This is a genomic window from Enterobacter sp. kpr-6, from assembly GCF_900116015.1.
GTDB lineage: Bacteria > Pseudomonadota > Gammaproteobacteria > Enterobacterales > Enterobacteriaceae > Enterobacter_D.
Window position 1 is genome coordinate 1 of the sequence record NZ_FOYH01000008.1, and the last position, 56449, is coordinate 56449.

General features: G+C 55.1%; 58 protein-coding genes (1 of these 58 cut by a window edge). 21 read left to right on the forward strand and 37 right to left on the reverse strand.

The features are described 5' to 3' along the window. The 9 genes from BM373_RS16820 to fkpA form a co-directional block, all read right to left on the reverse strand. Positions 1-419 (reverse strand): GTP-binding protein (locus BM373_RS16820; RefSeq protein WP_143102676.1); only part of this gene is annotated, 419 nt, incomplete at its 3' end. A 66-nt stretch (positions 420-485) separates the two neighbouring features. Then, entirely contained in the window at positions 486-2600 is a 2115-nt protein-coding gene (gene fusA / locus BM373_RS16825; RefSeq protein WP_090463898.1) for an elongation factor G, read from the reverse strand. 96 nt (positions 2601-2696) lie between these two features. Then, positions 2697-3167 (reverse strand): 30S ribosomal protein S7, encoded by a 471-nt coding sequence (gene rpsG, locus BM373_RS16830; protein ID WP_090463901.1) that lies wholly within the window; start codon positions 3165-3167, stop codon positions 2697-2699. 95 nt (positions 3168-3262) lie between these two features. Continuing rightward, positions 3263-3637 (reverse strand): 30S ribosomal protein S12, encoded by a 375-nt coding sequence (gene rpsL, locus BM373_RS16835; protein ID WP_000246815.1) that lies wholly within the window; start codon positions 3635-3637, stop codon positions 3263-3265. Positions 3638-3761: 124 nt separating this feature from the next. Next, positions 3762-4049, reverse strand: coding sequence for a sulfurtransferase complex subunit TusB (gene tusB, locus BM373_RS16840; protein ID WP_090463904.1), 288 nt, complete (start codon positions 4047-4049; stop codon positions 3762-3764). Positions 4050-4056: 7 nt separating this feature from the next. Then, positions 4057-4416: a sulfurtransferase complex subunit TusC gene (gene tusC, locus BM373_RS16845; RefSeq protein WP_090463907.1), complete on the reverse strand. Its 360-nt coding sequence runs from the start codon at positions 4414-4416 to the stop codon at positions 4057-4059. Continuing rightward, positions 4416-4802, reverse strand: coding sequence for a sulfurtransferase complex subunit TusD (gene tusD / locus BM373_RS16850; protein ID WP_090463910.1), 387 nt, complete (start codon positions 4800-4802; stop codon positions 4416-4418). Before tusD ends, tusC begins: the two co-directional genes overlap by 1 nt. After that, positions 4802-5524 (reverse strand): helix-turn-helix transcriptional regulator, encoded by a 723-nt coding sequence (locus BM373_RS16855; RefSeq protein ID WP_090463913.1) that lies wholly within the window; start codon positions 5522-5524, stop codon positions 4802-4804. Before BM373_RS16855 ends, tusD begins: the two co-directional genes overlap by 1 nt. Before the next feature lie 171 nt (positions 5525-5695). Further along, on the reverse strand, positions 5696-6517 hold the full coding sequence (fkpA, locus tag BM373_RS16860) for an FKBP-type peptidyl-prolyl cis-trans isomerase (RefSeq protein WP_090463916.1): 822 nt from the start codon (positions 6515-6517) through the stop codon (positions 5696-5698). Positions 6518-6747: 230 nt separating this feature from the next. Between fkpA and BM373_RS16865 the strand changes: the two genes are divergently transcribed. Further along, a complete protein-coding gene (locus tag BM373_RS16865; RefSeq protein ID WP_090463919.1) occupies positions 6748-6966 on the forward strand; it encodes a protein SlyX in 219 nt (72 codons plus the stop codon). 54 nt (positions 6967-7020) lie between these two features. Here the strand turns inward: BM373_RS16865 and slyD are convergent, their stop codons facing one another. From slyD to kefG, 4 genes are all read right to left on the reverse strand, one after another. After that, on the reverse strand, positions 7021-7611 hold the full coding sequence (gene slyD / locus BM373_RS16870) for a peptidylprolyl isomerase (protein ID WP_090463922.1): 591 nt from the start codon (positions 7609-7611) through the stop codon (positions 7021-7023). 94 nt (positions 7612-7705) lie between these two features. Continuing rightward, the gene (locus tag BM373_RS16875) at positions 7706-7906 is read right to left on the reverse strand and encodes a YheV family putative zinc ribbon protein (protein ID WP_090463925.1); all 201 of its coding nucleotides are present in this window, start codon (positions 7904-7906) and stop codon (positions 7706-7708) included. A gap of 9 nt (positions 7907-7915) precedes the next feature. Further along, positions 7916-9721, reverse strand: a complete 1806-nt coding sequence (gene kefB, locus BM373_RS16880) for a glutathione-regulated potassium-efflux system protein KefB (protein ID WP_090463929.1) — start codon at positions 9719-9721, stop codon at positions 7916-7918. Next, entirely contained in the window at positions 9721-10272 is a 552-nt protein-coding gene (gene kefG / locus BM373_RS16885; RefSeq protein WP_177220167.1) for a glutathione-regulated potassium-efflux system ancillary protein KefG, read from the reverse strand. Before kefG ends, kefB begins: the two co-directional genes overlap by 1 nt. A 152-nt stretch (positions 10273-10424) precedes the next feature. Here kefG and BM373_RS16890 point away from each other — a divergent pair, with 152 nt between their 5' ends. Next, the gene (locus tag BM373_RS16890; RefSeq protein ID WP_090463935.1) at positions 10425-12326 is read left to right on the forward strand and encodes an ABC transporter ATP-binding protein; all 1902 of its coding nucleotides are present in this window, start codon (positions 10425-10427) and stop codon (positions 12324-12326) included. Between the two features lie 48 nt (positions 12327-12374). Here BM373_RS16890 and BM373_RS16895 read toward each other — a convergent pair whose 3' ends face one another. Together BM373_RS16895 and prs are read right to left on the reverse strand one after the other, a co-directional pair. Next, positions 12375-13865: a nicotinate phosphoribosyltransferase gene (locus tag BM373_RS16895; RefSeq protein WP_090463938.1), complete on the reverse strand. Its 1491-nt coding sequence runs from the start codon at positions 13863-13865 to the stop codon at positions 12375-12377. A 13-nt stretch (positions 13866-13878) separates the two neighbouring features. Then, positions 13879-14739, reverse strand: a complete 861-nt coding sequence (prs, locus tag BM373_RS16900) for a ribose-phosphate diphosphokinase (protein WP_090463941.1) — start codon at positions 14737-14739, stop codon at positions 13879-13881. 197 nt (positions 14740-14936) lie between these two features. Between prs and BM373_RS16905 the strand changes: the two genes are divergently transcribed. The 4 genes from BM373_RS16905 (at position 14937) to BM373_RS16920 (ending at position 17886) form a co-directional block, all read left to right on the forward strand. After that, the gene (locus BM373_RS16905; RefSeq protein ID WP_090463944.1) at positions 14937-15656 is read left to right on the forward strand and encodes an NUDIX hydrolase; all 720 of its coding nucleotides are present in this window, start codon (positions 14937-14939) and stop codon (positions 15654-15656) included. Positions 15657-15736: 80 nt separating this feature from the next. Next, complete coding sequence (locus tag BM373_RS16910) at positions 15737-16753, forward strand: hydrolase (RefSeq protein ID WP_090463947.1); 1017 nt, start codon at positions 15737-15739, stop codon at positions 16751-16753. Next, positions 16754-16972, forward strand: a complete 219-nt coding sequence (locus BM373_RS16915) for a YheU family protein (RefSeq protein WP_090463951.1) — start codon at positions 16754-16756, stop codon at positions 16970-16972. A 44-nt stretch (positions 16973-17016) separates the two neighbouring features. Continuing rightward, entirely contained in the window at positions 17017-17886 is an 870-nt protein-coding gene (locus BM373_RS16920) for a phosphoribulokinase (RefSeq protein WP_090463954.1), read from the forward strand. Positions 17887-17981: 95 nt separating this feature from the next. Here the strand turns inward: BM373_RS16920 and BM373_RS16925 are convergent, their stop codons facing one another. Continuing rightward, positions 17982-18386, reverse strand: coding sequence for an OsmC family protein (locus BM373_RS16925; protein ID WP_090463956.1), 405 nt, complete (start codon positions 18384-18386; stop codon positions 17982-17984). A gap of 298 nt (positions 18387-18684) precedes the next feature. Here BM373_RS16925 and crp point away from each other — a divergent pair, with 298 nt between their 5' ends. After that, positions 18685-19317, forward strand: coding sequence for a cAMP-activated global transcriptional regulator CRP (crp, locus tag BM373_RS16935; RefSeq protein ID WP_000242758.1), 633 nt, complete (start codon positions 18685-18687; stop codon positions 19315-19317). Between the two features lie 52 nt (positions 19318-19369). Further along, positions 19370-21448: a YccS/YhfK family putative transporter gene (locus tag BM373_RS16940; RefSeq protein WP_090463959.1), complete on the forward strand. Its 2079-nt coding sequence runs from the start codon at positions 19370-19372 to the stop codon at positions 21446-21448. Here BM373_RS16940 and BM373_RS16945 read toward each other — a convergent pair. Both BM373_RS16945 and pabA read right to left on the reverse strand, forming a co-directional pair. Continuing rightward, on the reverse strand, positions 21445-22665 hold the full coding sequence (locus BM373_RS16945) for a bifunctional acetylornithine/succinyldiaminopimelate transaminase (RefSeq protein ID WP_090463962.1): 1221 nt from the start codon (positions 22663-22665) through the stop codon (positions 21445-21447). The genes BM373_RS16940 and BM373_RS16945 overlap by 4 nt on opposite strands. Positions 22666-22751: 86 nt before the next feature. Continuing rightward, positions 22752-23315 (reverse strand): aminodeoxychorismate synthase component 2, encoded by a 564-nt coding sequence (pabA, locus tag BM373_RS16950; RefSeq protein ID WP_090463965.1) that lies wholly within the window; start codon positions 23313-23315, stop codon positions 22752-22754. A gap of 137 nt (positions 23316-23452) precedes the next feature. Between pabA and BM373_RS16955 the strand changes: the two genes are divergently transcribed. Together BM373_RS16955 and BM373_RS16960 are read left to right on the forward strand one after the other, a co-directional pair. Continuing rightward, a complete protein-coding gene (locus tag BM373_RS16955) occupies positions 23453-23812 on the forward strand; it encodes a type II toxin-antitoxin system RelE/ParE family toxin (protein ID WP_090464344.1) in 360 nt (119 codons plus the stop codon). Further along, complete coding sequence (locus BM373_RS16960; protein ID WP_090463968.1) at positions 23796-24119, forward strand: helix-turn-helix domain-containing protein; 324 nt, start codon at positions 23796-23798, stop codon at positions 24117-24119. The genes BM373_RS16955 and BM373_RS16960 overlap by 17 nt, the downstream gene beginning before the upstream one ends. Before the next feature lie 39 nt (positions 24120-24158). Here BM373_RS16960 and BM373_RS16965 read toward each other — a convergent pair whose 3' ends face one another. From BM373_RS16965 to ppiA, 3 genes are all read right to left on the reverse strand, one after another. Continuing rightward, positions 24159-24761, reverse strand: coding sequence for a putative adenosine monophosphate-protein transferase Fic (locus BM373_RS16965; protein WP_090463970.1), 603 nt, complete (start codon positions 24759-24761; stop codon positions 24159-24161). Continuing rightward, positions 24751-24918, reverse strand: coding sequence for a YhfG family protein (locus tag BM373_RS16970; protein WP_090464347.1), 168 nt, complete (start codon positions 24916-24918; stop codon positions 24751-24753). Before BM373_RS16970 ends, BM373_RS16965 begins: the two co-directional genes overlap by 11 nt. A gap of 111 nt (positions 24919-25029) precedes the next feature. Next, positions 25030-25602: a peptidylprolyl isomerase A gene (gene ppiA / locus BM373_RS16975; RefSeq protein ID WP_090463973.1), complete on the reverse strand. Its 573-nt coding sequence runs from the start codon at positions 25600-25602 to the stop codon at positions 25030-25032. A gap of 279 nt (positions 25603-25881) precedes the next feature. On the opposite strand from ppiA, the gene tsgA reads away from it, so the two are divergent. Beyond that, on the forward strand, positions 25882-27066 hold the full coding sequence (gene tsgA, locus BM373_RS16980) for an MFS transporter TsgA (RefSeq protein ID WP_090463976.1): 1185 nt from the start codon (positions 25882-25884) through the stop codon (positions 27064-27066). Positions 27067-27084: 18 nt separating this feature from the next. Here tsgA and BM373_RS16985 read toward each other — a convergent pair whose 3' ends face one another. Then, entirely contained in the window at positions 27085-28383 is a 1299-nt protein-coding gene (locus tag BM373_RS16985; protein WP_090463979.1) for a cytosine deaminase, read from the reverse strand. A 240-nt stretch (positions 28384-28623) separates the two neighbouring features. Between BM373_RS16985 and nirB the strand changes: the two genes are divergently transcribed. The 4 genes from nirB to cysG all read left to right on the forward strand — a co-directional run bounded on the left by nirB (position 28624) and on the right by cysG (position 33881). Continuing rightward, entirely contained in the window at positions 28624-31167 is a 2544-nt protein-coding gene (gene nirB / locus BM373_RS16990; RefSeq protein ID WP_090463982.1) for a nitrite reductase large subunit NirB, read from the forward strand. After that, the gene (gene nirD, locus BM373_RS16995) at positions 31164-31490 is read left to right on the forward strand and encodes a nitrite reductase small subunit NirD (RefSeq protein ID WP_090463985.1); all 327 of its coding nucleotides are present in this window, start codon (positions 31164-31166) and stop codon (positions 31488-31490) included. Before nirB ends, nirD begins: the two co-directional genes overlap by 4 nt. Before the next feature lie 192 nt (positions 31491-31682). Further along, positions 31683-32489, forward strand: coding sequence for a nitrite transporter NirC (nirC, locus tag BM373_RS17000; protein WP_090463988.1), 807 nt, complete (start codon positions 31683-31685; stop codon positions 32487-32489). 18 nt (positions 32490-32507) lie between these two features. Further along, positions 32508-33881 (forward strand): siroheme synthase CysG, encoded by a 1374-nt coding sequence (gene cysG, locus BM373_RS17005; RefSeq protein ID WP_090463990.1) that lies wholly within the window; start codon positions 32508-32510, stop codon positions 33879-33881. Positions 33882-33928: 47 nt separating this feature from the next. Here the strand turns inward: cysG and trpS are convergent, their stop codons facing one another. The 12 genes from trpS to BM373_RS17070 form a co-directional block, all read right to left on the reverse strand. Continuing rightward, positions 33929-34933 (reverse strand): tryptophan--tRNA ligase, encoded by a 1005-nt coding sequence (trpS, locus tag BM373_RS17010; RefSeq protein ID WP_090463993.1) that lies wholly within the window; start codon positions 34931-34933, stop codon positions 33929-33931. Continuing rightward, positions 34926-35687: a phosphoglycolate phosphatase gene (gph, locus tag BM373_RS17015; protein WP_090463996.1), complete on the reverse strand. Its 762-nt coding sequence runs from the start codon at positions 35685-35687 to the stop codon at positions 34926-34928. Before gph ends, trpS begins: the two co-directional genes overlap by 8 nt. Then, positions 35680-36357 (reverse strand): ribulose-phosphate 3-epimerase, encoded by a 678-nt coding sequence (gene rpe, locus BM373_RS17020; RefSeq protein WP_090464000.1) that lies wholly within the window; start codon positions 36355-36357, stop codon positions 35680-35682. Before rpe ends, gph begins: the two co-directional genes overlap by 8 nt. A 39-nt stretch (positions 36358-36396) precedes the next feature. After that, positions 36397-37209 carry an adenine-specific DNA-methyltransferase gene (dam, locus tag BM373_RS17025; protein ID WP_090464004.1) on the reverse strand — a complete coding sequence of 271 codons (813 nt, stop codon included), beginning with the start codon at positions 37207-37209 and terminating at the stop codon, positions 36397-36399. 67 nt (positions 37210-37276) lie between these two features. Continuing rightward, positions 37277-38575 carry a cell division protein DamX gene (gene damX, locus BM373_RS17030; RefSeq protein WP_090464007.1) on the reverse strand — a complete coding sequence of 433 codons (1299 nt, stop codon included), beginning with the start codon at positions 38573-38575 and terminating at the stop codon, positions 37277-37279. A gap of 102 nt (positions 38576-38677) precedes the next feature. Beyond that, a complete protein-coding gene (aroB, locus tag BM373_RS17035) occupies positions 38678-39760 on the reverse strand; it encodes a 3-dehydroquinate synthase (protein WP_090464010.1) in 1083 nt (360 codons plus the stop codon). A 55-nt stretch (positions 39761-39815) separates the two neighbouring features. Then, positions 39816-40337 (reverse strand): shikimate kinase AroK, encoded by a 522-nt coding sequence (gene aroK / locus BM373_RS17040; protein WP_090464013.1) that lies wholly within the window; start codon positions 40335-40337, stop codon positions 39816-39818. 335 nt (positions 40338-40672) lie between these two features. Further along, entirely contained in the window at positions 40673-41920 is a 1248-nt protein-coding gene (hofQ, locus tag BM373_RS17050; RefSeq protein ID WP_090464016.1) for a DNA uptake porin HofQ, read from the reverse strand. Further along, positions 41829-42236, reverse strand: a complete 408-nt coding sequence (locus BM373_RS17055; protein WP_090464019.1) for a HofP DNA utilization family protein — start codon at positions 42234-42236, stop codon at positions 41829-41831. Before BM373_RS17055 ends, hofQ begins: the two co-directional genes overlap by 92 nt. After that, positions 42226-42690 carry a HofO family protein gene (locus tag BM373_RS17060; protein WP_090464022.1) on the reverse strand — a complete coding sequence of 155 codons (465 nt, stop codon included), beginning with the start codon at positions 42688-42690 and terminating at the stop codon, positions 42226-42228. The genes BM373_RS17055 and BM373_RS17060 overlap by 11 nt, the downstream gene beginning before the upstream one ends. Further along, positions 42674-43213: a PilN domain-containing protein gene (locus BM373_RS17065; RefSeq protein ID WP_090464026.1), complete on the reverse strand. Its 540-nt coding sequence runs from the start codon at positions 43211-43213 to the stop codon at positions 42674-42676. Before BM373_RS17065 ends, BM373_RS17060 begins: the two co-directional genes overlap by 17 nt. Next, positions 43213-44004: a type IV pilus biogenesis protein PilM gene (locus BM373_RS17070; protein WP_090464029.1), complete on the reverse strand. Its 792-nt coding sequence runs from the start codon at positions 44002-44004 to the stop codon at positions 43213-43215. Before BM373_RS17070 ends, BM373_RS17065 begins: the two co-directional genes overlap by 1 nt. Before the next feature lie 120 nt (positions 44005-44124). Between BM373_RS17070 and mrcA the strand changes: the two genes are divergently transcribed. Beyond that, positions 44125-46677 (forward strand): peptidoglycan glycosyltransferase/peptidoglycan DD-transpeptidase MrcA, encoded by a 2553-nt coding sequence (gene mrcA / locus BM373_RS17075; protein ID WP_177220166.1) that lies wholly within the window; start codon positions 44125-44127, stop codon positions 46675-46677. Between the two features lie 142 nt (positions 46678-46819). On the opposite strand, the gene nudE is transcribed toward mrcA, so the two are convergent. Then, entirely contained in the window at positions 46820-47380 is a 561-nt protein-coding gene (gene nudE, locus BM373_RS17080) for an ADP compounds hydrolase NudE (RefSeq protein ID WP_090464035.1), read from the reverse strand. Between the two features lie 322 nt (positions 47381-47702). Between nudE and BM373_RS17085 the strand changes: the two genes are divergently transcribed. Genes BM373_RS17085 through hslO form a run of 4 tightly spaced genes read left to right on the forward strand, consistent with a single transcriptional unit; the run spans position 47703 to position 51880 of the window. After that, positions 47703-49838 carry an intracellular growth attenuator family protein gene (locus tag BM373_RS17085; protein WP_090464038.1) on the forward strand — a complete coding sequence of 712 codons (2136 nt, stop codon included), beginning with the start codon at positions 47703-47705 and terminating at the stop codon, positions 49836-49838. 57 nt (positions 49839-49895) lie between these two features. Beyond that, a complete protein-coding gene (gene yrfG, locus BM373_RS17090; protein ID WP_090464350.1) occupies positions 49896-50579 on the forward strand; it encodes a GMP/IMP nucleotidase in 684 nt (227 codons plus the stop codon). Then, the gene (gene hslR, locus BM373_RS17095; protein ID WP_090464041.1) at positions 50576-50977 is read left to right on the forward strand and encodes a ribosome-associated heat shock protein Hsp15; all 402 of its coding nucleotides are present in this window, start codon (positions 50576-50578) and stop codon (positions 50975-50977) included. The genes yrfG and hslR overlap by 4 nt, the downstream gene beginning before the upstream one ends. A 24-nt stretch (positions 50978-51001) precedes the next feature. Then, the gene (gene hslO / locus BM373_RS17100) at positions 51002-51880 is read left to right on the forward strand and encodes an Hsp33 family molecular chaperone HslO (RefSeq protein WP_090464044.1); all 879 of its coding nucleotides are present in this window, start codon (positions 51002-51004) and stop codon (positions 51878-51880) included. Positions 51881-51921: 41 nt separating this feature from the next. On the opposite strand, the gene BM373_RS17105 is transcribed toward hslO, so the two are convergent. Next, positions 51922-53640: a DUF4153 domain-containing protein gene (locus BM373_RS17105; protein WP_090464353.1), complete on the reverse strand. Its 1719-nt coding sequence runs from the start codon at positions 53638-53640 to the stop codon at positions 51922-51924. 387 nt (positions 53641-54027) lie between these two features. Here BM373_RS17105 and pckA point away from each other — a divergent pair, with 387 nt between their 5' ends. Further along, the gene (gene pckA / locus BM373_RS17110) at positions 54028-55647 is read left to right on the forward strand and encodes a phosphoenolpyruvate carboxykinase (ATP) (protein WP_090464047.1); all 1620 of its coding nucleotides are present in this window, start codon (positions 54028-54030) and stop codon (positions 55645-55647) included. A 291-nt stretch (positions 55648-55938) separates the two neighbouring features. On the opposite strand, the gene envZ is transcribed toward pckA, so the two are convergent. Continuing rightward, on the reverse strand, positions 55939-56449 hold the final stretch of the coding sequence (gene envZ, locus BM373_RS17115) for a two-component system sensor histidine kinase EnvZ (RefSeq protein WP_090464050.1). The gene runs 842 nt beyond the window's last position; the window shows 511 of its 1353 coding nt (coding positions 843-1353); its start codon lies beyond the right edge, outside the window; the stop codon is at positions 55939-55941.

The following is a 56449-nucleotide window of genomic DNA, read 5'->3' on the forward strand; positions in this document are numbered from 1 at the left end:
ATGTCGCATTTGTTCAGGAACACGATGATGAACGGAACGCCTACCTGGCGACCCAGCAGGATGTGCTCACGGGTCTGCGGCATCGGGCCGTCAGTCGCAGCAACAACCAGGATCGCGCCATCCATCTGGGCAGCACCGGTGATCATGTTTTTAACATAGTCGGCGTGGCCCGGGCAGTCTACGTGTGCGTAGTGGCGGGTCGGGGTGTCATATTCAACGTGAGAGGTGTTGATGGTGATACCACGAGCTTTTTCTTCCGGCGCGTTATCGATCTGGTCGAATGCACGAGCAGAACCACCGTAGGTTTTAGCCAGAACGGTAGTGATGGCAGCGGTCAGAGTAGTTTTACCGTGGTCAACGTGGCCGATGGTGCCCACGTTAACGTGCGGTTTTGTACGTTCAAATTTTTCTTTAGACACGGCTATATTCCTTACTATAGTACCCCCTCACCGAGGGGGTACGGGACTTTGTTTTAACCCTGCGGCTTATTTACCACGGGCTTCAATTACGGCCTGAGCAACGTTGTTCGGCGCATCATCATACTTCAGGAATTCCATCGTGTATGATGCACGACCTTTGGTCAGAGAACGCAGTTGAGTTGCGTATCCGAACATTTCAGACAGCGGAACTTCAGCATGGATCTTAACGCCAGTTACTTCAGATTCCTGACCGCGCAGCATACCACGACGACGGCTCAAGTCACCGATGACGTCACCCGTGTTCTCTTCCGGAGTTTCAACTTCAACCTTCATGATAGGCTCAAGCAGCACTGGTTTTGCTTTCTTAAAGCCATCTTTAAAGGCGATAGAAGCAGCCAGTTTAAACGCCAGCTCAGAGGAGTCAACGTCATGGTAAGAACCGAAGTGCAGACGCACGCCCATGTCAACTACCGGGTAACCCGCCAGCGGACCAGACTTCAGCTGTTCCTGAATACCTTTATCAACGGCAGGGATGTATTCGCCAGGAATTACACCACCTTTAATGTCGTTGACGAACTCGTAACCTTTCGGATTTGAGCCCGGCTCCAGTGGGTACATGTCGATAACAACATGACCATACTGACCACGACCACCAGATTGCTTGGCGTGTTTACCTTCGATATCGGTAACTTTCGTACGAATCGCTTCACGATAAGCAACCTGAGGTTTACCCACGTTCGCTTCAACGTTGAATTCACGCTTCATACGGTCAACGATGATGTCGAGGTGCAGCTCACCCATACCAGCGATGATGGTCTGGTTAGACTCTTCATCAGTCCATACGCGGAATGACGGGTCTTCTTTAGCCAGACGGCCCAGAGCCAGACCCATTTTTTCCTGGTCAGCTTTGGTTTTCGGTTCTACAGCGATGGAGATTACCGGTTCCGGGAATTCCATACGTTCCAGAATGATCGGGTGATCCGGGTTACACAGGGTGTCACCAGTAGTCACGTCTTTCAGACCGATCGCCGCAGCGATGTCGCCCGCACGAACTTCTTTGATCTCTTCACGTTTGTTAGCGTGCATCTGAACGATACGGCCAAAACGCTCACGTGCAGATTTCACGGAGTTCAGCACGGTATCACCAGAGTTAACCACACCGGAGTACACACGGAAGAACGTCAGGTTACCAACGAACGGGTCGGTAGCGATTTTGAACGCCAGTGCAGAGAACGGCTCTTCATCACTTGCGTGACGCTCAGCCGGAGTATCTTTACCGTCATCCAGCATACCGTTGATTGCCGGTACGTCTGTCGGTGCCGGCAGGTAATCAATTACCGCATCCAGCATCGCCTGTACGCCTTTGTTCTTAAATGCAGAACCACAGGTTACCAGGATAATTTCGTTGTTCAGAACGCGCTGACGCAGAGCCGTCTTGATTTCTTCCTCAGTCAGCTCTTCGCCGCCCAGGTATTTTTCCATCAGCTCTTCTGATGCTTCAGCTGCGGATTCAATCAGGTTCTGGTGCCATTCTTCAGCCAGATCGACCATCTCAGCAGGAATGTCTTCGTATTCGAAGGTCACGCCCTGATCGGCATCGTTCCAGTTGATGGCTTTCATTTTCACCAGGTCGATAACGCCGGTGAAGCCTTCTTCGGCACCAATCGCCAACTGCAGCGGAACCGGGTTCGCGCCCAGACGGGATTTGATCTGACCAACAACTTTCAGGAAGTTCGCGCCCATGCGGTCCATTTTGTTAACGAACGCAATACGCGGAACTTTGTATTTGTTAGCCTGACGCCATACAGTTTCAGACTGTGGCTGAACACCACCAACTGCGCAGTAAACCATTACCGCACCGTCAAGAACACGCATGGAACGTTCTACTTCGATAGTGAAGTCAACGTGCCCCGGGGTGTCGATGATGTTTACGCGATGCGGTTCATACTGCTTCGCCATACCAGACCAGAATGCAGTAGTTGCTGCGGAGGTAATGGTAATACCACGCTCCTGCTCCTGCTCCATCCAGTCCATGGTTGCGGCGCCGTCATGAACTTCACCGATTTTATGGTTTACACCGGTGTAGAACAGAATACGTTCGGTAGTAGTGGTTTTACCGGCGTCGATGTGCGCACTGATACCAATGTTACGGTAGCGTGCGATGGGTGTTGTACGAGCCATTTGATTCCTCGTTTATCTTTTAGGCGTTCAATTTAAGTAGCCCAAAGCGGGCTGCTTACCAGAAGCGCCCGCCAGGTGACTAAAACTCCGAAGGGATTACCAACGGTAGTGAGCGAACGCCTTGTTGGCTTCTGCCATACGGTGAACGTCTTCACGTTTCTTAACTGCAGTACCTTTGTTGTCTGCAGCATCAGAAAGTTCGTTCGCCAGGCGCAGAGCCATGGATTTATCACCGCGTTTACGAGCAGCTTCAACGATCCAACGCATTGCCAGGGCATTACGACGAACCGGACGTACTTCAACTGGAACCTGATAAGTTGAACCACCAACGCGGCGGGACTTAACTTCGACAGTCGGACGAACGTTGTCCAGAGCGACTTCGAATGCTTCCAGGTGGCCTTTACCGCTACGTTGAGCCAGGGTCTCAAGAGCGGTATAGACGATTGCTTCTGCAGTAGATTTTTTACCATCTACCATCAGGATATTTACAAATTTAGCCAGCAGCTCTGATCCGAACTTAGGATCCGGCAGAATTTTACGCTGACCAATGACGCGACGACGTGGCATGGAAATACTCCGTTGTTAATTCAGGATTGTCCAAAACTCAAAGAGTTTAGTTTGACATTAATATAAAACGTTTGGCCTTACTTAACGGAGAACCATTAAGCCTTAGGACGCTTCACGCCATACTTGGAGCGAGCTTGCTTACGGTCTTTAACGCCGGAGCAGTCAAGCGCACCACGAACGGTGTGGTAACGAACACCCGGAAGGTCTTTAACACGACCGCCACGGATCAGGATCACGGAGTGCTCCTGCAGGTTGTGACCTTCACCACCGATGTAGGAAGTCACTTCAAAACCGTTAGTCAGACGAACACGGCAAACTTTACGCAGTGCGGAGTTCGGTTTTTTCGGGGTGGTGGTATATACACGAGTACATACACCACGTTTTTGCGGGCATGCTTCCAGCGCAGGCACGTTGCTCTTTGCAACTTTGCGTGCGCGTGGTTTGCGTACCAGCTGGTTAACTGTTGCCATTAAATAGCTCCTGGTTTTAGCTTTTGCTTCGTAAACACGTAATAAAACGCCCTCATACAATATGAGGACGCAGAATTTTAGGGCTGTGCTGAAAAGGTGTCAAGAAATATACAGCGATCCCATACTACCAGGTCATCTGCGAGGCGTGCTTAACCGCCAGGCTGACGAAGTCATTATAGCTAACCCTGATAATATCGTTCGAAATTTGACCACTCAGGCCACGCGCTGCAATGTCTTCTTCGAGTGCATGGAGTGATATGGGGACCGCCCGTAATAAATCAAGATAACGCCCGCCTTCCGTCCCGGCGATCACCCCATCTGAAAGCAGTAACAGATCGTCCCCCGCTTGCAGCGTACGCAGCATCGTATCCATATCGCAGTGCCAGGGTGAATGACGCAGAATGTGCAACATAGAAGCCTCAGAAAGTCATTACAACGTCGTAATCGTTGAGCCGCTCACGCAGTACATCAGGCTCAAGCGCATCGGCTGAAAGGACAAATGATGTCGATTCGATTAATCCCCTCTCGCGTAACGATGCCGCACAGAGCCAGCAGTTTTCGATATCGTACAGCGGCAAGAGTTTGAACGTTGAAATGTAGTCTCGCGCCAGAATGCCGGCAGGCTGCTGTGATGCAAGAAGCTGAAACACGCCATCACCGATAAAAAAGACGCCGATGTCGTCCGTCAGCGCCGACGTCGCCAGTAGCGCATCAAGACCTTCGCGCCCGGCGGAGGAGCCATGCGGTGCGCTGTTAAAGACAAAAGCCACACGTTTCATCAGAATTGCACCATCCGGTCACAGGTCAGCGCGGCTTGCGCCAGCGCTCCCAGACCGCTCAGGGTAAAGCCAGGCTGTAAATTTGCACCAGCCAGACCTAACTGTTGCGCTTCGGTTTCGTCAGTCACCCCGCGTCGTAACGCCGCCGCGACGCAAATTTCCAGCGCCACGCCGTGATCGGTATGTAACTGTTGCCAGGCGCGTACCAGATCGAATTCATCGCTGGCCGGTGCGGTAAGCTGATTAGCGTTATACACCCCTTCGCGGTAGAAAAAGACGCTGATCAGTTCATGCCCTGCATTGAGCAGAGCACGAGCAAACTGCAAAGCGCTGCTGGCCTGCTGTGTACCATAAGCAGGCCCCGTCACCAGAATGGTGAAACGCATTACTTTTCCTGCCCCAGGAAGTCGCCGCTTTTGAACTGGCGAATATAGAGATACACGGTGTGCTTGGAGATATTTAAGCGGTCGGCCACCTGATTGATGGCATCCTTGATATCGAAAATTCCTTTTTCGTAAAGATTCAGAACGATCTGGCGATTTTTTGCATTGTTAGAAACGTTGCGATCGGCGTTAACTTCTTCGATGGTGAACTCCAGCGTTTGTGTCACCAGATCCTCAACCGACGAGGCAAAGTTAACCGAGGAACCCACATCCGGAGTTTCCGGCGGGATAAAAGTGCTCATAATTTGCGAGAACGGCACATCAAGATTCATGTTGATGCACAGCAAGCCAATCACGCGATGTTCGCGGTTACGAATAGCGATAGTCACCGACTTCATTAATACGCCGCTTTTAGCACGCGTAAAATAGCATTTGGAGACGCTGCTATCCGCGCCGGTCATGTCGTGCAGCATACGCAGGGCAAGGTCGGTGATCGGCGAACCGATTTTACGTCCGGTGTGTTCACCGTTAGCAATACGGATGGCCGAGCATTTTAGATCCTGCAAAGAGTGCAATACGATTTCGCAGTGGGAGCCAATGAGCATCGCTAACCCGTCCACTACCGCTTCGTAGGATTTGAGGATATCGAAGTCGGTCTGATCGAAAGGACGTTGATCCAGCAAATCGAGTTCACTGGTTTCGTTGGTTAATAGCGACCTGGACATGAAAAAAAACACTCCTTTTCAGGAGCCTGTCGTTAACTTTTCAGGGCAGGCTCATCATTTACACGGACGACTAAATTAATACAGCGTAGGTGATGCTTTCCAGCGATAAGTTAATTATATCGGCCCTGCAATAAAAAACCGCCGCCCATTCAGGCGGCGGCTCGCAGATTTTTACTTCTTGTCCGCGTCAGCTGCTTTATCAGCCGGAGCGGCTTCTGGCTGCGCATCGGCTTTCGGTGCTGGTTTAATGTCCAGCAGTTCGACATCAAATACCAGCGTGGAGTTAGCCGGAATACCCGGAACGCCATTCTTGCCATACGCCAGTGCCGGTGGGATTACCAGCTTGATTTTGCCGCCTTTCTTGATGTTTTTCAGGCCTTCGGTCCAGCCTGGGATCACGCCATCAAGACGGAAGGAGAGCGGTTCGCCACGGGTGTAAGAGTTATCGAACTCTTTACCGTCAGTCAGCGTACCTTTGTAGTTCACTACCACGGTATCGCTGTCTTTCGGTGCATCGCCAGTACCGGCTTTCTCAACTTTATAAAGCAGGCCGGTAGAGGAGGTTTTCACGTCTTTTTCTTTGGCGAAGTTATCGCGGAAGGCTTTACCTTTCGCTTCGTTATCAGCGGCGTCTTTTTCCATCTTCGCCTGAGCGGAAGTCTTCACGCGCGCTTCAAATGCCTGCAGAGTCTGTTCGATTTCCTGATCGGAGAGCTTGCTCTTATCAGCGAATGCATCCTGAACACCGGCGATCAGCTGATCTTTATCCAGTTTGATGCCCAGTTTTTCTTGTTCTTTCAGGGAGTTTTCCATGTAACGACCCAGTGAAGCGCCCAACGCATAGGCAGATTTCTGGTCGTCATTTTTGAATGCGGATTTGCTGTCGGCGGTGGCAGCAGGTTTTGCCGCGGTATCAGCAGCAAACGTGAGTGGTGCATTCAGAGCAACGGCCATTGTGGTCGCCAGCAGCGTGACTTTAAACAGTGATTTCATCCATATCTCCAGGGCCGGGGACGCTTATCCCTCGTTAACGTAATTGAGAAGCGTACTATAAATCGTTGCGGGAGAAATCAACATAAGGACTTCCCCGATAATCGCCACATTTGAGACTATTTTTGTTTAAATTAGTTTCTTCCCAATGGGATGAATACTGCACACAGGGGTAAACTCGGGTAAAATTCGCCGCCGCCCACTCTGGCAAAAGATGTTTCATGAGGTGAATCATGCAGGACACACAATTCGAAAACCGACTCGCTGAACTGGAAAGCCGTCTGGCCTTTCAGGAAATCACCATCGAAGAACTGAACCAGACCGTCACCGCGCACGAACTGGAAATGGCCAGGCTCCGGGATGTCATGCGTCTGCTCACCGACAAGCTCAAGGCCAGCCAGCCGTCGCACATTGCGTCGCAGTCTGAAGAGACGCCGCCGCCCCACTATTGAGACGTAAAAAAAGCGGGCATGCCCGCTTTTTTATTTACCGCGTCAGGACGGGTATTAATGGCAACCGCAGCCGCCGTGACCGCCGCAACCACCTTTACCGTGGTCATGACCATGATCGTGATCGTGGCCGTGACCGCCGCAGCAGCCGTCACCGTGTTCGTGGTCATGATCGTGGCCGTGTGCACCGTGAACGTGGCCATGAGCCAGTTCTTCTTCGGTCGCTTCACGGATCGCCACAACTTCAACGTTGAACTTCAGGTTCTGACCAGCCAGCATGTGGTTACCGTCAACCACAACGTGATCGTCTTCCACTTCGGTAATTTCAACCGGCACCGGACCCTGATCGGTTTCAGCAAGGAAACGCATCCCAACCTGTAACTCGTCAACGCCCATGAACACGTCTTTAGGAACGCGCTGCACCAGGTTCTCGTCGTACTGACCGTACGCATCGCCCGCAGCCACTGCCACGTCAAATTTGTCGCCTGGTTCGTGACCTTCCAGCGCGTTTTCCAGGCCGGAGATCAGGGAACCGTGACCGTGCAGGTAGTCCAGCGGCGCACTCACCGGAGACTCATCAACCAATACACCGTCTTCTGTACGTACCTGATAGGCCAGGCTGACCACCAGGTCTTTTGCTACTTTCATGATATCTCCTGAGCGTGGGAAAAATACTGGCGCAGATTGTAACGGAATTCTGCCCCTGTGTACCCTTAAGCATAAAAAAAGCTGGGGTATATCGCTAGTCCGGGTGAAAAATCCCGATCACTTGCTCTTCTTTGCGAACATGCTCGCGAACCTCTTTATCGGCCTCGCGCATCTGATGACCGCACTTAACACACTCAACAATATCGACATTATTTTCGCGCCACATTGCCAGCGTATCCTGCGCCTGGCAGGCCGGGCATTTCGCTCCGGCAATAAAACGTTTACGTGTTGTCATACATTTTCCTTACTCGAATTCATCCCAGCCGTCTAACTGACGCCGCTCCTGCTGCATCTCGCGCTGGAAAATTTCCTCCAGTTCACGTCGCGCTTCCCGCACGCGGGAGATCTGCGCCGTATCGCTGTGCACTGGCATCAGTTCCCTGAGCATCCGCATATCAAGGCGGCGGAAATGCAGCTGCGCGCGCTGCGCCTGGTGAGGATGCACGCCTAAAGAAATCAGCGCCTTACGCCCCAGTTCCAGTGCGCTGGAGAACGTCTCACGCGAGAACTGCGTTACGCCCGCCTGTAAAAGCTCATGCGCTTCCACGCGGCCCCGTGCGCGGGCCATAATTGCCAGATGCGGGAAATGCTGCTGGCAAATATGCACCAGCTTCATGGTGTCTTCCGGCTCGTTGCAGGTGATAACAATAGACTGCGCTTCCGCTGCCCCCGCCGAGCGCAGCAACTCCACCTGAGTGGCATCGCCGTAATAAACTTTGTAGCCATATTTGCGCATCAGGTTTACCGCACTGATATCGCGCTCAAGCACGGTGATGCGCATTTTATTGGCCATCAGCAAACGTCCGATGACCTGCCCAAAGCGACCAAAGCCGACGATAATCACCTGGGGCTTATCGTCCTCCACCCACGGCGCTTCATCTTCATCGTCCGGGCTGTTCAACCGGCGCGAGATCAGCTTGTCCGTCGCTTTCATTAACAGCGGCGTGGTCATCATCGACAGCGTGACCGTCACCAGCAACAGGGCCATCTGATCATTGTGGAACAACTTCTGCGATGACGCCGCTGAAAAGAGCACAAAGGCGAACTCCCCGCCCTGACTCAGCACGCCGGCAAACTGCATCCGTTCAGAGCTTCGCAGGCCATATATTCGCGCCAGCCCGTACAGCACCAGTGACTTCACCGCCACCAGCACCACCACGCTCATGATCACCCAGAGGATATGCGTATACAGGATCCCGATATTGAGCGACATGCCGACCGAAATGAAAAACAGCCCCAGCAGCAGGCCCTTAAAGGGATCGATGGACATCTCAAGCTCATGCCGGTACTCGCTTTCTGCCAGCAGCACCCCGGCAATAAAAGTGCCGAGCGCCATCGACAGCCCCAGCGCGTCCATAAACAGCGCCGCCCCCAGCACCAGCAGCAGTGTGGCGGCGGTAAACACCTCGCGCACGCCCGAGGTTGCGATGTAACGAAACACCGGACGCAGCAAATAGCGCCCACCCACCAGCATCCCCGCGAACGCCAGCACCTTCATGCCGACCTTCATCCAGTCAAGGTGATCGTCGCCATTGCCCGCCAGCAGCGGCACCAGCGCCAGCGCCGGGATCACCGCCAGATCCTGAAACAGCAGCACCGAGAAACCAAGCTGTCCGGACTCGTTGCGATTCATGCCTTTATCGCGCATCAACTGCAGCGCCATTGCGGTGGAGGACATCGCCAGCCCAATACCGCCAATCACCGCCGCCTGCCACGAAAACTCCGTCAGCATCAGCAGGCCGGCGAGGATCGCCGCGCTTAATAATACCTGCGCGGCCCCCACGCCGAAGATTGACTGCCGCAGGTGCCAGAGCTTCGAGGGATTCAGCTCCAGCCCGATGATAAACATCAGAAACACCACGCCCAGCTCGGAGAAATGCAGGATTTCATCCACATCGCTGATAAAACCCAGTCCCCACGGGCCGATGGCAATGCCCGCCAGCAGGTAGCCCAGCACCGCACCGATGCCAAGCCGCGCTGCCAGCGGCACCGCCACCACGGCGGCAAACAGGAATAACACCCCTGCCAGTAACAGATCGGAACCTTCCATCACTGGCCTCCCGCCATCACCGGCGACGCCAGCCAGTCACCGTACGCTTTCGCGTGGCTCTCAAGCTCCAGCTTCGGTTGGCGTCGTGCCCAGTAGACCAGGATCGGGCTCATCCAGTGCATTTTGCACATGGCCGCCGTCAGTTCGAACGGGCGTAAAATATCGCTCATCGGATAGCGGTTCAGTCCGTCATGGCGGTAGGCACTCTCCGGTTCGCCAGTGGTGATCACGCTCCGCCAGTATTTTCCTGCCAGTTGATTTCCGCCAGGGCCGCTGGCAAAGCCGCGGCTCAGCACCCGATCCAGCCACTCTTTGAGTAATGCGGGGCAGCTATAGGTGTAAAGCGGATGCTGGAACACGATGACATCATGCTCGCGCAGCAGCGCCTGTTCGCGCGGAATGTCGATAAAAAAATCGGGATAGTGTGCATAGAGATCGTGCACGGTCACGTTGTGCAGTTGCATTGCCGGTTTCAGCAAAACCCGGTTGGCTACCGAGTCCTGGGCTTCCGGATGGGCATACAGCAGCAATACTTTCGCTGGCTGGGACATCATTCCCCTCCCGGGTGTCATGCTCATCATTCTTAATGATTTTGTCTATCGTCTTCGTTTTGGGCTACCATTGCGCCCCGGTGCGGCGTCTCTGCTCGCCACCGCACAATACCATAATGACAAATTAACATAGTCCAAACATACGGCGCTTTATGATTGTTTTCTCCTCGTTACAAATTCGTCGTGGCGTGCGTGTCCTGCTGGATAACGCGACCGCCACCATTAACCCTGGTCAGAAAGTGGGCCTGGTGGGTAAAAACGGCTGCGGGAAATCGACGCTTCTGGCGCTGCTGAAAAATGAACTCAGCGCCGACGGCGGCAGTTTCACCTATCCAGGAAACTGGCAACTGGCGTGGGTGAATCAGGAAACCCCGGCCCTCAGCACGCCTGCGCTGGACTATGTTATCGACGGCGATCGTCAGTATCGCCAGTTTGAAGCAGAGCTGAATGACGCCAACGCGCGCAACGACGGTCACGCGATTGCCACCGTTCACGGCAAGCTCGACGCTATCGACGCCTGGACCATTCGCTCCCGCGCCTCCAGCCTGCTCCACGGTCTCGGCTTCTCTAACGAGCAGCTTACGCGTCCGGTCAGCGACTTCTCCGGTGGCTGGCGCATGCGTCTTAACCTTGCCCAGGCGCTGATCTGCCGCTCCGATCTGCTGCTGCTCGACGAACCGACCAACCACCTCGATCTCGACGCAGTGATCTGGCTGGAAAAATGGCTGAAAAGTTATTCGGGCACCCTGATCCTGATCTCTCACGACCGTGACTTCCTCGATCCGGTGGTGGATAAAATTATTCATATCGAGCAGGAAAGCCTGTTCGAATATACCGGCAACTACAGCGCCTTCGAGCGCCAGCGCGCAACCCGTCTTTCCCAGCAGCAGGCGACTTACGAAAGCCAGCAGGCGCGCGTGGCGCATCTGCAAAGTTTTATCGATCGCTTCAAAGCCAAGGCCAGTAAAGCTAAACAGGCGCAAAGCCGCGTGAAGATGCTTGAGCGCATGGAGCTTATCGCCCCGGCGCACGTCGATAACCCGTTCCACTTCAGCTTCCGCGCGCCGGAAAGTCTGCCGAACCCGTTGCTAAAAATGGAAAAGGTTAGCGCGGGTTATGGCGATCGCACGATCCTCGATTCCATCAAACTAAACCTGGTTCCCGGCTCACGCATTGGTCTTCTGGGCCGCAACGGTGCGGGGAAATCTACGCTTATCAAACTGCTGGCGGGTGAACTGGCGGCGCAAAAAGGCGATATCGGTTTAGCGAAGGGCATCAAACTTGGCTACTTCGCACAGCATCAACTGGAATTTTTACGCGCTGATGAATCGCCGCTCCAGCATCTGGCGCGCCTTGCGCCGCAGGAACTGGAGCAGAAGCTGCGCGATTATCTCGGCGGTTTTGGTTTCCAGGGCGATAAAGTGACCGAAAGAACCGAACGCTTTTCCGGGGGTGAAAAAGCCCGCCTGGTGCTGGCGCTCATCGTCTGGCAGCGCCCTAACCTGCTGCTGCTTGATGAACCGACCAACCACCTTGATCTCGATATGCGTCAGGCCCTGACCGAAGCGCTGATCGAGTTCGAAGGCGCGCTGGTCGTGGTTTCGCACGACCGTCACCTTCTGCGCTCCACCACCGACGATCTCTACCTGGTTCACGACGGCAAAGTCGAGCCCTTTGACGGCGATCTGGAGGATTACCAGAAGTGGCTGAGCGAAGTGCAAAAGCAGGAAAACCAGCCGGACGACTCAGCGAAAGACAACGCCAACAGCGCTCAGTCGCGTAAAGATCAGAAGCGCCGCGAAGCAGAGTTGCGCACGCAGACTCAGCCGCTGCGTAAAGAGATCGCCCGTCTGGAAAAAGAGATGGAAAAACTGCACGCCCAGCAGGCCAGCGCGGAAGAAAAACTGGGCGACAGCGGCCTGTACGATCAAAGCCGCAAGGCCGAACTCACCGCCTGTTTACAGGCACAGGCCAGCGCCAAAGCCGGGCTTGAAGAGTGTGAAATGGCGTGGCTTGAAGCACAGGAAAAACTGGAGCAGATGCTGGCGGAGTAAACAGATTGCCGGATGCGGTGCTAAAGCACTGTATCCGGCGTTTTTGAATCAGCGCTGTGCTGCCAGACGCTGGCGGATTTGCTCAAAATGCTCGCGGTTAAACAGTTTGCCATCCAGAAAGCGGGTTTTCAGTTCACCTTCCTGCTCCTGCGCCCAACTCTGCTCATCATGAAGGCGTAATTCTCCCTCGTCATCACGGGTCACCCGCAGCAGTCCACGGGCTGACCGTTTCAGGCCATTATCAGTTTTCGGTTCTTTAAAGATGGTGCGCCCTTTGCCGTCAACTTCGCCCCAGGTGGCTTTCATCGCAAAGCCAAAGGTGTCGCGCGTATTGTACTGATAGGTGAACGAGCCCACGCCAAACACTACACTTGAACTGGCGAAACCTTTTGCCGCCAGGCGACGCAGGATCTCATTGGCCCGTTCAAGCGTAATGGAATCGCCATAAATCAGCCCTACGTGCGGATCGAGCACTTTATAGCCCTTTTCATTCACCGTGCCGCCGAAAATCTCCCACAGCACTTCAACCGACCCTTTCTCCTGTGGCGTGCGATCCGTGCGGGTGTCGTCGTCAGCCCCTGTTCCGCAGAGGATTTCCACCGGATCCCCACTGTCCGGGCGAAAGACCACCCGCCCTTCCCGCGCGAGAATGCTGCTTTTCAGCTCACGGGTGAACCCGGTCAGCACCTGCCAGTAATCCCAGGTATCAGAAACGATGGAGACGAAACCTTGCGGATAGAGATCGACAATCAGGCGACGGAAGGTATCGATTTCATGTTCGCGCTCCCCCATGCACATAACGCTGTGCTCGGTCGCCGGAATGCTGGCCCCAATAAAATAGGCCTCACCCTCAGTGTAATAATCGCGGGCATAGAGCAGCGCCGGAATACTGTCAGTGCCTTTGAAACTCAGCAGATGCCCGCTGCCCGCCTGCATCGTGTCCTGCAACCCGGCCATGCCGCGAAACGAAAAATCATGGCACTGGAAATCGAGGTGCGTCAGATCGCTACAGGTTTTTTCCGCCCAGCGCGCACAGATTTTACGGTAGTGGTGCGCGATGGTGGCATTGGTTGAGGCTTTCCACAGTTCCGCTGACAGCACGGTTTCCAGGTAATTGACCAGCCAGAAAAATTCCGGCCGGGTATTGGTGATGGTTAACACCGGTACCGCCATTGGCACCGTACTGCCTTCGTCCAGCGATTTAATGTGCAGCGGCAGGTAGCCCAGCTGGTGTAGCGCACGGATGTGATCGACCGCCACCGTATCCTGTCCGAGATAGCTGTCCATCACCTGTTTGTATTCGTTAACGACCTCGTTTTCCGGACGGGCAAAAAAAGCGTCGTTAAACAGATCGACCATGAACCATTGCAGAAAACCCTGTAAGCCAAAAAACACCAGTTTGCCGTCTGCGACGGGTGACTGGAAAAAACGGTCGCTGCGCGGGGTAAAATTGGAATACACCTGCGTGGTGCCCTGCGGGTACTGGGCGCGGTGTGACACTTTGTAGCCATCAATAGCCAGAATCGGATTCATTTTCATAATGTTAGCCCCGTTAAGTGCGATAAATGGTGTCAATATCAATGAGTTCGACCTGCGGATGCGCAAGGGTCGGTGAAGTCAGTGAGGTGGTGGTATAGAGGGCGTCAATGCCGTTATTCAGCAGATTCTCAACGCCTTTAGAAAACACGCCGTGGGTGACATACAGGCTGACGCGACGTGCGCCTGCTTCGCGCAGCACCTGCGCCGAACCGATAAAAGTACCGCCGGCATCGCACAGGTCATCCACAATCAGCACATCCTTACCCGCGACCTCCCCGGCGACCAGCGCAAAGCCCGTCAGTTGACCGGTCGCCACATCGCGCTGTTTTGTCAGAATGGCGTAGTCATGCGCACCGCTGGCACTCGCCACGTTATGAATTTTTTTCAGCGCACCGGCATCCGGCGCAACCAGCATCAGTTCGCCCTGCGCAATAGCGCGACGCAAAGTCGTGCTTTGCAGCAAACAGGTTTCCTGCGGGATCACGATAACGTTATTGATCGCTGCCGCTGCAGCGTCGCTGTGCGGATCGAGGATAAAAACTTTGCTGAAATTGAGGGTGTTGAGCAGCGAGGCAAAGACTTTCAGCGCGAAGCTGTCGCCTGCCACCATGTGGCGATCCTGGCGGGCATAAGGCAGCCAGGGTAATTCGAGATGGCTAATCGTCACGTCGGTCACCTGTCGAACGGCATCGACTAATTGCGCGAGGCGCATGAAATCATTCATATCGCGCATGGCGGCGGCGCGAATACGCATCTGCTGTGCAGTACGAGGAAGCGCATCCATCACTTTTACCCATACTGCGCCGTCCGGGAACGTCCCGCTTGCGAGAGTAACCGGCTGATTATCCAGAAAGAGTTCAAGTCCGTTTTCCATTTTTCACCTCGTGCAAACCAATTAATGTCCCTTCGACACTTTTATTATTGTCCCAAAGACACTTATCATGCAAGCCGTTTAGCCAAAATCATGGTGAAAAATAAATAAGCCACTGATGAGTAACATAAAAAAAGTAAACTTTACGTCCGAAAGAGGACTGATAAACTGGGCGCACAGAAAATAAGAGCGAGCAGCAGATGATCACCGAAGCCGAGTATCTGAAAAATTATGATGCCAGCCGTTACCCCTCTCCGCTGGTGACGGTAGACAGCGTGCTGTTTACGTTGCATCAGCAGGTGCTTTGCGTGCTGTTAGTTGAACGCGCCAGCCAGCCGCAGCAAGGCCGCTGGGGGTTGCCCGGGGGGTTTATCGATATCGAAGGCGATCGCTCGACCCGCGACACCGCGCTGCGTAAGCTCACGGAAAAAACGGGCGTGTCACCCTCCTGGCTTGAACAGCTCGATACTTTCTCCGGGCCGGATCGCGATCCGCGCGGCTGGAGCCTGACGATCGGCTGGTTTGCACTGATCGCCTGGAGCGCCTGTGAATCTCATATCGACAGCGTTAACGATGTGAAATGGGTGCCGGTCAGCCAGTTGCAGGACGTTGATTTAGCGTTCGATCACGCGCAGATCATCGAGGCCGGTCTGCACCGCCTGCGGCAAAAAACCATGTATTCGTTACTCCCGGTTTACTGTTTGCCTGATACCTTTACCCATGCGCAGCTACAGGAAGCGACCGAAATCATCCTCGGACAGCCTATCCAGCGTAAGAGCCTGATCCGCCGCTTCGATGCCTCCGGCATGTTTGAAGAAACGGGTGAAAGTGTGGCGACGGGTGCCCGGAAAGCGCGGCTGTGGCGGCGTAAGCCCGGCGTTGATATCCACCTTTTCTCGCGTAATTTACTCGCTGAGTAAGGGTTAATGCCGGAAAGTGATCAACCTCGTGGATAACACGAGGTATAGTGCAACGTCCGTCCAACCGATAATCCCGCTCAATGGCTGAAATTACACCTACCGAAATCAACATCGATCCCGTTCACGGGCAGCACTTTGTCCCGATGCCGGGCGCGCGTAATCCTCACCTGCAAACCATGCTGCCGCGCCTGATTCGCCGCCGCCTGCAATTTACCCCGCAATGGCAGCGCCTTGAGTTGCCGGACGGCGATTTTGTCGATCTGGCCTGGAGCGAAGATCCGCATGGCGCAAAGCATAAGCCCCGCCTGGTGGTGTTTCACGGTCTGGAAGGGAGTCTGCACAGCCCCTATGCGCATGGCCTGGTCCATGCCGCCAAACAGCGCGGCTGGCTGGCAGTGGTGATGCATTTTCGCGGCTGTAGCGGCGAACCGAACCGGCTGAAACGTATTTATCATTCCGGCGAAACCGAGGACGGTACCTGGTTTTTACACTGGCTGCATCGCGAGTTCGGCCCGGCACCGACCGCCGCCGTAGGTTATTCGCTCGGCGGGAATATGCTCGGCTGTCTGCTCGGCAAAGCGGACGACACCCTGCCGCTCAATGCGGCGGTGATTGTTTCCGCTCCGCTGGTGCTGGAGGCGTGCAGCTATCATATGGATAAAGGCTTTTCGCGCTTCTATCAGCACTATTTGCTGAACCTGCTGAAAGGCAACGCGATGCGCAAGCTAAAGGCCTATCCGGATTCGCTGCCGGTGGATATCGCCAGGCTGCGCCGGATGCGCCGCATTCGCGACTTTGACGATCTGATCACCGCCAAAATCCACGGTTTTACCGATGCCATTGACTATTACCGCCGGTGCAGCGCAATGCCGTTGCTGCCGCAGATCCGTAAACCCGTGCTTATCATTCACGCCAAAGACGATCCGTTTATGGATCATAATGTCATACCGGCGGCTGACTATTTGCCACCGAACGTGGAGTATCAACTGACCGAGCACGGCGGCCACGTAGGGTTTATTGGCGGCACGCTACGCCACCCTGAAATGTGGCTGGAAAAACGGATCCCCGACTGGCTGACAACGTATCTGGAGGCGTAAATGATTATCCCCTGGCAGGACATCTCACCCGAAACACTCGACAGCCTGATCGAGAGCTTTGTCTTGCGCGAAGGCACCGATTATGGTGAACATGAGCGTTCGCTTGAACAGAAGGTCGCCGACGTAAAGCGCCAGTTGCAGACCGGTGAAGCCGTGCTGGTGTGGTCTGAACTGCATGAAACGGTGAATATTATGCCGCGCAAGCAGTTCCGCGAATAAGCGCCGCGCGACCCGTTATCTCGTCCTGAAGGGAGTTGTAAGCTATGTCAGCCAAACATCCGGTGATTGCAGTAACGGGTTCCAGCGGTGCGGGAACCACCACCACCAGCCTCGCGTTTCGCAAGATCTTTGCCCAGTTGAATCTGCACGCAGCCGAAGTGGAAGGCGACAGCTTTCACCGCTACACGCGCCCGGAAATGGACATGGCAATCCGCAAAGCGCGCGATTCAGGGCGACACATCAGCTACTTCGGCCCGGATGCCAACGACTTCGGGCTGCTGGAACAAACCTTTATTGAATATGGCCGCTCGGGCACCGGGCAGGCGCGTAAATATCTGCATACCTACGATGAAGCCGTGCCGTGGAATCAGGTGCCGGGTACGTTCACCCCGTGGCAACCGCTGCCGGAACCGACCGACGTGCTGTTTTACGAGGGCCTGCACGGCGGCGTGGTGACGCCGCAGCATGATGTCTCGCGGCATGTGGATTTGTTGGTTGGCGTGGTGCCGATCACCAATCTGGAGTGGATCCAGAAGCTGGTACGCGACACCAGCGAGCGCGGTCATTCCCGTGAAACGGTGATGGATTCGGTGGTGCGCTCAATGGAAGATTACATCAACTACATCACCCCGCAGTTTTCCCGCACCCATATTAACTTCCAGCGCGTGCCGACGGTGGATACCTCTAATCCCTTTGCCGCGAAAATCATTCCGTCGCTGGATGAAAGTTTCGTGGTGATCCATTTCCGCAATCTGGAGGGGATTGATTTCCCCTGGCTGCTGGCGATGTTGCAGGGCTCGTTTATTTCCCATATCAATACGTTAGTGGTGCCCGGCGGGAAAATGGGTCTGGCGATGGAGCTGATTATGCTGCCGCTGGTGCAACGGCTGATGGAAGGGAAGAAGATTGAGTGAGGATTTTTCACCCTCACCCTAACCCTCTCCCTCAGGGAGAGGGAACCAAACCACCCTCTCCCATGGGGAGAGGGCCGGGGTGAGGGGGAGTATGTTTACCCCTCAATCACCTCATACGAATGCGTAATATTCACTGCTTTTTCCAGCATCAGCGCCACCGAGCAGTATTTCTCCGCCGACAGGTCCACTGCTCGCGATACCGCAGCATCCTTCAGCTCTTTCCCGGTAACGATAAAGTGCAGATTGATGTGGGTGAACAGGCGCGGCGCTTCATCGCGGCGCTCAGACGTCAGTTTCACTTCGCAGTCAGTCACGTTGTGACGCCCTTTTTGCAGAATCGATACCACGTCAATGGCGCTGCACCCGCCTGCGGCCATCAGCACCATTTCCATCGGGCTTGGCGCTTTATCGCCTGAGTTGCCATCCATCAGGATCTGGTGGCCTGATGCGGACTCCCCCAGGAACGTTAAACCTTCAACCCATTTCACTCTTGCTTGCATTTTATTCACTCCGGCGTGGCACATTTCCCGTCAGATTACGCGTACATAACAATTCTCGCAACGGAAGGCGACCTGCATCATGCTGAAGCGAGACACCAGGAGACACACGGCTCAAGCTATGCTAAAACAGTCTGACTGCAACAGTAATACATTGACGTTACGCATGTTGTAGACGAGATCAAACATTAAAGGCTGCAGGCATATTCTGACGGCCCACTTCCCCATAAGTGGGAAGCATACGATTGCAACCCCAGAAGCCTTTATTCTGGAGCCAGCTTATAACAGAGGATAACCGCGCATGGTGCTTGGCAAACCGCAAACAGACCCGACTCTCGAATGGTTCTTGTCTCATTGCCATATTCATAAGTACCCGTCGAAGAGCACGCTGATTCACCAGGGTGAAAAAGCGGAAACGTTGTATTACATCGTCAAAGGCTCAGTGGCAGTGCTCATCAAGGACGAAGAAGGGAAAGAGATGATCCTCTCTTACCTGAACCAGGGAGATTTCATCGGTGAATTGGGCTTGTTTGAAGAAGGCCAGGAGCGTAGCGCCTGGGTTCGTGCAAAAACCGCCTGTGAAGTGGCAGAAATTTCCTACAAAAAATTCCGTCAGCTTATTCAGGTAAACCCGGATATTCTGATGCGCCTCTCCTCGCAGATGGCGCGCCGCCTGCAAGTGACGTCTGAGAAAGTGGGCAACCTCGCGTTCCTGGACGTGACGGGCCGCATTGCACAGACGCTGCTGAATCTGGCGAAACAACCTGACGCCATGACCCACCCGGACGGTATGCAAATTAAAATTACTCGCCAGGAAATTGGTCAGATCGTTGGCTGCTCCCGTGAAACGGTAGGTCGTATCCTGAAGATGCTGGAAGATCAAAACCTGATCTCCGCACACGGTAAAACCATCGTCGTATACGGAACGCGTTAAGTCCTGAAACGGCGTGTCGCGCAGGCGAGACGCCGTTTTTATTTGCATCCTCATGTGGCGCAGGCTGATTTATCACCCCGAAATCAACTACGCACTGCGACAAACGCTGGTGTTATGTCTCCCTGTGGCTATCGGTCTTGCTGTCGGTCACCTTCAACAGGGGCTTCTGTTCTCCCTCGTTCCCGCCTGCTGCAATATCGCCGGGCTTGATACGCCGCATAAACGCTTTTTCAAACGCCTGATCGTCGGCGGCTCGTTGTTTGCGGGCTGTAGCCTTGCGGTGCAACTCCTGCTTGCTGAAAGCATTCCCCTGCCGCTGATTCTGGGCGGGCTGGCGCTGCTGCTTGGCGTCACGGCAGAACTGAGCACCTTACACGCGCGTCTGCTTCCCGCGTCGCTGATTGCGGCAATTTTCACCTTAAGCCTCGCCGGAAATATGCCGGTGTGGGAACCGCTGCTGATCTACGTTCTCGGCACGCTCTGGTATGGGCTGTTCAACTGGCTATGGTTCTGGATGTGGCGGGAGCAGCCGCTGCGCGAGTCGTTGAGCCTGCTTTATCGCCAGCTCGCCGATTATTGCGAAGCCAAATACAGCCTGCTGACCCAGCATGCCGATCCGGAAAAAGCCCTGCCGCCGCTGCTCGCCCGTCAGCAAAAAGCGGTCGATCTCATCAGCCAGTGCTATCAGCAAATGCATATGCTGGCGGCCAATCAGCACAACGATTACAAGCGGCTGCTGCGCGCGTTTCAGGTGGCGCTGGACTTACAGGAGCATATCTCCGTCAGCCTGCATCAGCCCGAAGAAGTGCAAAAGCTGGTGGAGCAAAGCCACGCCGAAGCGGTGATCCGCTGGAATGCCCAGGTAGTGGCAACCCGACTGCGCGAACTGGCCGACGATATCCTTTACCACCGTTACCCGCAGCGCTTTAACATGGACGCGCAAATCGGTGCGCTGGAGAAAATCGCCCGCCAGCACCCTGACAATCCGGTCGGACAGTTCTGCGCCTGGCACTTCAGCCGCATCGCCCGCGTACTGCGCACCCAGCGCCCGCTGTATGTGCGCGATCTGATGGCCGATAAACAGCGCCGCCAGCCGTTGCTCTCCGCGCTGAAAAGCTACCTGTCGTTAAAATCTCCGGCGCTGCGCAATGCGGCGCGGATTGCGGTGATGCTCGGCATCGCCAGTCTGATGAGCACCGCCCTGCATTTGCCGAAGCCCTGGTGGATCCTCATGACCGTCCTGCTGGTCACGCAAAATGGTTATGGCGCGACGCGGGTGCGCATTCTGCATCGTACAGGCGGCACGCTGGCGGGCCTGACCATTGCCGGATTCGCCCTGCACTTCCACGTCCCGGAAGGCTTTACGCTGCTCGGCATGCTGTTCATCACGCTTATCAGCTATCTGATTATTCGCAAGAGCTATGGCTGGGCCACGGTCGGTTTTACCATCACGGCGGTGTATTCATTACAGTTGCTGACGCTGACCGGCGAGCAATTTATCGTCACAAGGTTTATTGATACGCTGATTGGCTGCCTGATTGCCTTTGGCGGCATGGTCTGGCTGTGGCCGCAGTGGCAAAGCGGTCTGTTACGACAGAATGCCCACGACGCGCTGGAAGCGGATCAGGAGGCAATTCGCCTGATCCTCAGTTCAGATCCGCAGTCGGCACCGCTGGCCTATCAGCGGATGCGCGTCAATCAGGCGCACAACGCCCTGTTCAACTCGCTCAACCAGGCGATGCAGGAGCCGGGATTTAACTCGCGCTATCTGGACGATATGAAACTGTGGGTCACGCACAGCCAGTTTATTGTCGAGCATATTAACGCCATGACCACGCTGGCGCGCGAGCACACCATGCTGACGCCGGATCTGGCGCAACGCTATCTGGAATCGTGTGAAATTGCCCTGCAACGCTGTCAGCAGCGCCTGAAATATGACGACGCCGGAAGTTCGGGGGATGTGAATATTCTGGAAGCGCCGCAGACGCTGACCCAGGGGCCGATGAGCACGCTGGAACAGCACCTGCAACGCGTTCTCGGGCATCTGAGCACCATGCATACCATCTCATCGGTAGCATGGCGTCAGCGCCCGCATCACGGCATCTGGCTTAAGCGCGGCGAAAAGGGTTAACCCTTAACGACTTTCGCGACAGACTGGGCGAAGCGGCTCATTCCTTCATCAATATCCTGGCTTTCCACCACCAGCGACGGCGCAAAGCGCATCACGTCCGGCCCGGCATTCAGTACCATCACGCCCGCATCAGCAGCGGCATACAGGAAATCACGCGCCCGACCTTTATATTGCGGCTTCAGTTCCGCGCCAATGAGCAGGCCCATGCCGCGAATATCGCTGAACACGTCACACTGTTCGTCGATCTTTTGAAGATGCGCGACAAACTGCTGGCGCTTTTCTGCCACGCCGTTCAGCACTTCTGGCGTGTTAATAATATCAAACGCCGCACCCGCAACCGCGCAGGCCAGCGGATTGCCGCCATAGGTAGAACCGTGTGACCCGACGTGGAACGCGGAGGCGATCTCCTGCGTGGTCAGCATCGCGCTCACCGGGAAACCGCCGCCCAGCGCTTTGGCGCTGGTCAGGATGTCCGGCGTCACGCCGTAATGCATGTAGGCAAACAGATCGCCGCTGCGCCCCATGCCGCACTGCACTTCATCAAATACCAGCAGCGCGTTGTGCTCATCGCACAGGTCACGCAGTCCCTGCAAAAATTCCGGGGTCGCCGCTGTCACGCCGCCCTCGCCCTGGATCGGCTCAACCACCACCGCACAGGTGTGATCGTCCATCACCGCTTTCACCGCATGCAGATCGTTGAACGGCACGTGAATGATATCTGCGGGTTTCGGGCCAAAACCGTCGGAATATTTCGGCTGCCCGCCGACCGAAACGGTAAACAGCGAGCGGCCATGGAAGGCGTTATGGAAAGCGATAATTTTGGTTTTATACGGGCTGTGGCGCGTCGAGGCGTAGTACCGGGCCAGCTTGAATGCGGTTTCGTTGGCTTCAGTGCCGGAGTTCATAAACAGCACACGCTCGGCGAAAGTGGCGTCGATAATCTTGCGCCCCAGACGCAACGCAGGCTCGTTGGTGAACACATTACTGGTGTGCCACAGCGTCTCGCCCTGGGTTTTCAGCGCGTCCACCAGCGCCGGATGGCAGTGTCCCAGTGCTGTCACGGCAATCCCGCCCGCAAAATCGACGTACTCTTTTCCTGCCTGATCCCACACCCGGCTGCCTTTGCCTTTGACCGGGATAAATTCAGCCGGTGCATAAATCGGCAGGATTACTTCGTCAAATGTTGCGCGCGTAATTGCGTTTTGTTCAGTTGCCATGTCACGCCCATCCGTTTAATGGTGTATTGATTATGAAAATATAATCACAAAATATGCATAAAAAATCAGTGCGTGGCAACTAAAAATCACCGTAGCAGGAAGTTTGCCAGCAGCTGATGCCCCTGTTCGCTGAGAATACTTTCCGGGTGAAACTGCACGCCTTCCAGATCCCACTCGCGGTGACGGATACCCATGATCTCCTGCGTTTCGCTCAGGGCGGTGACCTCAAAACAGGCAGGCAGTGAAACGGGGTCGATCACCAGGGAATGATAGCGCGTCACGGTGAGCGGATTATTAAGCCCCTGAAACACGCCGCTGCCGTGATGGGTGATCAGGGAGGTTTTGCCGTGCATCACCTTTTGTGCCCGCACAATCCGCGCGCCCAGTACCTGCGCAATCGCCTGATGGCCGAGGCAAACACCGAGAATGGACAGTTTACCGGCGTAATGCTTAATGACCTCAAGCGATACCCCGGACTCATCCGGCGTGCAGGGGCCGGGAGAGATCACGATTTTCTCCGGAGCGAGCACGGCAATATCAGCCAGCGTCATCTCGTCATTGCGTTTCACCACAACCTCCGCCCCCAGCTCGCAGAAATACTGGTACAGATTCCAGGTGAAAGAGTCGTAGTTATCGATAAGCAGGAGCATGGTGCGGGATCTTTAAAATGAATAAGCGCGATGAGGCATTGTACCTGTATCGGACAAGAAAGAGCGATTTTCAGTGGCCACAAAAAGATATAATCTATCACCAGGTGCTACATTATCAGGTGACAGGATGTTTGCCAGTGCGCGTATTCAAAACAAAGTGGTTCAATAAAGCGGCCCGTACTCATGCCATTAGCGATCGCGAGTTATGTGACGCTATTGATGCAGCGCTTAGCGGGAAAACCGTCGATTTAGGCGGCGGGATTTACAAAAAAAGACTCAACCATAATCGTGACCGCGCCATCATTCTGGCCAGAGGCGGCGCTCATTGGTTTTATGCCTATTTGTATGCAAAACAAGATATGGCGAATATTAGTGAAAGCGAATTGGCTGCATTCAGAGAACTGGCCAGGCACTACGCTGCACTGACTACAGAAAAGATTACCGCGTTGCTTGCCCATAAAGAACTGGTGGAGATTTGCCATGACTGCAAAAAATAAGTTTAAAAGTCCTGCCTTTGAAGCTATTCATAGCGCCGCAGCAGGGTTACGCCATGTTGATGCCATTTCTCAGGAAACGATGCGCAGTTTTGATAAAACCTGCCTTACGCCCGTTCATGAGATTTCCCCCGGAGAAATCAAAAAACTGCGTGAAACGTTTAATATTAGCCAGCCCGTTTTCGCCCATTATCTGAACACCAGCGTTTCCACGGTGCAAAAATGGGAGAGCGGGGTTAAACGTCCGGGCGGTCTGGCGCTTAAATTGCTGGCCGTAGTGCAAAAATATGGGTTGAAAGTCCTGCTATAAAACACCGTCTACAGTGCATTCAACCCCGGAAAATCAAAATTATTCTGTATCGCCCGCTTCACTCACTACCTGGCTAAAGATAGCGGTCAGCGCGGTTAAGTCGCCCATTGCGCCGCTCTGACTGGCCTGGCTCCAGGCGTCGGGGTCGATGCCGCGCCAGTCGAGGACATAACCTGCGTGGATCGCCAGTTGTTCGAAGAAGATGCGCTGGGCGATGCCATTGCCGATACGAAACGGGTGCAGGACGTTGATTTCGCAGTAGTAGTGCGCCAGACGTTCAGTGAAAGCCTGCTTATCCAGCCCCTGTAACCAGTCCTCATCTTCCAGCGCCTGCATCAGGGCGTTGCCCTCTTTTTCGATATAGTCGAAATGGCAAAAACGCGTGTCGCCCTGGTAGATATCCACTTCCCGGATTTGTCCGGCCCAGTCAAAAATGTCCTGGTAGAGATGGCGATGGATAGCACACAAATGCGGTAGCCCGCGGACTACAGGGCCCAGATCCAGCGTGGCGGCGCGCAGGGAAGTCAGTTCGTACGCTGCCTGCTCCAGCCGCTGCACCTGGCGGATACCCAGCCGGTTGCGCATGACGTTCAGGCCTGGATAGAGATAAGGATCGCGCCCGTCGCCGAATTTATCGCTCATAGTGCCTCCTCAGTTCTTTCAGACGCACTGTCGCTTCCTCAGCGCTCAGCGTGATCAACTCACACTCGACGCCCTCAAGCCGTCGGCTGGCCTGAAAATTAACGTTACGCTGTTGTTCCCAGAGTCGGGACTTTTGCCGATCGGTGAGTTTTTTCACCATTACGCCTCCCTGAAGGTATTGCCCATTTGCCACAAGTATAAGCGGCAATTTGCGGTTACGCAGGGAAGCGGAAATGCGCGCGGGCGGAAAAGGCCCGCGCAAGGAGCGTTAAGGCAGGACTTTTGCAGAAAGGATAACTACCGGTTTTGACGGGACATTCTGGTACGGTCCTACGTCATGGGTCGGAACCTGAGAGATTTTATCGGCCACGTCCATGCCTTTCACAACTTTACCAAAGACCGCATAGCCAAAATCACGCTGACCGTGATCGAGGAAGGCGTTATCGGCCACGTTTAAGAAGAACTGGCTGGTGGCGCTGTCTTTATCCGCAGTACGGGCCATGGAGATGGTACCGCGCGTGTTACGCAGGCCGTTGTCCGCTTCGTTCTTGATCGGCGGGTTCGGCTGCTTCTGCTGCATCTGTTCGTTAAAACCGCCGCCCTGCACCATAAAGCCTGGGATCACGCGGTGAAAGGTGGTGTTGTTATAGAAACCGCTGTTCACGTAATCGAGAAAGTTTTTCACCGATACCGGCGCTTTCTGACTGTTCAGCTCCAGTTCGATATTCCCGGCAGAGGTGGTCAACAGAACGTGGGGGTCTCCTTTTGCTGCCAGCGCAGCGGGAGAAATTGCAGAGAGAGCAAACACAGCTGCTACAGCCGCCAAAGTCTTTTTAACCATGAGAATTCCTAAACATAGAACCGTGAGTAAGCGAATGGATTGATTCTAAAGAGCACTACGCCCCCAGGCCAGCCCTTTACCAAATTTTACGAATTTGAAACAGATGTAACCTGGCCCATTCTGGCGCTTTGCGGAATTAAAATGTGACACTAATCACTCTTAATCATGCAACGTATGAATAATTACGCGGAAAAGATTTAAATACATCACGCAAACGAATAAGATTTGGCCGTTCGCAGCGCTGTCAACGCGCTTTACATTTATCGACACAGGCCAGACATGACTAACAGCAATCGCATCAAGCTCACATGGATCAGCTTCTTCTCCTATGCCCTCACTGGCGCACTGGTAATTGTCACCGGGATGGTGATGGGGAATATCGCAGAGTATTTCAATCTGCCGGTTTCCAGCATGAGTAACACCTTCACCTTCCTGAACGCCGGGATTTTAATCTCCATTTTCCTTAACGCCTGGTTAATGGAAATCGTCCCCCTGAAAACGCAGTTGCGCTTCGGCTTCGTGCTGATGGTTCTGGCCGTGGCCGGGCTGATGCTCACCCACAGCCTGGCACTGTTCTCCGCCGCCATGTTCGTGCTGGGCCTGGTCAGTGGGATCACCATGTCCATCGGGACGTTCCTCGTGACCCAGATGTATGAAGGCCGCCAGCGCGGTTCTCGTCTGCTGTTCACCGACTCCTTCTTCAGCATGGCCGGGATGATCTTCCCGATGGTCGCCGCGTACCTGCTGGCACGCAGCATTGAATGGTACTGGGTATATGCCTGCATTGGCCTGGTTTACGTGGCGATTTTCATTCTGACTATTGGCTGCGAATTCCCGGCGCTGGGTAAACATGCCGCCGCGAGCGACAAGCCGGTTGAGAAAGAAAAATGGGGCGTGGGCGTGCTGTTCCTGTCCATCGCAGCGCTGTGCTACATCCTTGGTCAACTGGGCTTCATCTCCTGGGTGCCGGAATATGCCAAAGGTCTGGGCATGGATGTTGAGTCGCAGGGCAAGCTGGTGAGCAACTTCTGGATGTCATACATGATCGGCATGTGGGCGTTCAGCGTTATCCTGCGCTTCTTCGACCTGCAACGCATTCTGATGGTGCTGGCGGGTATGGCAACGGTGCTGATGTATCTGTTCATCACCAGCGGCCCGGAATATCTGTCATGGTGCATTCTGGCGCTGGGCTTTTTCTCCAGTGCTATCTACACCACCATCATTACCCTGGGCTCCCAGCAAACCAAAGTGGCCTCGCCGAAGCTGGTTAACTTTATCCTGACCTGCGGCACCGTGGGCACCATGCTGACCTTCGTGGTCACCGGTCCCATCGTTGCAAGCAGCGGCCCGCGGGCCGCGCTGATGACCTCCAACGGTCTTTACGCCGTGGTGTTCGTGATGTGCGTCGCGCTCGGCTTTGTGACCCGCCACCGTCAGCACGGTGCAGCGGCGTCCGCACACTGATTGTCCTGCCCCTTTCCGTCAGGAAAGGGGCGCTTTGCCAAAGCTAATCTCTTCCCCGCCGTTATCCATTTGCACCCAGGTCTGCGCCAGCTGTGTGGTGGCGATGATCCTCCCCTGACGAATTGACCAGCGCACCGGCACCTGTCGGCGCAGCGCATCAAAACCACTCTCCGCAGGCAGAATAATCATGTTCGCCGGATTGCCCGTTTTAATGCCGTAATCCGTCAGGCCAAATGTGCGGGCGCTGTTATGGGTGATCAGATTTAAACCTTCGTCAATTTGCTGATAGCCCATCATCTGGCAGACGTGCAGCCCCATATGCAGCACCTGCAACATATTCCCCGTTCCGAGCGGATACCACGGATCGAACACATCGTCATGCCCAAAGCAGACGTTAATGCCCGCTTCCAGTAACTCTTTCACCCGCGTAATGCCGCGCCGCTTCGGGTAATCATCAAAGCGCCCCTGCAAATGAATATTGACCAGCGGGTTAGCGACAAAGTTGATGCCAGACAGCTTCAGCAGGCGAAAGAGACGCGAGGTGTATGCGCCATTGTAAGAATGCATCGCCGTAGTGTGACTGGCGGTGACGCGCGCGCCCATGTTGTACTGGTGCGCCAGCGCAGCGACGGTTTCGACAAAGCGCGACTGCTCGTCATCGATTTCATCGCAGTGAATATCCAGCGGGCGATCGTATTTTTGCGCCAGCCGGAAAGCGATGTGCAGCGACTCGACGCCATACTCGCGGGTAAATTCGAAATGCGGAATCGCCCCGACCACATCCGCGCCCAGCCGCAGCGCCTCGTCCAGCAGGGCCTCGCCATCGGGATAAGAGAGAATGCCCTCCTGAGGAAAGGCCACAATTTGCAGATCGATCCATGGCGCAACCTCGGCTTTTACCTCCAGCATCGCTTTTAGCGCGGTCAGCCCAGGATCGGAGACATCCACATGAGTGCGCACAAACTGGATGCCGTTCGCCATCTGCCACTTCAGGGTTTGCCACGCGCGGGCTTTTACGTCCTCATGACTGAGCAGGGCTTTGCGCTCGGCCCAGCGCTCAATGCCTTCAAACAGCGTGCCCGACTGATTCCAGTTCGGTTCGCCCGCCGTTTGGGTGGTATCCAGATGGATATGCGGTTCAATAAACGGCGGGATCGCCAGCCCGCCGTGAGCGTTCAGCACTTCATAGCTTTCACTTTGCGCCTCACCCATCGGCGTGATGGCCCCAAAACGCCCCTTCTCAATCGCAATTTGCCAGCGTCCTTCCAGGCCTGCTAACCGAACGTTTTGCACTACCCACAGCGGTGTCGATGTCATGCCTTTTTCCTCAAAAGTGACCCTGAACTTTAGGAGTAGGTGATTCTCACAAAAACCCCCTCTTTTTGTACAGAAATTCCGCAACCATGAAAAGTGAGACATTTCCAAGACTTATAAAAACTTCGTGAAATCAATCATCTACTCATTAAGGAGTATGCAGAGGCTAAATTGATTTGCATCAATAAGTGCGGGTGCTGAATCGTTAAGGTAGGCAGTAATAGAAAAGAAATCGAGGCAAAAATGAGCAAAGTCAAACTCGCTATTATCGGTAACGGCATGGTCGGTCACCGTTTTATTGAGGATCTCCTCGATAAAGCCGATGCCGCACAGTTCGACATTACCGTGTTTTGCGAAGAACCCCGCAAAGCATACGATCGCGTCCACCTCTCCTCATACTTCTCTCACCACACCGCTGAAGAGCTGTCGCTGGTGCGCGAAGGCTTTTACGAGAAGCACGGCGTTAAGGTGCTGGTCGGCGAACGCGCCATCACCATTAACCGTCAGGAAAAGGTGATCCACTCAAGCGCTGGCCGTACCGTGTTTTACGACAAACTGATCATGGCGACCGGCTCTTATCCGTGGATCCCGCCGATCAAAGGCTCTGAAACTCAGGATTGCTTCGTTTACCGTACCATTGAAGATTTGAACGCCATTGAAGCCTGTGCCCGCCGTAGCAAACGCGGCGCGGTTGTCGGTGGTGGTCTGCTCGGCCTCGAAGCCGCAGGCGCGCTGAAAAACTTAGGCGTTGAAACCCACGTTATCGAATTCGCGCCAATGCTGATGGCTGAACAACTCGATCAGATGGGTGGCGAGCAACTGCGCCGCAAGATCGAAAGCATGGGCGTGCGCGTCCACACCAGCAAAAACACCAAAGAGATCGTGCAGGAAGGCGTTGAAGGCCGCAAAACCATGCGCTTTGCCGATGGCACCGATCTTGAAATCGACTTTATCGTCTTCTCTACCGGTATCCGCCCGCGCGACAAACTGGCGACCCAGTGCGGTCTGGCAGTGGCACAGCGCGGCGGGATCGTGATTAACGATTCCTGCCAGACGTCCGACCCGGATATCTATGCGATTGGCGAATGCGCCAGCTGGGACAACCGCGTGTATGGCCTGGTCGCACCGGGTTATAAAATGGCGCAGGTGACCGTTGACCACATCCTCGGCAAAGAAAACGCCTTCACCGGTGCGGATCTCAGCGCCAAGCTGAAACTGCTCGGCGTGGACGTGGGCGGGATTGGCGATGCGCATGGTCGCACGCCGGGCGCACGCAGCTACGTCTACCTCGATGAAAGCAAAGAAGTTTACAAACGTCTTATCGTCAGCCCGGATAACAAACTCCTGCTCGGCGCGGTCCTGGTGGGCGACACCAGCGATTTCGGCAACCTGCAACAGCTCGTGCTGAACGCCATTGAACTGCCGGAAAACCCGGACGCGCTGATCCTGCCCGCCCACGCAGGCAGCGGCAAACCGTCGATCGGCGTGGATAAACTGCCGGACAGCGCGCAAATCTGCTCCTGCTTCGACGTAACCAAAGGCATGTTGATCTCTGCCATCAACAAGGGCTGCCACACCGTTGCAGCGCTGAAAGCGGAAACCAAAGCCGGTACTGGCTGCGGCGGCTGTATTCCACTGGTGACTCAGGTGCTGAACGCTGAACTGGCGAAACAGGGCATCGAAGTTAACAACAACCTGTGCGAACACTTCGCGTTTTCTCGCCAGGAGCTTTACCACCTGATCCGCGTGGAAGGCATTAAATCCTTCGACGAACTGCTGAACAAATACGGTAAAGGCTACGGCTGCGAAGTGTGTAAACCGACCGTCGGTTCACTGCTGGCCTCCTGCTGGAACGAATATGTGCTGAAACCGCAGCACACGCCCCTGCAGGATACCAACGACAACTTCCTGGCAAACATTCAGAAAGATGGCACCTACTCGGTGATCCCACGCTCTGCGGGCGGTGAAATTACCCCGGAAGGGCTGATGGAAGTGGGCCGTATCGCCCGTGAATTTAACCTCTACACCAAAATCACCGGTTCTCAGCGTATCGGCCTGTTCGGTGCGCAGAAAGACGACCTGCCGGAAATCTGGCGTCAGTTGATTAACGCAGGCTTTGAAACCGGTCACGCGTATGCCAAAGCGCTGCGTATGGCGAAAACCTGTGTCGGTTCCACCTGGTGCCGTTACGGTGTGGGCGACAGCGTTGGTTTCGGCGTTGAGCTGGAAAACCGCTACAAAGGCATCCGTACGCCGCACAAAATGAAGTTTGGCGTCTCTGGCTGTACCCGTGAATGTGCCGAAGCGCAGGGTAAAGACGTGGGCATCATCGCCACCGAAAAAGGCTGGAACCTGTATGTGTGCGGTAACGGCGGGATGAAACCACGCCACGCCGACCTGCTGGCTGCCGATCTCGACCGCGAAACCCTGTTGCAGTACCTCGATCGCTTTATGATGTTCTACATCCGCACTGCCGACAAACTGACCCGTACCGCCTCCTGGCTCGATAACCTGGAAGGTGGGATTGATTACCTGAAGAGCGTCATCATCGACGACAAACTGGGTCTGAACAGCCAGCTTGAAGCAGAAATGAAACGTCTGCGCGATGCGGTGATTTGCGAGTGGACCGAGACCGTCAACGATCCGCAGGCGCAGGTGCGCTTCAAACACTTTATCAACAGCCCGCAGCGCGATCCGAACGTGCAAACCGTCCCGGAACGCCAGCAACACCGCCCGGCAACGCCGTATGAACGCATTCCGGTCACCTTAGTGGAGGAAACCGTATGAGCCAGTGGAACACGATTTGCGACCTCGCTGACATCATCCCGCAGACCGGCGTGTGTGCGCTGGTCAACGACCAGCAGGTCGCGATTTTCCGCCCGCGCCAGGACGAGCAGGTTTTTGCCATCAGCAATATCGACCCGTTTTTCCAGGCCAGCGTGCTGTCCCGTGGGTTGATTGCGGAACACAACGGCGAGCTGTGGGTTGCCAGCCCGCTGAAAAAACAGCGCTTCCGCCTGAGTGATGGCCTGTGCATGGAAGATGCCAGCCACTCAGTCGCGCATTTTGACGCGCGGGTGAAAGACGGCCTGGTACAGATTAAAGCGTAATTTTTTACCCCTCACCCCGGCCCTCTCCCACAGGGAGAGGGGGAAAACCGGATAACACCGGCATCGGACTGTCCCCTCTCCTGGACGAGAAAACGGGCACCGGACGGTTCCCTCTCCCTCAGGGAGAGGGTTAGGGTGAGGGTGTTTTCTTAACCTTATTTCTTATTTTTAAACTTCATTGGGATAATCAACATGTACACAGACACTATTAACAAGTGTGCGGCTAACGCTGCGCGCATTGCACGGCTCTCGTCGCAAAATCCACTGGGCTTCTGGGTCAGTTCCGCCATGGCGGGCGCATACGTTGGCCTCGGCATCATTCTGATCTTCACCCTCGGCAACCTGCTTGAACCCGCCGTGCGTCCGCTGGTGATGGGTGCCACCTTTGGTATCGCGTTAACGCTGGTCATCATCGCCGGGTCTGAACTCTTCACCGGACACACCATGTTTCTGACCTTCGGTGTGAAAGCCGGCACCATCAGCCAGGGCCAGATGTGGGCGATTCTCCCGCAAACCTGGATGGGTAACCTGCTGGGTTCCGTGTTTGTCGCCCTGCTGTATAACTGGGGTGGTGGTAGCCTGCTGCCGCTCGATACCAGCCTTGTGCACACGGCAGCGCTGGCCAAAACCACCGCACCCGCGATGGTCCTGTTCTTCAAAGGCGCGCTCTGTAACTGGCTGGTTTGTCTGGCGATCTGGATGGCAGTGCGTACCGAAGGCGCAGCAAAATTCCTCGCAATCTGGTGGTGCCTGCTGGCGTTTATCGCTTCCGGCTACGAGCACTCCGTCGCCAATATGACCCTGTTTGCCCTCTCCTGGTTTGGTCATCACAGCGACGCGTACACCCTCTCCGGTATTGGCCACAACCTGCTGTGGGTCACGCTCGGGAATACTTTATCTGGCGTCGTATTTATGGGGCTGGGTTATTGGTATGCTACTCCTCGTGCTGAGCGTCCGGCTCCCGCAAAAGCGGCGTTGGGCGAAACTGTAAGCCAATAAAAATAATGAGGTAATGTCGTGCACCATCTTCCCATCTTTTGTCAATTACGCGGTCGTGACTGCCTGCTGGTCGGTGGTGGCGATGTCGCAGAACGTAAAGCCCGATTACTGATGGAAGCCGGTGCGCGGCTCACCGTCAACGCCCTCGCCTTTGACCCACAATTTACCGTCTGGGCAAACGAAGGGATGCTGACGCTGGTGGAGGGGGCGTTTGATGAAACGCTGCTCGACACCACCTGGCTGGTGATTGCCGCCACGGATAATGAAACGGTCAACCAGCAGGTGAGCGACGCGGCGGAAGCCCGCCGTATCTTCTGTAATGTGGTGGATGCCCCGCAGGAAGCCAGCTTTATTATGCCGTCGATTATCGACCGCTCACCGCTGATGGTCGCCGTGTCATCAGGCGGCACGTCCCCGGTTCTCGCGCGCCTGCTGCGTGAAAAACTCGAAGCGGTTCTGCCTCAACATCTGGGTCAGCTCGCGGCGTTCGCCGGTAAATTGCGTAGCCGTGTGAAAACCCATTTTGCCAGCGTCGGCGAGCGTCGCCGTTTCTGGGAAAAACTCTTCGTCAACGATCGTCTGGCACAATCCCTGGCCAATAATGATGACAAAGCCGTTAACGCCATCACCGAACAACTGCTCAACGAGCCGCTGGATAAGCGCGGTGAAGTGGTGCTGGTTGGCGCGGGGCCAGGCGATGCCGGACTGTTAACGTTAAAGGGTCTGCAACAAATTCAGCAGGCGGATGTGGTGGTGTATGACCGCCTGGTCTCCGATGACATTATGAATCTGGTGCGACGCGACGCCGATCGTGTATTTGTCGGCAAACGTGCGGGCTACCACTGTGTGCCGCAGGAAGAAATCAACCAGATATTGCTGCGCGCGGCGCAATCCGGTAAACGCGTGGTACGTCTGAAAGGCGGCGACCCGTTTATCTTCGGGCGCGGTGGCGAAGAGCTGGAAACGCTGTGTCACGCGGGCATTCCGTTCTCCGTGGTGCCGGGCATTACTGCGGCGTCAGGCTGTTCCGCCTATTCCGGCATTCCGCTGACCCATCGCGATTACGCCCAGAGCGTGCGACTGATCACCGGGCATCTCAAAACCGGTGGTGAACTGGACTGGGAAAATCTGGCGGCAGAAAAGCAAACGCTGGTGTTCTATATGGGGCTAAATCAGGCTGCCACCATTCAGGCACAGTTAATCGCGCATGGGATGCCGACTGATATGCCGGTCGCGCTGGTAGAAAACGGCACTTCGATTAAGCAACGCGTGGTGAATGGCGCGCTCAGTGAACTAGGTGAACTGGCCACACAGGTCGAAAGCCCGGCGCTGATTATCGTGGGTCGCGTGGTCAGTCTGCGTGACAAACTGAACTGGTTCTCGAATTACTAAATAAAAAAGCCAGATGCTAAGCATCTGGCTTTTTTTACGCGTAACTTTTACGGTCTGCCGACAAAACCAATGGCTTTGTAGACCGCTTTCAGCGTTTCGGACGCCTGCGCGCTGGCTTTTTCTGCGCCTTCTTTCATGATTTTTTGCAGGAATGCTTCGTCATTACGATAGCGGTGATAACGCTCCTGCAGCTCAGTCAGCATGCCGGAAACGGCGTCTGCAACTTCACCTTTCAGATGGCCGTACATTTTGCCTTCAAAGTGCGCTTCCAGCTCAGGAATGCTCTGACCGGTGACACCAGAAAGAATATCCAGCAGGTTAGACACGCCCGCCTTCTCTTTCACATCGTAACGCACGACCGCAGGCTCGTCGGAGTCGGTCACGGCGCGCTTGATCTTCTTAACCACCGATTTCGGATCTTCCAGCAGGCCGATCACGTTGTTGCGGTTATCGTCAGACTTGGACATTTTCTTGGTCGGTTCGAGCAGAGACATCACGCGCGCACCGGATTTCGGAATAAACGGCTCAGGCACTTTAAACACATCGCCGTAAATGGCGTTAAAGCGCTGAGCGATATCACGGCTTAGTTCAAGGTGCTGTTTCTGATCTTCGCCTACCGGAACCTGATTGGTCTGATACAGCAGGATGTCGGCAGCCATCAGCACCGGGTAGTCGAACAGACCCGCGTTGATGTTCTCTGCGTAACGCGCTGATTTGTCTTTGAACTGCGTCATGCGGCTCAGTTCACCAAAGTAGGTGTAGCAGTTCAGCGCCCAGCCAAGCTGTGCGTGCTCCGGCACGTGAGACTGGACAAAGATCGTGCTCTTTTCAGGATCGATGCCGCACGCCAGATACAGCGCCAAAGTGTCGAGCGTCGCGTTATAGAGCTTTTCCGGGTCCTGACGCGCGGTGATGGCATGCAGGTCAACGATGCAATAGATGCAATGGTAGTCATCCTGCATGTTTACCCACTGACGCAGCGCACCCATATAGTTGCCAATGGTCAGTTCACCTGAGGGCTGTGCGCCGCTAAAGACGATGGGCTTAGTCATTTTTTTGTTCCTGATTTTCACTATGCGAAAGCCCGAAAATGGGCAATAAGTCTTTGAAATTATCGAACACATGGTCCGGCTCGCTTAACGCAATGGCTTCACCATAGTTATAGCCATAGGTCAGACCGACAGAGCAGCAGCCTGCGGCGCGAGCAGCCAGAATATCATTGCGGGAATCCCCCACAAAGAGCAGTGCCTGGGGTTCGATGCCTAATCTTTCAGCCACCAGCAGCAGCGGTTCCGGATGCGGTTTTTTGTTCTCAACGTCATCGCCGCCGATCACCACGCTAAAGTAGTGAGCGATATTCAGCGATTCCAGAATGGGAGCCACAAACGGCGTGGGCTTATTCGTCACCAGCGCCAGCGGCAACCCCTGTGAATGCAGAGCGGCCAGCGTCTGCTCAACGTCAGGAAACAGGAAACTGCCCTCTGTCACCACATCGGCATAATAGCGATCGAAGAGTTTACGCAGCATGCGCTGCTGTTCGTCTTCCGGGATATCCGCATGATCGACCGCAGGTTTACCCACGCTTGCACGCTGGGATGCCCGCTCCTGGCGCGACCAGCTCAGCGCACGCTGCATCATGACGTCGGCACCGTTGCCGATCCACGTCACTACACGCTCTTCGCCTGCCTGGGGTAACTCCAGCGCATAGAGCGCCATATCAACCGCGTGGGTTAAACCGGGTGCGCTGTCGACCAGCGTGCCATCAAGATCAAACGCCACGCCACGGATTGTCTGCATTTTATTCATGACTTACCTTTGCCAGTTCAGCGCGCATATCATCAATGACTTTTTTATAGTCTGGCTGATCGAAAATCGCGGAGCCCGCCACAAACATATCGGCACCGGCAGCAGCGATTTCACCAATGTTGCTCGCCTTCACGCCGCCGTCCACTTCGAGGCGAATGTCATAGCCGGACTCATCAATACGGCGGCGCACTTCACGCAGTTTATCCAGCGTGTGCGGAAGGAAAGACTGGCCGCCAAAACCTGGGTTAACGGACATCAGCAAGATCACATCCAGCTTGTCCATCACATAGTCCAGATAGCTCAGCGATGTGGCCGGATTAAACACCAGGCCCGCTTTACAGCCGTTCTCTTTGATCAGTTGCAGCGTGCGATCGACATGCTCAGAGGCTTCAGGATGAAACGTAATAATGCTGGCACCGGCGGCCGCAAAATCCGGCACCAGGCGGTCTACCGGTTTCACCATCAAATGCACATCGATGGGGGCAGTAATGCCGTAATTGCGCAGCGCTTTTAGCACCATCGGCCCGATAGTCAGGTTCGGCACATAGTGGTTATCCATCACGTCAAAGTGCACGACATCGCCACCGGCAGCCAGCGCTTTCTCGGTGTCTTCACCCAGGCGGGCAAAATCAGCCGACAGAATGGAAGGGGCAATTAAATACTGTTTCATCCGCATCTCCTTGAGAAGTTTAGCGGCGGGCGAAACGGCTCATGGGCGATACAGAGCCAGCAGTTCGTCCACCTTTTTACGTGTGCCGCCGTTGCTGCTAATGCTGCGTCGTACTTTTACCAAATGCCACTCAGCCTGGCGGTACCATTCACGGGTTAATGAGGTGTCGTGATTAGAAATGAGCACCGGGATCCGATCATTCTTCAGGCTTTCAGCAAGCGCGGCAAGATGCGCCTGCTGTTCAAGGCTAAAGCTGTTGGTGTGGTAGGCAGTGAAATTGGCGGTCGCAGACAGCGGCGCATAGGGCGGATCGCAATAGACCACCGTGTCTTTGTCTGCGCGCGCCATGCTGTCGGCATAAGATTCACAGAAGAAGAAAGCGTTTTGCGCTTTTTCAGCAAAGTGGTACAGCTCATCTTCCGGGAAATAAGGCTTCTTATAACGACCAAAAGGAACATTGAATTCACCACGTAAATTGTAGCGACACAGGCCGTTATAGCCGTGGCGGTTGAGGTATAAAAACAGCACGGCGCGACGCAATGGCTCGCGGCACTGATTAAACTCTTCCCGCAGTTGGTAATAGACTTCCGCCTGATTCGTTTCCGGGACGAACAGCGCGCGCGCGCACTGCACATACTCATCGGTACGTGTTTTTACGATGTCGTAAAGACTGATCAGGTCGCTGTTGATATCGGCGAGGATATAACGAGAAAAGTCGGTATTGAGAAATACCGACCCGGCTCCCACAAAGGGTTCAATAAGACACTCGCCCTCAGGCAAGTGCTTCTTGATATCATCAAGCAGGGGGTACTTGCCCCCTGCCCATTTTAGAAAAGCGCGATTCTTTTTCATGCTGACTGACTAATTACACCTTCTCCGGCTGTGGAAAAAGCTCCGACAGCATACTGCGCTTTTATCATTATTTAAGATCGGCCTGCACCTGGTGCAACGGCTTCGCCCATGGGTTTTTCGCCTGAACATCAGCGGGCAGCGTGGACACAGCGCGTTTAGCTTCATCTTTCGACGCGTAAACACCGGTGACCAGGACATACCAGGGCTGACCGTTACGGGAGGTCTGATAAACCACAAAGTTTTTCAGATTCTCTTTTTTAGCCCATGCATTCAGGTTGTTATAGTTGGATGAACTGCTCAACTGCAACGTGTAGTGGCTTGCTGGTGCTGATTTTAACGAACCCACGTTACCTGTCGAGCTGCCGCCAGACGCTGCGGGAGCGGTAGCCGCAGGCGCGCTCGCTGCCGGTTTAGCCGGTGCGCTGGTCGTGGCTTTTGGTTGCGTGACGGTCGGCGCAGGCGTTTGCGTTTTCACCGGGGCGCTTGCTACCGTTTCGCTACGCTTCGGTTGCGTCGGTACTGCTTTCGGTTCAGCACGCGGCGTTTGCGGTTTCGGCTCAATCACAGCCTGTTTGCGTTCGGTCGTGGTGCGCGGCGCGGTATGACGCGTGGTTTCTGCCGGTTCTGCAGGCTTCGCACTGCCGTTACGCAGCGGCGCGACGGTTGCCGGTTCAGTCGGTAATGTGGAGTTCACCGCCACATTATTAAGCTGATTCTGGCTTTCCGGCTGTGTCAGCGCGTTATTGAGATCGCCCTGCACTTCTACGCGCTGTTGACCTTCTGGCGTAGCAGGTGCCTGAGCTTCGGTTGGGGTCGATGAAATCGGCGGCAGCGTCACATCACGGGAAGCACCCGCCGTCTGTTCAGCAGAGGTGGTGCCCGGCGCAGGCTGAGTCGCGTTAGCCTGATCGGCAGCACTGCCAGCATTACCGGTATTACCGGTATTACCAGCATTACCCGACAGGTCGATGTTCTTTTCTGTAGAAGCCGTTTGCTCATCGGTGTTTTTGCTCACGGGCGCTTTCAGCGCAGAGCCAATACCAATAATGAGCACGATCAGCACCAGGATCCCGAGGCCAATCATCATGTACTGACGGGAGGCGGGTTTAGCGGCTGCGGCTTTTTTACGTTTGCGGGGACGGCGCTCTTCGCGCTCCTCATCCATTGAGTCAACGTCGTCATCTTCATAATCTTCGTCTTCACGCGGCTTGCGGGCACGCGCCGGACGACGATCGTCAGCATCCAGATCGACATCATCAAAATTGATCTGCGGCTCGCTATCGCGGTCAGAAGATTGACGAGAACGACCAGTACGACGATCGCTGGGATCGGGTTTCAGCTCGTCTTCTGGTTTGAATTCATCCATTTAACACCCCACTCATAGGCTAGTGCGACCACTTATGCTATGCACATCGCCCGAAGTTAAAACGCCACGGCAGGCCGTGGCCAGACCTTTCTAATTGAACGCTTACTGGCAATCAGCAATGGCGCTAAGAACCACGTCATGCGGAACGCCGCCGCGAACTTCGCTCTTGCCAATGGCAAGCGGGAGCACTAAGCGCATCTCGCCCGCCAGGACTTTTTTGTCTCGCATCATGTGAGGCAGGAACGCCTCACAGGACATCTCTTGCGGGCCACTGACCGGCAGACCTGCACGCTTGAGTAAAGTGATAATACGTTGTGTATCGGCTTTATCGAACTGACCAAGACGCTCTGAAACGTGCGCGGCCATGACCATACCTGCCGCTACCGCTTCGCCATGAAGCCAGTTGCCGTAGCCCATTTCCGCTTCGATAGCATGGCCAAAAGTATGTCCAAGGTTCAGTAAAGCACGTAAGCCCGTTTCGCGCTCGTCAGCCGCCACAACTTCGGCTTTTAGCTCACAGCAGCGGCGAATACAGTACGCCATCGCCGGGCCGTCGAGTCGCAGCAGGGCATCAAGATTTTCCTCAAGCCAGCAAAAGAACTCGCCGTCCAGAATGATGCCATATTTAATGACCTCAGCCAGACCTGAAGAGAGTTCACGTGCCGGAAGCGTAGACAGACAGTCGAGATCCACCACCACCGAAGCGGGCTGGTAGAACGCACCAATCATATTTTTGCCAAGAGGATGGTTGACGGCAGTTTTGCCCCCAACAGAGGAATCTACCTGCGAAAGAAGCGTGGTAGGCACCTGAATAAAGCGTACCCCGCGCTGATAGCTGGCGGCGGCGAATCCCGTAAGATCGCCAACCACACCGCCACCTAACGCGACGAGCGTTGTGTCACGCCCGTGAGGTTTTTGCAGTAAGGCTGTGAAGACTGTATCCAGTACCGTCAGGCTTTTATATTGTTCGCCGTCAGGCAGAACAACGCTATCTACGTTAATTCCCGCCTTTTCAAGAACCTGGCGGACTTTATCGAGATACAGCGGAGCCAGTGTCTCGTTAGTGACCAGCATGACCTGGTCGCCGGACTTCAACGGCAAGAAGGAAGCTGGATCGTTAAACAAGCCAGCCGCGATGGTGATAGGGTAACTACGTTCCCCAAGAGTGACGGTGATCCTCTCCATGACGCGACATCCACCTTAGTTGCTTAAACCCGCAGGCTTTGTAAGTAAGTCAGAATCAGTTGCTTTCCAGCATATTAATAATCTGGTTTGCGACCACTTTTGCGCTCTGGTCGTCAGTGCGAATGGTCACGTCAGCAATCTCTTCGTACAGCGGATTACGTTCGTTAGCCAGCGCTTCCAGTACTTCACGCGGAGGTGTATCCACTTGTAACAGCGGACGTTTTTTATCACGTTGAGTACGAGCCAGTTGCTTTTCGATAGTGGTTTCCAGATACACCACTACACCACGAGCGGAGAGACGATTACGGGTTTCGCGTGATTTCACAGAGCCGCCGCCAGTTGCCAGCACAATGCCCTGTTTTTCAGTCAGTTCATTAATGACTTTTTCTTCGCGATCGCGGAAACCTTCTTCACCTTCTACATCGAAGACCCAGCCCACATCAGCTCCGGTTCGTTTCTCAATCTCTTGATCAGAATCGTAAAATTCCATATTGAGTTGTTGAGCTAACTGACGCCCAATAGTGCTTTTGCCGGCACCCATAGGCCCAACCAGAAAGATATTGCGTTTCTCTGCCATTTTTTCGGTATTACTAAGACTATTCGTTAATGGTAAACCCGCTTCGCAGACACCCAGCGCAGCAGGACATGAACTGAAACCTCATATGGTGAGTTCGAGAATCAGACTGAAAATTATCTCAATACTCCGGCTTGTTTGGCAACTGAATAAATCACCAATCCTTCACAGAGGTCAATTGAGGTGTGACGGGACTACCTGACGCTCAAATCGGTACTCCTTGTAAGCTAATTCATCTCTCACGTCAAACACCTGAGTTCAGTTCAGCGCAAAAACCATCAAGTTTAGACCTTAAACGCCATTACTCATCCTGAATTGTCATAATATTTATAAAATCATTAATGCAGCGGCACGAGACGCGGCGTGATAAACACCACCAGTTCGCGCTTTTCGTTATCTTTACCGTCGTGGCGAAAGAGTTGCCCTACCCATGGAATGCTGCCCAACACCGGAATTTTATCGCTGGAGTTTTTCTTCTTTTGTTGGAAGATCCCACCCAATGCCAGCGTTTCGCCGCTTTTCACTTCCACCTGCGTTTCGATTTCCTGCTTATCAATAGCCAGTGTTTCTCCTTCGGCCTGCTGTAAAACCTGGCCGGGCATATTCTGGCTGATATGCAATTTCAGGCGCACGCGGCCCTCGCCGAGTACCGTTGGCGTCACTTCCATACCCAGTACCGCTTCTTTAAATTCCACGGACGTCGCGCCGCTTTCACCGCTGGACACCTGATAGGGAATTTCACTGCCCTGCTTAATGCTGGCCGGTTGCAGATGCGAGGCGAGCAGGCGCGGGCTGGCGATGATATCCAGCTTTTGCTCCTGTTCCAGCGCCGATAGCTCAAAATCCAGCATGCGTCCGTCAATGCGCCCGATGTTAAAGCCCACACGCGTTGTGGCGCTGGCGACAGACAAATCCGCGCTCATGGCCGCAACCTGCCCCACTTTACCGGGCGCGTCTGCCACCCCGTCGGCCAGATTCCACTTCACACCCAGTTCGCGCAGGCTCTTTTCATTAATAGTGACGATATGCGCCGCCAGTTCGACCTGCTCGACAGGCAGATCCATTTGCTCCGCCCAGAGCGTTAATGCTTTAAGCGCAGTTTGAGTGTCACGAAGCAACAGGCGATTGGTGCGTTTATCCACCGTCATGGTGCCTTTTGGGCTCAATAACTTTTCGCCTGCTTTGGCCAGTTCGCTGGCGTCAGCATAACGAAGCAGCAGGCTTTTACTGTGCAGCGGCAGATTGAGTTGCTGCTTTTCCCGCTCAGCCTGCAGGCTCGCCTGCTTTTGCTGCTGCCAGGCTTGTGAGTGGACATGCAAAACATTTCCCTGCTTATCCAGCGTCAGACCGGCACTGGCAATCACCGTTTCCAGCGCCTGCTTCCATGGCACGTTAACCAGATGGAGCGACAGCACACCGCTGACATCCGGCGAGACGACAAGGTTGTGTTTCTCCTGCTCAGCCAGCGTTTGCAGCACCTGCACCACGGGGACATCATCCACCACCAGCGTCACGGGCTTCGGTTTTTCCGCCTGCGCGTTGAGTGTGCTGCACACTATGACTCCCGCCACTATCCATCGCTTCATGTTGTTTTCCCTCTCGCTTCCATTGCCACTGTTGCGGTTCACAGCCCGCGCCAGTCATAAGATGAATCTCTTCTTCGGTGATCCGCTCAATCCGCCATCCTGCTGGCAAGACTTCACCCACGCCTACCCGCCGCCACGTTCCCGCCGCGTCCTTCACAATTCCTTTTGCCTGGTGTTGGGTGATGACCACGCCCTGATAGTGCCATTGTGTGAGTTGCGCCGACTGGCAGAGATCGGGCTGGGGTTTGAAGGGATCACGCATCCCGGTAAGTAGCCACAGCGCAACGGTGATCAGTAGCAGACGCTCAGGATTCATCGCCATTCTCCAGTTGCAGCGTCAAACTCAGCGCCTCGCCTTTGGGCTCCAGAGAAAACGCACTCACGTACATATTGCGCTGTGCAAGTTGTTCAAAAATGTCACCCACCCGTTCCCACTGCACCTCAAGCGCCATTTCGCCGCCGTTATTGCCGGGCTGCCAGCGTGTGAGTTGTGCCTGTGGATGCTGGAAATCGAGCGGGGTAAAGGCTTTTGTGACCTCCGCCGCGGCCTGTGTGTGAAGGGCCTGCCGCTGTTGTACGGCTTTCGGCCATTGCTCACGCACGGCGTGGCGCTGCGCAATAAGATGCTCACGCTGCTGGCCGAGCGCGCTCCAGGCCGGATACACGACGCTCCACCCGCTTAATAAAAGGAGGCTCAGAGTGAGCAGCAACCAGACGCCCACCCGACCACGGGCGGATAAGGCATACCAGTGTTCAAGGCTGCGGTTCATTGGCATCGCCCTTGATCAACTGATGGCTAAACTGCCAGCGACCTTCGGCATCACGCGCCGCGCTGCCTGCTTTACCGGCATGAAATCCAGGTAGCGCTTTAAGCCCCGACTCAAACTTTGCAAGCGCGTCAAAGGAGGTGGCGTAGCCTGCCAGCTCAAGTTTGCCCTGCTGGTAACGCAGCCCGGTCAGCCAGGCACGATCGGGCATTTGTCCGGCCAGATGCATCAGTGCGTGCTGCCAGTGACGCGTCGCCTGACGCTGTTTTTCATGGCGCTCATTAGTCTGCCTCTGTTTTTCCAGCGCCTGCCATTGCTGTTTTTGTGTCGCAAAAGCGTTCAGCAATGCGGCATCGGCCTGCGCAATGAGGGCGAGCATTTGCCGCTCAGCCTGGAGAACCTGACGGCAGGCGAACGCCGTCAGCAGGATAACGATCAGCGTCCCGACGAAGATCGCCGACCAGATATTCCGGCAACGCGTTTGCCGCTGGATGCGCCAGGGGAGAAGATTGACCGTATATGTCATCAGTACTGCGCCCCCAGCGCCAGGCCGATCGCCACGGCATACGCGTCACCGTTCGACGGTAACGGCGGCTGCCGATGGGGAATGGCGCACCAGGGATCAAACCCCGCCAGCGCATCCGGCACATTACAGACCTGCCCTTCAGACGCCTGCAACCCAAGCTGCCGGGCCAGTTCATCCAGCGATGGCGTGGTATCGCGGGCCTGCCTTCCCCAACTGTATCGCGTGGCCCACAGCCATTGCGTGCTGTCACGCCACGCCAGCCAGTTCGCAGGCGGAGAAAGGCCGGGAAGCAGCCGCTGTAGCGCGCAGGCATCCGGCGTGATGGCTGAGATATGAAGATGAAGGGATTCTGCCAGTTCAAGCAGAACCGCCACCTCTTTGCGTTGAGCCGCCGTGACGCTCCAGGCGTTTTTCAGCGTATCTTCCGCGTAATCGAAGCGCAGATCGGCGTGGGCCATTTCCAGCTCGCGGGCCAGCGTATTCGCCACCCACGATACCTGTTCCCGCTCGCGCAAACGCATGGCGGGCTGGGGGATTTTTCGTTGCAGCGTTCGTTCGGCAGGAAAAGCCAGCCGGATATGATGACGGCGCGGGAGCGTTTTGCTCCACGGCAGCAGGGTCATTGTCAGCTTTTCAGGCTGATTAATTTTCCCGTCGGCAATCACGCCCGGCTCCAGCGGGAGATGCCACCAGCGGCGCAACGCCCACTGCCCTTTTTCGCAGACCAGCGCGACGCCAAATACGCCATCCTGCTGAATATGAATACCTATTTGCCAGTGTCCAAATACCATAAATCGCGATCTCCCTATCGTTCGTCCAAATGACTGCTCTATCAATGCATCTGGCTTGCCTTTATACTACCGCGCGGTTGTTTATAAACTGCCCAAATGAAACTAAATGGGAAATCTCCGGTGAAGTTCGTAAAGTATTTATTGATCCTTGCAGTCTGTTGCATTCTGCTGGGAGCAGGCTCGATCTATGGCTTATATAAGTATATTGAGCCGCAACTACCTGATGTCACGACGCTCCGCGATGTGCGACTCCAGATCCCAATGCAGGTCTATAGCGCCGATGGCGAATTGATCGCGCAATTTGGCGAGAAGCGTCGCATTCCGCTGACTTTAGATGAAGTCCCGCCTGAAATGGTGAAAGCGTTTATTGCCACCGAAGACAGCCGCTTCTACGAGCATCATGGCGTCGATCCCGTGGGGATTTTCCGCGCGGCAAGCGTGGCGCTGATTAACGGCCACGCGTCCCAGGGGGCGAGTACCATTACGCAGCAACTGGCGCGTAACTTCTTCTTAAGCCCGGAACGCACCCTGATGCGTAAAATCAAAGAAGTGTTCCTTGCGATCCGCATTGAACAATTGATGAATAAAGACGAGATCCTCGAGCTTTATCTCAACAAAATTTATCTTGGCTATCGCGCTTACGGTGTGGGTTCAGCGGCGCAGGTTTATTTCGGCAAGTCCGTTGATCAACTGACGCTCAGTGAGATCGCCGTGATTGCCGGACTGCCAAAAGCACCGTCGACTTTTAACCCGCTCTATTCCTTAGATCGCGCGACCTCCCGCCGCAACGTGGTGCTGTCGCGTATGCTGAGCGAAGGCTACATCAGCCAGACGCAGTACGATCAGGCGCGCAGTGAAGCCATTGACGCCAACTATCATGCGCCGGAAATCGCCTTCTCCTCTCCGTATCTTTCTGAGATGGTGCGCCAGGAAATGCTCTCCCGCTACGGCGAAAAAGCCTATGAAGATGGCTACCGCGTTTACACCACCGTCACGCGCAAAGCCCAGCAGGCCGCGCAGCAGGCGGTGCGTAACAACGTGCTGGACTACGACATGCGCCATGGCTATCGCGGCCCGGCTAACGTGCTGTGGAAAGTGGGTGAAAGCGCGTGGGACAGTAAAAAAATCACCGATTCGTTAAAAGCGCTCCCCACTTACGGGCCGCTGTTGCCCGCCGTGGTCACCGACGCGAATCCGCAGGAAGCCACCGCGATGATGGCAGATGGCACGGCGGTTTCGCTGCGCATGGAAGGCATACGCTGGGCGCGCCCGTACCGCTCCGATACCGCTCAGGGCGCAACGCCGCGTAAAGTCACGGACGCGGTGCAGACCGGACAGCAAATCTGGGTTCGTCAGGTAGGCGACGCCTGGTGGCTGGCGCAGGTGCCGGATGTTAACTCAGCGCTGGTTTCCATTAATCCGCAAAATGGCGCGCTGATCGCGCTGGTGGGCGGCTTTGACTTCAACCAGAGCAAGTTTAACCGTGCCACCCAGGCGCTGCGTCAGGTCGGCTCGAATATCAAACCGTTCCTTTACACCGCTGCGATGGATAAAGGGCTGACGCTGGCCAGCATCCTCAATGATGTGCCAATTTCCCGCTGGGATGCTGGTGCCGGATCGGACTGGCAGCCGAAAAACTCCCCGGCGGAGTATGCCGGGCCAATCCGTTTACGTCAGGGCTTAGGCCAGTCGAAAAACGTGGTGATGGTGCGCGCCATGCGGGCCATGGGCGTGGATTATGCGGCGGAATATTTGCAGCGCTTCGGCTTCCCGGCACGCAATATCGTGCATACCGAATCCCTCGCGCTCGGTTCTGCCTCGTTTACCCCGCTACAGGTCGCGCGCGGCTACGCGGTAATGGCAAACGGCGGCTTCCTGGTCGATCCTTATTTCATCAATAAAATCGAAGACGGTCAGGGCAACGTCGTGTTTGAGGCGCGGCCTAAAGTCGCCTGCGCCGAGTGCGATATTCCGGTGATTTACGGCGAAACGCAGAAGTCCAACGTTCTGGAAAACCGGGATGTGGAAGATGTGGCTGTTTCGCAGGAGCAGCAGAACGCTGTTGTGCCGATGCCGCGACTGGAGCAGGCAAACCAGGCGCTGGTTGCGCAGACGGGCGTGACGGAATACGCGCCGCATGTGATCAACACGCCGCTGTCGTTTTTAATTAAGAGCGCGCTTAACAGTAATATCTTCGGCGAACCGGGCTGGCAAGGCACCGGCTGGCGCGCGGGGCGCGATCTGAAGCGTAACGATATCGGCGGCAAAACCGGCACCACCAACAGCTCGAAAGATGCGTGGTTCTCCGGCTACGGGCCGGGCGTTGTAACCTCTGTCTGGATTGGCTTTGACGATCACCGTCGCGATCTGGGCCGCACCACGGCGTCGGGAGCAATTAAAGATCAGATTTCAGGCTATGAAGGCGGGGCTAAAAGTGCCCAGCCTGCCTGGGATGACTTTATGAAACATGCCCTCGACGGGGTGCCGGAAGAGCCGTTAACGCCACCACCTGGCATCGTGAGCGTGAATATCGACCGCAGCAGCGGGCAGCTCGCCAATGGCGGAAATAGTCGTCAGGAGTATTTCATTGAAGGCACGCAGCCAACGCAGCAGGCGGTGCATGAAGTGGGTACGGTGATTATTGATGGTGGCGAGACGCACGAGTTGTTCTGATCGTAAACACCCCTCACCCCGGCCCTCTCCCCAGGGAGAGGGGGAAAGGCGGGATTGCCTCTCCCTCAGAGAGAGGCGGAAAGGCAAGTACGCACTCGATCGGTTCCCTCTCCCTCAGGGAGAGGGTTAGGGTGAGGGTGAATTAAAGCCGCCCCTGCCCTTTCAGCCATTCGCGCACCAGAAACAGCGCGCTGACATTACGGGCTTCATTGAAATCCGGATCTTCAAGTAAATCCATCAGATGAGCGATCGGCCAGCGCACCTGCGGCAGCGGTTCAGGCTCATCCCCTTCCAGCGATTCCGGGTACAAATCTTCCGCCACCACAATGTTCATTTTGCTTGAGAAGTAGGACGGTGCCATGCTGAGTTTTTTCAGGAAGGTGAGTTCCTTCGCGCCAAAACCCACTTCTTCTTTTAGCTCACGGTTCGCCGCGTCGTAGACGCTTTCACCCGGATCGATAAGCCCTTTCGAAAAGCCCAGTTCGTAGGCTTCAATCCCCACGGCATATTCGCGAATTAAAATCAGATGGTCATCAACGATGGGCACAATCATTACGGCTTCACGCGTAGAGGGACGCATACGCTCGTACACGCGGCGGACGCCGTTGCTAAATTCCAGGTCCACGCTTTCGACGTTAAACAATCGTGACTTCGCGACCGTTTCAACGTTAAGAATGGTGGGTTTTTGCAATGATTTGCTCATGATGGTCAGTCTTTACAGTGAAAACTGCGGTTATTGTGCGGTATACCGCACGGTTTCGGCAATGTGATTTGCTTCTGATTTACATTTTTGTAACCTATCTTAACTCATTCCCCATTTCACTAAAAAAGTCAAGGGGTTGAATTAAAACTAGGAATTTGCTGATTTTTTGCGGTAACCGGCTTTGCTACTATCGCGTGCGCTGTGAGCAGGGGCTTAAAAACGTACAATTACCTCGCTCGTCGGTTGCCATTGACGTGATGTCGTATCTTTATAAAGGTGCTACGAAATACACCTCTGTAAGAAAAAGTAAGATGGGGAAAGCATGAGCACCATTTTGATTTTTTTCGCTGCTTGGCTTGCCTGCGCCCTTCTTGCGGGGTGGTTCTTCCGGCGGCGGAAAAAGCGCCTTTACCGGCTGCCAAACCTGCAGGCTTTTGCTGAAGCCGCAACGCGCAAGTTGACCAGTGATGAGCGCAGCGCAATTGAAAGCTATCTCGATACTCTTTCCCGTACGCTTGAAGTGCCGGGGCCGACCGGGGCGACGACGCCACCGGTGGCGATGGCGTTAAACGCGCAAAGCGACACGGTTCTTGCCGTGACGCACTCCATTACCCGTTACGGTATCAACACCGACGATCTCAATAAGTGGCGCTACTATCTGGATGCGGTCGAAGTGCATCTGCCGCCGTTTTGGGAGCAGTACATCACCGATGAAAATACCGTCGAGCTGATCCGCACCGACACGCTGCCGCTGGTGATTTCCCTTAATGGTCATACGTTAAGTGAATACATGCAGGAGATGCGCGGCTACTCGCTCGAGCTGCAATCCGTCACTCAGGCGTCCATTCGCGGTGAAGAAAGCGAGCAGATTGAGCTGTTAAATATCCGTCAGGAAACCCGTGAAGAATATGCGCTAAGCCGCCCGGACGGTCTGCGCGAAGCGCTGCTCATCAGCCTCTCTTTCCTGCTGTTTTTCTTCTGTCTCGTCACGCCAAATGTCTTCGTCCCCTGGATGGCGGGCGGCGCGATCCTGCTGCTGGCCGCCGGTCTTTGGGGACTCTTTGCGCCCCCGGCCAAAAATACCCTGCGTGAAATCCACTGCCTGCGTGGCACACCCAAGCGCTGGGGGCTGTTTGGCGAAAACGATCAGGAGCAGATCAATAATATTTCACTGGGCATTATCGACCTGATTTATCCGCGCCACTGGCAGCCTTACCTCGCTCAGGATTTGGGCCAGCAGACGGATATCGATATTTATCTCGACCGCCACGTTGTCCGTCAGGGGCGCTTTTTGTCTCTGCATGACGAGGCCACTCATTTCCCGCTGCAACACTGGCTGCGCAGTGCGGTGATTGCCGTCGGCGCGCTTATGGTACTGGCGATGCTGATTATCTGGGTGCCGCTGGACATGCCGATTAAATTCACCGTTTCCTGGATGAAAGGCGCGCAAACCATTGAAGCCACCAGCGTCGGTGAGCTTGAGTCTGTCTCGCTGCGCGTCGGTGATACCTTACGCATCCGTGGAACCGGGATGTGTAACATTCACGCCCAAAATAACTGGACCCGGCAGCAGGAATCGCCGTTTGCCCCCTTCGACTGCTCGCAGATTATCTGGAATAACGCGCCAGTCCTGCCGTTACCGGAATCAGAAACGGTCAACAAAGCCAACGCGCTTATTCAGGCGGTGAATCGCCAGCTCCATCCACAAACGGAAGACGATTCACGCGTCAGCGCCGCCCTGCGTTCCGCGATCCAAAAATCGGGAATGGTATTGCTGGATGATTTTGCCGACATCGTATTGAGAACGGAGGATCTTTGCTCCGTCGAAGATGAATGCCTGCGACTGAAAAATGCGCTGGTGAACCTCGGTAATACCAAAGACTGGGAAGCGCTGACGCGCCGCGCCAGCACCGGAAAACTTAGCGGCGTCAATGTGTTGCTGCGCCCGGTGAGCGCGGAGTCGCTGGATAATCTGGTGACCACCTCCACCGCGCCATTCATTACCCGCGAAACCACCCGCGCCGCGCAGTCTCTCAATAGCCCGGCACCTGGCGGATTTTTGATTACCAGCGAGGAAGGCAGCGAGTTAGTGGATCAGCCCTGGCCGCCTGTCGCCCTGTATGACTATCCGGCTAAAGATCAGTGGAATGAGTTCCAGCGGCTGGCGCAAATGCTGATGCAGACGCCGTTCAGCGCCGAGGGGATCATCACTAATCTTTATACTGACGCCAACGGCACCCGCCATATCAGTCTGCACCGGATGCCGGACAGCGCGGGCCTGTGGCGTTATACCGGCACCGCCCTGCTGCTGCTGGCGATGATCGTGTGCAGCCTCTACAACGGTATTCAGGCGATTCGCCGCTTCCACCGCCATCGCTCGCGCCTGGCGGACATTCAGAACTATTACGATAGCTGCCTGAATCCCACGCTTATCGCCGCTCCGGATAACATTCTCTGATAAAATCCGCGCGCGACGCCCATGCGCTCGCGCTCGTTTTTCTGGCTGGAGTTTTCTATGCATATTGATATCGACTGGCAAAACGTAGATACCGTTTTGCTGGACATGGACGGCACGCTTCTCGATCTCGCGTTTGATAACGACTTCTGGCAAAGGCTGGTGCCGGAAACCTACGGCGCTAAACTTGGGATTACGGCGCAGGAAGCGCAGGCGCTTATCAGCCAGGAGTATCACGCCGTCCAGCATACGCTAAACTGGTACTGTCTGGATTACTGGAGCGAACGGCTCGGGCTGGATATCTGCGCGATGACCACCGCCGAAGGCCCGCGCGCCGTCCTGCGCGAAGATACCGTGCCGTTCCTGGATGCGCTTAAAGCCTGTGGAAAACGCCGCATATTGCTCACCAACGCGCATCCGCACAATCTGGCCGTGAAGCTGACGCATACGGGTCTCGCCTCACACCTTGATTTATTACTTTCCACCCACACATTTAGCTTTCCAAAAGAGGATCAGCGATTGTGGCACGCCGTGCAGCAGGAAACCGGGTTCAATCCTGAACGGACGCTGTTTATTGACGACAGCGAACCGATCCTGGATGCGGCTGCTAAATTTGGTATTCGTTACTGTCTGGGCATTACCAACCCGGACTCCGGCATGGCTGAAAAAAGTTATCAGCGCCATCCGGGGCTGAACGACTACCGCCACCTGCTCCCATGGCTCGGTGTAAAGGAGACGCGATGAAAGAAAAACCGGCACAAGAGGTTCGTCTGGATAAATGGCTCTGGGCCGCGCGCTTTTACAAAACCCGGGCGCTGTCACGCGAGATGATCGAAGGCGGTAAAGTGCATTACAACGGACAGCGCACCAAACCGAGCAAAATCGTTGAGCTGAATGCCCGGCTGACGCTACGCCAGGGAAACGACGAGCGCACGGTGATCGTGAAAGCGATTACCGAGCAGCGGCGTCCGGCGAGCGAGGCGGTGGAACTGTACGAAGAAACGGCAGAAAGCGTTGAAAAACGTGAAAAAATTGCGTTAGCGCGCAAGATGAACGCGTTAACCATGCCGCACCCTGATCGGCGTCCGGATAAGAAAGAACGCCGCGATTTGATGAAATTTAAATATGGTGAAGACGAATAACGTTCACCCTAAGACGAGATGACTATGGCCCAACACGACCAATTACACCGCTACCTGTTTGAAAACTACGCCGTTCGCGGCGAACTGGTCACGGTATCCGAGAGCCTGCAACAGATCCTCGAAAATCACAGCTACCCGCAACCGGTGAAAACCATTCTTGCTGAGCTGCTGGTTGCCACCAGCTTACTGACCGCCACGCTGAAATTTGCCGGGGATATTACCGTGCAGTTGCAGGGCGACGGGCCGATGAGCCTGGCGGTGATTAACGGCAATAACCGCCAGCAGATGCGCGGCGTGGCGCGCGTGCAGGGTGAGATTGCCGATGATGCCGATCTGAAAACGCTGGTAGGTAACGGCTTTTTAGTCATCACCATCACCCCGGAAGAAGGCGAGCGCTATCAGGGCGTGGTCGGTCTGGAAGGTGATACGCTGGCCGCCTGCCTGGAAGATTACTTCATGCGTTCCGAGCAGTTGCCGACGCGTCTGTTTATCCGCACCGGCGAGGTGGAAGGAAAACTGGCGGCAGGCGGAATGCTGTTGCAGGTGTTGCCCGCGCAGGATACTCAGGTGAACGACTTTGAGCATCTGGCGACGCTGACCGACACCATTAAAACGGAAGAGTTGTTAACCCTCCCGGCTAACGATGTGCTGTGGCGTCTGTATCACGAAGAAGAAGTGACGCTCTACGATCCGCAGGATGTGGAATTCAAATGCACCTGCTCACGCGAGCGTTGTGCCGGGGCGCTGAAAACGCTGCCTGATGAAGAAATCGACAGCATTGTCGCTGAAGAAGGCGAAATCGACATGCATTGCGATTACTGCGGCAATCACTATCTGTTCAACGCGATGGATATTGCCGAGATCCGCAATAACGCCTCCCCTGCCGATCCGCAACTGCATTAATCCCTGACGCCCGGCAGACTACTGCCGGGCTGTCATTTGCGCTAATTGCTGTAATGAATATCGAGTTGTTCATCACCCACGCGCAGATCCTGCCAGACTTTAGGTTGCACGGTTAACCTGCCGCTGGCCGCGGCGCTAAGCACCTCTTCTTTGGTCAAATTATTCGGCAGCGACGACCAGCCGTTGTTGACCCATTTCGCCTCATGGAAGCGATAAACCTGCATCTCCCCGGCACCAAAGGCGAAAAGCACCCACTCGGGCTGACCATCGCCGTTCAGATCCTGATTGATCAGCAGGCATGAAGCCGGTTCTGAACATGAACGGAAGCTGTACCTGCCGCTCTCTGCGGCATCTTTCCAGAAAGCAGCCTCAGGTGGCTTTGAGCCCGGTGCTATCTCAATATTTTTTATCAGCGTCTCCACCATCGTACCGTTATCAACACTGGAGAAGCCGGTCAAAAGCGAATTCAACTCCTTTTTACGCTTTGCGGATTTGATAAATTCCTTATCTTTATGTAGCGCGACCAGCGCATCCCGTCCCGGCTTACGGCTGTGATCGAGCATATACAGACTGACCTCATCCGCCGTGATTTTACCGCTGTGATAGCGCGCCATATGGCTGTTAACGCCGATGCGCCAGGGATCGAGCACAGGCGTGTGCAGCAAAAACAGTATTGCGCAGGCGAGCAGCGAAACCCCCTGGTTTACCTTCCCCTGGAAGTGAATCGGATTGGCCCGGCGCTTGATAATGCTCACCAGATATCCCAGCGACCAGACCAGAAGCACCAGCACCACCAGCACGCCGTAGATACGTGACGCCGACCAGCCGTGCTGATGAACCCGCAACGCCAGCGCCCAGCCCGCGATCAGCACATACACCGGCGCGATAAGCAGCGACACTTTCACCACGCAGCGCAGCACGGGCGGATAAGGCAGCCATTCCCGCTGCGGATCTCTGACAATCGCCATCAGCAATAGCAGCAGCATCGCCAGCGTGGATAACAAACCCGCCGCCGAAACGTGACCGGAAATAGCCTGTAAGCCGGTAAAAGGTAGCGTGACGATAAACATCAGCGCCAGCAGCGACACCATCGGCAGCAGGCCAATGCCAATAAAGGTCAGCAGTTTTTGTACTGCGGCAACCAGCCGGAACTGCGTGCGGGCCAGAATCACCGCAAGGGCACCGATCGTCCCAATGGCTATGCAGGCAAACCAGTCGGTATCGAAGAACAGCCGGTCAAAGAAGGTGATCCCCACCAGCTCAAAGAGCCTGCTCCACAACAACAGCACCAGCCAGACCAGGCCGTTAATGAATAAACAGACCAGCAGCGTGAGCGCGTTCAGCCACATCCGGGCGTAAAACTGGGAATAACGCGCCACACCTTGCTGCGCATTAAGCCGATGCTGTAGCCAGGGCAGCCCAAGAAGTGCCATACAAAGCAGTTGCCAGCCGAAGATCCAGAGTGCCTCTTCAACGCGCCATTGACTCAGACCGGTAAGATCCTGTTTCAGCCAATAGCTCATCGCCAGCACGAGCGCGGCAATTGCCGCCAGCCAGCCCCAGAGTGCGCGTTGTTTAAAGGACACCACCGTCAGCAACAGGATGGATGAAATCGCCAGCGACGCGGGCAATCCATAAAACAACCAGTCGTGATTAACGGGGGCCAGCCAGTTAAACAAGACATAGCACACCAGTCCTTGCAGCAAACCCGTGACCATCATGCCCCAGCGCGTCGCACGTGAAAGCGCCGTACTCTGCATTCCACTATCCATGTCATATTCCTGAAAACGAGTCGAAAGGCGATTATCGCACTGGATCGGGGTTCCTGTGAGGCGTGGGTGGGTTTTCAGACATTAAGCCGGTGAAGTGGATCGATTTAACGTGTAGGACTTACGAAATTTACTTTCATGAATGCGATTACACTCACAAAGTAACCGACAAATCTGCTGCCTCCCGCCATTTTAGGAACGTTTGCGTCATACCCACGCGCAAAACATCCATAATTTGTTTCGCCAGAAGGCGGGTGTAACAGTATTTTCGGCATAACAAGGATTTCCTGATGCTTAAATCTATGAGCCCTGTCGCGGTCAGTGACCTATAACAACCCTACAATCTCAGGCAGTACATATTGGCTAAGGAGTAGTGACATGCGCGTTAACGATTTAACCCCGCAAGATCTCATGGCTTATGGTATCAACGACGTTCAGGATATCGTCTATAACCCCGACTACGATACGCTGTATCAGGAGGAGCTCAATCCAGACCTGGAAGGATTTGAGCGGGGCATATTGACGAATTCTGGTGCTATCGCCGTCGACACCGGTATTTTCACCGGCCGTTCGCCGAAAGATAAATATATTGTCCGCGACGACACCACCCGTGACACCGTCTGGTGGTCAGATAAAGGCAAAGGTAAGAACGACAACAAACCGCTCTCACCGGAAACCTGGCAGCATCTCAAAGGGCTGGTCACACAACAGCTGTCTGGCAAACGCTTATTCATTATTGATGCGTTTTGCGGGGCAAATGCCGACACCCGTTTATCCGTTCGCTTTATCACCGAGGTGGCCTGGCAAGCGCACTTCGTGAAGAACATGTTTATCCGCCCGACAGACGATGAACTGGCAAACTTTAAGCCGGACTTTATCGTAATGAACGGCGCGAAATGCACCAACCCGCAGTGGAAAGAGCAGGGCCTGAACTCCGAGAATTTCGTGGCGTTCAACCTGACCGAGCGTATTCAGCTTATCGGCGGGACCTGGTACGGCGGCGAGATGAAAAAAGGCATGTTCTCCATCATGAACTACCTACTGCCGCTGAAGGGCATCGCCTCCATGCACTGTTCAGCAAACGTCGGCGAAAACGGCGATGTGGCGGTGTTCTTCGGTCTTTCCGGCACCGGCAAAACCACGCTTTCCACCGATCCGAAGCGCCGTTTGATTGGCGATGACGAGCACGGCTGGGACGACGACGGCGTGTTTAACTTCGAAGGCGGCTGTTACGCCAAGACCATCAAGCTCTCCGAAGAGGCGGAACCGGACATTTTCCACGCTATCCGCCGCGATGCGCTGCTGGAAAACGTCACCGTGCGCGATGACGGCTCCATTGATTTTGACGATGGTTCAAAAACCGAGAACACCCGCGTTTCCTACCCGATTTACCATATCGATAACATCGTAAAACCGGTCTCGAAAGCAGGCCACGCCACCAAAGTCATTTTCCTGACAGCAGATGCGTTCGGCGTATTGCCGCCGGTTTCGCGCCTGACAGCAAACCAGACGCAGTATCACTTCCTGTCTGGCTTCACCGCTAAACTGGCGGGCACCGAGCGCGGCGTCACCGAGCCAACCCCGACCTTCTCCGCCTGTTTCGGCGCGGCATTCCTGTCACTGCACCCGACGCAGTATGCGGAAGTGCTGGTGAAACGGATGCAGGCGTCCGGTGCGCAGGCGTACCTGGTGAACACCGGCTGGAACGGCACCGGCAAACGTATTTCGATCAAAGATACGCGCGCGATCATTGATGCCATCCTGAACGGTTCGCTGGACGAAGCAGAAACCTTCACTCTGCCGATGTTGGATCTGGCGATTCCGACGACGCTGCCGGGCGTGGACACGAAAATTCTCGATCCGCGCAATACTTATGCGTCACCGGAGCAGTGGCAGGAAAAAGCAGAAGCGCTGGCGAAGTTGTTTATCACCAACTTTGAGAAGTACACCGATACCCCGGCAGGGGCGGCGCTGGTGAGTGCGGGACCGAAGCTGTAAGTGATTTTCCCCTCACCCTAACCCTCTCCCAATGGGAGAGGGGACAGATCGAGCACGGACTGGCCCTTCCCCCTCTCCCTCAGGTACAGATCGAGCACGGAGCCACTTCTCCCTCTCCCTCAGGGAGAGGGTCGGGGTGAGGGTCCGGGTTTCCTCCTCTCCCTCAGGGAGAGGGTCGGGGTGAGGGTCGGTTTTCCCCCTCTCCCTCAGGGAGAGGGCCGGGGTGAGGGTCCAGGTTTCTCCCTCTCCCTCAGGGAGAGGGCCGGGGTGAGGGTGTCCCTGTCCCGAACGTCAGCTCTCTCTCACCTGCCCTGACGTGCGCGTCAGCGGAACCGGCAGCCAGGCGCGAATGCACAACCCGCCGCGTTCGCTCGTCCCCAGCTCCAGCAACCCGTTATGGTTATCAACAATACGCTGCACAATCGCCAGCCCTAAGCCCGTGCCGCTGGTGCTGCGTGCGCTGTCGCCGCGCACAAAAGGCTGGAACAGATGTTTGCGCTGCTCAGGCTTGATCCCTGGCCCGTCATCTTCCACCTGGAACCAGGCACGATGCGGTTCCGCGCCGCTGCTGACTTTAATCCAGCCATTACCGTAGCGCGCGGCATTCACCACCATATTGGCGACGGCGCGTTTGATGGACAGCGGATGCATCCGCAGCATTATTTCATCCGGGTTAAGCGCGGTTTCAATCTCACGCTCATAGCCGCTCTCCGCCGCCACCACTTCGCCCAGCACGGCGTTCAGTTCGGCGATCTCCATCGGCATTTCCTGCCCGGTGCGCAGGTAATCAATAAACTGCTCG

Bases quoted from the DNA above. Each gene is read 5' to 3' on its own strand.
- fusA (WP_090463898.1), bottom strand. From the start codon at position 2,600: ATGGCTCGTACAACACCCATCGCACGCTACCGTAACATTGGTATCAGT.
- rpsG (WP_090463901.1), bottom strand. From the start codon at position 3,167: ATGCCACGTCGTCGCGTCATTGGTCAGCGTAAAATTCTGCCGGATCCT.
- rpsL (WP_000246815.1), bottom strand. From the start codon at position 3,637: ATGGCAACAGTTAACCAGCTGGTACGCAAACCACGCGCACGCAAAGTT.
- tusB (WP_090463904.1), bottom strand. From the start codon at position 4,049: ATGTTGCACATTCTGCGTCATTCACCCTGGCACTGCGATATGGATACG.
- tusC (WP_090463907.1), bottom strand. From the start codon at position 4,416: ATGAAACGTGTGGCTTTTGTCTTTAACAGCGCACCGCATGGCTCCTCC.
- tusD (WP_090463910.1), bottom strand. From the start codon at position 4,802: ATGCGTTTCACCATTCTGGTGACGGGGCCTGCTTATGGTACACAGCAG.
- BM373_RS16855 (WP_090463913.1), bottom strand. From the start codon at position 5,524: ATGTCCAGGTCGCTATTAACCAACGAAACCAGTGAACTCGATTTGCTG.
- fkpA (WP_090463916.1), bottom strand. From the start codon at position 6,517: ATGAAATCACTGTTTAAAGTCACGCTGCTGGCGACCACAATGGCCGTT.
- BM373_RS16865 (WP_090463919.1), top strand. From the start codon at position 6,748: ATGCAGGACACACAATTCGAAAACCGACTCGCTGAACTGGAAAGCCGT.
- slyD (WP_090463922.1), bottom strand. From the start codon at position 7,611: ATGAAAGTAGCAAAAGACCTGGTGGTCAGCCTGGCCTATCAGGTACGT.
- BM373_RS16875 (WP_090463925.1), bottom strand. From the start codon at position 7,906: ATGACAACACGTAAACGTTTTATTGCCGGAGCGAAATGCCCGGCCTGC.
- kefB (WP_090463929.1), bottom strand. From the start codon at position 9,721: ATGGAAGGTTCCGATCTGTTACTGGCAGGGGTGTTATTCCTGTTTGCC.
- kefG (WP_177220167.1), bottom strand. From the start codon at position 10,272: ATGTCCCAGCCAGCGAAAGTATTGCTGCTGTATGCCCATCCGGAAGCC.
- BM373_RS16890 (WP_090463935.1), top strand. From the start codon at position 10,425: ATGATTGTTTTCTCCTCGTTACAAATTCGTCGTGGCGTGCGTGTCCTG.
- BM373_RS16895 (WP_090463938.1), bottom strand. From the start codon at position 13,865: ATGAAAATGAATCCGATTCTGGCTATTGATGGCTACAAAGTGTCACAC.
- prs (WP_090463941.1), bottom strand. From the start codon at position 14,739: ATGGAAAACGGACTTGAACTCTTTCTGGATAATCAGCCGGTTACTCTC.
- BM373_RS16905 (WP_090463944.1), top strand. From the start codon at position 14,937: ATGATCACCGAAGCCGAGTATCTGAAAAATTATGATGCCAGCCGTTAC.
- BM373_RS16910 (WP_090463947.1), top strand. From the start codon at position 15,737: ATGGCTGAAATTACACCTACCGAAATCAACATCGATCCCGTTCACGGG.
- BM373_RS16915 (WP_090463951.1), top strand. From the start codon at position 16,754: ATGATTATCCCCTGGCAGGACATCTCACCCGAAACACTCGACAGCCTG.
- BM373_RS16920 (WP_090463954.1), top strand. From the start codon at position 17,017: ATGTCAGCCAAACATCCGGTGATTGCAGTAACGGGTTCCAGCGGTGCG.
- BM373_RS16925 (WP_090463956.1), bottom strand. From the start codon at position 18,386: ATGCAAGCAAGAGTGAAATGGGTTGAAGGTTTAACGTTCCTGGGGGAG.
- crp (WP_000242758.1), top strand. From the start codon at position 18,685: ATGGTGCTTGGCAAACCGCAAACAGACCCGACTCTCGAATGGTTCTTG.
- BM373_RS16940 (WP_090463959.1), top strand. From the start codon at position 19,370: ATGTGGCGCAGGCTGATTTATCACCCCGAAATCAACTACGCACTGCGA.
- BM373_RS16945 (WP_090463962.1), bottom strand. From the start codon at position 22,665: ATGGCAACTGAACAAAACGCAATTACGCGCGCAACATTTGACGAAGTA.
- pabA (WP_090463965.1), bottom strand. From the start codon at position 23,315: ATGCTCCTGCTTATCGATAACTACGACTCTTTCACCTGGAATCTGTAC.
- BM373_RS16960 (WP_090463968.1), top strand. From the start codon at position 23,796: ATGACTGCAAAAAATAAGTTTAAAAGTCCTGCCTTTGAAGCTATTCAT.
- BM373_RS16965 (WP_090463970.1), bottom strand. From the start codon at position 24,761: ATGAGCGATAAATTCGGCGACGGGCGCGATCCTTATCTCTATCCAGGC.
- ppiA (WP_090463973.1), bottom strand. From the start codon at position 25,602: ATGGTTAAAAAGACTTTGGCGGCTGTAGCAGCTGTGTTTGCTCTCTCT.
- tsgA (WP_090463976.1), top strand. From the start codon at position 25,882: ATGACTAACAGCAATCGCATCAAGCTCACATGGATCAGCTTCTTCTCC.
- BM373_RS16985 (WP_090463979.1), bottom strand. From the start codon at position 28,383: ATGACATCGACACCGCTGTGGGTAGTGCAAAACGTTCGGTTAGCAGGC.
- nirB (WP_090463982.1), top strand. From the start codon at position 28,624: ATGAGCAAAGTCAAACTCGCTATTATCGGTAACGGCATGGTCGGTCAC.
- nirD (WP_090463985.1), top strand. From the start codon at position 31,164: ATGAGCCAGTGGAACACGATTTGCGACCTCGCTGACATCATCCCGCAG.
- nirC (WP_090463988.1), top strand. From the start codon at position 31,683: ATGTACACAGACACTATTAACAAGTGTGCGGCTAACGCTGCGCGCATT.
- trpS (WP_090463993.1), bottom strand. From the start codon at position 34,933: ATGACTAAGCCCATCGTCTTTAGCGGCGCACAGCCCTCAGGTGAACTG.
- gph (WP_090463996.1), bottom strand. From the start codon at position 35,687: ATGAATAAAATGCAGACAATCCGTGGCGTGGCGTTTGATCTTGATGGC.
- rpe (WP_090464000.1), bottom strand. From the start codon at position 36,357: ATGAAACAGTATTTAATTGCCCCTTCCATTCTGTCGGCTGATTTTGCC.
- dam (WP_090464004.1), bottom strand. From the start codon at position 37,209: ATGAAAAAGAATCGCGCTTTTCTAAAATGGGCAGGGGGCAAGTACCCC.
- damX (WP_090464007.1), bottom strand. From the start codon at position 38,575: ATGGATGAATTCAAACCAGAAGACGAGCTGAAACCCGATCCCAGCGAT.
- aroB (WP_090464010.1), bottom strand. From the start codon at position 39,760: ATGGAGAGGATCACCGTCACTCTTGGGGAACGTAGTTACCCTATCACC.
- aroK (WP_090464013.1), bottom strand. From the start codon at position 40,337: ATGGCAGAGAAACGCAATATCTTTCTGGTTGGGCCTATGGGTGCCGGC.
- hofQ (WP_090464016.1), bottom strand. From the start codon at position 41,920: ATGAAGCGATGGATAGTGGCGGGAGTCATAGTGTGCAGCACACTCAAC.
- BM373_RS17055 (WP_090464019.1), bottom strand. From the start codon at position 42,236: ATGAATCCTGAGCGTCTGCTACTGATCACCGTTGCGCTGTGGCTACTT.
- BM373_RS17060 (WP_090464022.1), bottom strand. From the start codon at position 42,690: ATGAACCGCAGCCTTGAACACTGGTATGCCTTATCCGCCCGTGGTCGG.
- BM373_RS17065 (WP_090464026.1), bottom strand. From the start codon at position 43,213: ATGACATATACGGTCAATCTTCTCCCCTGGCGCATCCAGCGGCAAACG.
- BM373_RS17070 (WP_090464029.1), bottom strand. From the start codon at position 44,004: ATGGTATTTGGACACTGGCAAATAGGTATTCATATTCAGCAGGATGGC.
- nudE (WP_090464035.1), bottom strand. From the start codon at position 47,380: ATGAGCAAATCATTGCAAAAACCCACCATTCTTAACGTTGAAACGGTC.
- BM373_RS17085 (WP_090464038.1), top strand. From the start codon at position 47,703: ATGAGCACCATTTTGATTTTTTTCGCTGCTTGGCTTGCCTGCGCCCTT.
- yrfG (WP_090464350.1), top strand. From the start codon at position 49,896: ATGCATATTGATATCGACTGGCAAAACGTAGATACCGTTTTGCTGGAC.
- hslR (WP_090464041.1), top strand. From the start codon at position 50,576: ATGAAAGAAAAACCGGCACAAGAGGTTCGTCTGGATAAATGGCTCTGG.
- hslO (WP_090464044.1), top strand. From the start codon at position 51,002: ATGGCCCAACACGACCAATTACACCGCTACCTGTTTGAAAACTACGCC.
- BM373_RS17105 (WP_090464353.1), bottom strand. From the start codon at position 53,640: ATGCAGAGTACGGCGCTTTCACGTGCGACGCGCTGGGGCATGATGGTC.
- pckA (WP_090464047.1), top strand. From the start codon at position 54,028: ATGCGCGTTAACGATTTAACCCCGCAAGATCTCATGGCTTATGGTATC.